The 57671-nt window shown below is 68.2% G+C and carries 50 protein-coding genes and 1 pseudogene (2 of these 51 only partly in view); 30 read left to right on the forward strand and 21 right to left on the reverse strand.

The window, feature by feature from the left end; all coding sequences use genetic code 11:
• The 9 genes from XAN126_RS0118380 to XAN126_RS0118420 all read left to right on the forward strand — a co-directional run.
• On the forward strand, positions 1-869 hold the 3' portion of the coding sequence (locus XAN126_RS0118380) for a Rieske 2Fe-2S domain-containing protein (protein WP_024280047.1). The gene continues 490 nt to the left of window position 1, outside the view; only the last 869 of its 1359 coding nucleotides appear in the window; its start codon lies beyond the left edge, outside the window; it ends in the stop codon at positions 867-869.
• Positions 866-1354 (forward strand): benzoate 1,2-dioxygenase small subunit, encoded by a 489-nt coding sequence (gene benB, locus XAN126_RS0118385; protein ID WP_024280048.1) that lies wholly within the window; start codon positions 866-868, stop codon positions 1352-1354. Before XAN126_RS0118380 ends, benB begins: the two co-directional genes overlap by 4 nt.
• A 32-nt stretch (positions 1355-1386) precedes the next feature.
• Positions 1387-2409: a benzoate 1,2-dioxygenase electron transfer component BenC gene (gene benC / locus XAN126_RS0118390; RefSeq protein WP_024280049.1), complete on the forward strand. Its 1023-nt coding sequence runs from the start codon at positions 1387-1389 to the stop codon at positions 2407-2409.
• Between the two features lie 55 nt (positions 2410-2464).
• The gene (locus XAN126_RS0118395) at positions 2465-3799 is read left to right on the forward strand and encodes an MFS transporter (RefSeq protein ID WP_024280050.1); all 1335 of its coding nucleotides are present in this window, start codon (positions 2465-2467) and stop codon (positions 3797-3799) included.
• A 112-nt stretch (positions 3800-3911) separates the two neighbouring features.
• Positions 3912-4841, forward strand: coding sequence for a catechol 1,2-dioxygenase (gene catA, locus XAN126_RS0118400; protein WP_024280051.1), 930 nt, complete (start codon positions 3912-3914; stop codon positions 4839-4841).
• A gap of 55 nt (positions 4842-4896) precedes the next feature.
• Positions 4897-6174 (forward strand): GTPase, encoded by a 1278-nt coding sequence (locus XAN126_RS0118405; RefSeq protein ID WP_029877379.1) that lies wholly within the window; start codon positions 4897-4899, stop codon positions 6172-6174.
• On the forward strand, positions 6171-7793 hold the full coding sequence (locus XAN126_RS0118410; RefSeq protein ID WP_024280053.1) for a GTPase: 1623 nt from the start codon (positions 6171-6173) through the stop codon (positions 7791-7793). The genes XAN126_RS0118405 and XAN126_RS0118410 overlap by 4 nt, the downstream gene beginning before the upstream one ends.
• 254 nt (positions 7794-8047) lie before the next feature.
• On the forward strand, positions 8048-10003 hold the full coding sequence (gene tkt, locus XAN126_RS0118415; RefSeq protein WP_029877381.1) for a transketolase: 1956 nt from the start codon (positions 8048-8050) through the stop codon (positions 10001-10003).
• A gap of 31 nt (positions 10004-10034) precedes the next feature.
• Positions 10035-10994, forward strand: coding sequence for a D-2-hydroxyacid dehydrogenase (locus XAN126_RS0118420; protein WP_024280055.1), 960 nt, complete (start codon positions 10035-10037; stop codon positions 10992-10994).
• A 204-nt stretch (positions 10995-11198) separates the two neighbouring features.
• Here XAN126_RS0118420 and XAN126_RS0118425 read toward each other — a convergent pair whose 3' ends face one another.
• The 6 genes and pseudogenes from XAN126_RS0118425 to XAN126_RS0118450 all read right to left on the reverse strand — a co-directional run bounded on the left by XAN126_RS0118425 (position 11199) and on the right by XAN126_RS0118450 (position 17994).
• Complete coding sequence (locus tag XAN126_RS0118425) at positions 11199-13145, reverse strand: TRAP transporter large permease subunit (protein WP_245272279.1); 1947 nt, start codon at positions 13143-13145, stop codon at positions 11199-11201.
• 2 nt (positions 13146-13147) lie between these two features.
• Entirely contained in the window at positions 13148-14173 is a 1026-nt protein-coding gene (locus XAN126_RS0118430; RefSeq protein ID WP_024280057.1) for a TRAP transporter substrate-binding protein, read from the reverse strand.
• Between the two features lie 57 nt (positions 14174-14230).
• Positions 14231-15121: pseudogene (locus XAN126_RS0118435) on the reverse strand (NAD(P)-dependent oxidoreductase); the annotation flags it as partial.
• 57 nt (positions 15122-15178) lie between these two features.
• Complete coding sequence (locus XAN126_RS0118440) at positions 15179-16216, reverse strand: transketolase C-terminal domain-containing protein (protein ID WP_024280059.1); 1038 nt, start codon at positions 16214-16216, stop codon at positions 15179-15181.
• Positions 16213-17052: a transketolase gene (locus XAN126_RS0118445; RefSeq protein WP_024280060.1), complete on the reverse strand. Its 840-nt coding sequence runs from the start codon at positions 17050-17052 to the stop codon at positions 16213-16215. The genes XAN126_RS0118440 and XAN126_RS0118445 overlap by 4 nt, the downstream gene beginning before the upstream one ends.
• Positions 17053-17244: 192 nt before the next feature.
• Positions 17245-17994 (reverse strand): SDR family NAD(P)-dependent oxidoreductase, encoded by a 750-nt coding sequence (locus tag XAN126_RS0118450; protein WP_024280061.1) that lies wholly within the window; start codon positions 17992-17994, stop codon positions 17245-17247.
• 155 nt (positions 17995-18149) lie between these two features.
• Here XAN126_RS0118450 and XAN126_RS0118455 point away from each other — a divergent pair, with 155 nt between their 5' ends.
• On the forward strand, positions 18150-19037 hold the full coding sequence (locus XAN126_RS0118455) for a LysR substrate-binding domain-containing protein (RefSeq protein ID WP_024280062.1): 888 nt from the start codon (positions 18150-18152) through the stop codon (positions 19035-19037).
• Between the two features lie 105 nt (positions 19038-19142).
• Here the strand turns inward: XAN126_RS0118455 and XAN126_RS0118460 are convergent, their stop codons facing one another.
• Complete coding sequence (locus tag XAN126_RS0118460) at positions 19143-19934, reverse strand: N-acyl homoserine lactonase family protein (protein ID WP_245272280.1); 792 nt, start codon at positions 19932-19934, stop codon at positions 19143-19145.
• A gap of 122 nt (positions 19935-20056) precedes the next feature.
• Between XAN126_RS0118460 and XAN126_RS0118465 the strand changes: the two genes are divergently transcribed.
• The 6 genes from XAN126_RS0118465 to XAN126_RS0118490 all read left to right on the forward strand — a co-directional run bounded on the left by XAN126_RS0118465 (position 20057) and on the right by XAN126_RS0118490 (position 25870).
• Entirely contained in the window at positions 20057-20446 is a 390-nt protein-coding gene (locus XAN126_RS0118465) for a hypothetical protein (protein WP_024280064.1), read from the forward strand.
• Entirely contained in the window at positions 20443-21327 is an 885-nt protein-coding gene (locus tag XAN126_RS0118470; protein ID WP_029877383.1) for an alpha/beta hydrolase, read from the forward strand. Before XAN126_RS0118465 ends, XAN126_RS0118470 begins: the two co-directional genes overlap by 4 nt.
• 29 nt (positions 21328-21356) lie before the next feature.
• Complete coding sequence (locus XAN126_RS0118475) at positions 21357-22571, forward strand: ABC transporter substrate-binding protein (RefSeq protein ID WP_024280066.1); 1215 nt, start codon at positions 21357-21359, stop codon at positions 22569-22571.
• Between the two features lie 53 nt (positions 22572-22624).
• Positions 22625-24097, forward strand: coding sequence for an aldehyde dehydrogenase (locus XAN126_RS0118480; protein WP_024280067.1), 1473 nt, complete (start codon positions 22625-22627; stop codon positions 24095-24097).
• A complete protein-coding gene (locus XAN126_RS0118485) occupies positions 24094-24975 on the forward strand; it encodes an NAD(P)-dependent oxidoreductase (RefSeq protein WP_024280068.1) in 882 nt (293 codons plus the stop codon). The genes XAN126_RS0118480 and XAN126_RS0118485 overlap by 4 nt, the downstream gene beginning before the upstream one ends.
• A 136-nt stretch (positions 24976-25111) precedes the next feature.
• Complete coding sequence (locus XAN126_RS0118490) at positions 25112-25870, forward strand: helix-turn-helix domain-containing protein (protein WP_245272281.1); 759 nt, start codon at positions 25112-25114, stop codon at positions 25868-25870.
• A 68-nt stretch (positions 25871-25938) separates the two neighbouring features.
• Here XAN126_RS0118490 and XAN126_RS0118495 read toward each other — a convergent pair whose 3' ends face one another.
• Positions 25939-26916 carry a tripartite tricarboxylate transporter substrate binding protein gene (locus XAN126_RS0118495; RefSeq protein ID WP_051460633.1) on the reverse strand — a complete coding sequence of 326 codons (978 nt, stop codon included), beginning with the start codon at positions 26914-26916 and terminating at the stop codon, positions 25939-25941.
• A 253-nt stretch (positions 26917-27169) separates the two neighbouring features.
• Here XAN126_RS0118495 and tcuA point away from each other — a divergent pair, with 253 nt between their 5' ends.
• Positions 27170-28561: an FAD-dependent tricarballylate dehydrogenase TcuA gene (tcuA, locus tag XAN126_RS0118500; RefSeq protein ID WP_024280071.1), complete on the forward strand. Its 1392-nt coding sequence runs from the start codon at positions 27170-27172 to the stop codon at positions 28559-28561.
• A gap of 10 nt (positions 28562-28571) precedes the next feature.
• On the opposite strand, the gene XAN126_RS0118505 is transcribed toward tcuA, so the two are convergent.
• A complete protein-coding gene (locus tag XAN126_RS0118505; RefSeq protein WP_024280072.1) occupies positions 28572-29231 on the reverse strand; it encodes a GntR family transcriptional regulator in 660 nt (219 codons plus the stop codon).
• A gap of 107 nt (positions 29232-29338) precedes the next feature.
• Here XAN126_RS0118505 and tcuB point away from each other — a divergent pair, with 107 nt between their 5' ends.
• Entirely contained in the window at positions 29339-30457 is a 1119-nt protein-coding gene (gene tcuB / locus XAN126_RS0118510) for a tricarballylate utilization 4Fe-4S protein TcuB (RefSeq protein WP_029877386.1), read from the forward strand.
• A gap of 133 nt (positions 30458-30590) precedes the next feature.
• Here tcuB and XAN126_RS0118515 read toward each other — a convergent pair whose 3' ends face one another.
• The 7 genes from XAN126_RS0118515 to XAN126_RS0118545 form a co-directional block, all read right to left on the reverse strand.
• Positions 30591-31364: an enoyl-CoA hydratase gene (locus tag XAN126_RS0118515; protein ID WP_024280074.1), complete on the reverse strand. Its 774-nt coding sequence runs from the start codon at positions 31362-31364 to the stop codon at positions 30591-30593.
• Positions 31365-31376: 12 nt separating this feature from the next.
• Positions 31377-32375, reverse strand: coding sequence for a TRAP transporter substrate-binding protein DctP (dctP, locus tag XAN126_RS0118520; RefSeq protein WP_024280075.1), 999 nt, complete (start codon positions 32373-32375; stop codon positions 31377-31379).
• A gap of 59 nt (positions 32376-32434) precedes the next feature.
• A complete protein-coding gene (locus XAN126_RS0118525) occupies positions 32435-33499 on the reverse strand; it encodes a branched-chain amino acid ABC transporter permease (protein ID WP_024280076.1) in 1065 nt (354 codons plus the stop codon).
• Positions 33500-33502: 3 nt separating this feature from the next.
• Positions 33503-34393, reverse strand: a complete 891-nt coding sequence (locus tag XAN126_RS0118530) for a branched-chain amino acid ABC transporter permease (RefSeq protein ID WP_024280077.1) — start codon at positions 34391-34393, stop codon at positions 33503-33505.
• 11 nt (positions 34394-34404) lie between these two features.
• A complete protein-coding gene (locus XAN126_RS29385) occupies positions 34405-36651 on the reverse strand; it encodes an ATP-binding cassette domain-containing protein (protein ID WP_024280078.1) in 2247 nt (748 codons plus the stop codon).
• Positions 36652-36681: 30 nt separating this feature from the next.
• Positions 36682-37485, reverse strand: coding sequence for an ABC transporter ATP-binding protein (locus tag XAN126_RS0118540; protein WP_024280079.1), 804 nt, complete (start codon positions 37483-37485; stop codon positions 36682-36684).
• A gap of 94 nt (positions 37486-37579) precedes the next feature.
• Positions 37580-38962 (reverse strand): ABC transporter substrate-binding protein, encoded by a 1383-nt coding sequence (locus XAN126_RS0118545; protein ID WP_081762856.1) that lies wholly within the window; start codon positions 38960-38962, stop codon positions 37580-37582.
• A 246-nt stretch (positions 38963-39208) separates the two neighbouring features.
• Here XAN126_RS0118545 and XAN126_RS0118550 point away from each other — a divergent pair, with 246 nt between their 5' ends.
• From XAN126_RS0118550 to XAN126_RS0118585, 8 genes are all read left to right on the forward strand, one after another.
• On the forward strand, positions 39209-40354 hold the full coding sequence (locus tag XAN126_RS0118550; RefSeq protein WP_024280081.1) for a phosphotransferase family protein: 1146 nt from the start codon (positions 39209-39211) through the stop codon (positions 40352-40354).
• A gap of 11 nt (positions 40355-40365) precedes the next feature.
• Positions 40366-41571: an acyl-CoA dehydrogenase family protein gene (locus tag XAN126_RS0118555; RefSeq protein WP_024280082.1), complete on the forward strand. Its 1206-nt coding sequence runs from the start codon at positions 40366-40368 to the stop codon at positions 41569-41571.
• Positions 41571-42362 (forward strand): 3-oxoacyl-ACP reductase family protein, encoded by a 792-nt coding sequence (locus tag XAN126_RS0118560; RefSeq protein ID WP_024280083.1) that lies wholly within the window; start codon positions 41571-41573, stop codon positions 42360-42362. The genes XAN126_RS0118555 and XAN126_RS0118560 overlap by 1 nt, the downstream gene beginning before the upstream one ends.
• Positions 42363-42377: 15 nt before the next feature.
• Positions 42378-43592, forward strand: a complete 1215-nt coding sequence (locus XAN126_RS0118565) for a CaiB/BaiF CoA-transferase family protein (protein WP_029877393.1) — start codon at positions 42378-42380, stop codon at positions 43590-43592.
• Between the two features lie 52 nt (positions 43593-43644).
• The gene (locus tag XAN126_RS0118570; protein ID WP_245272282.1) at positions 43645-45330 is read left to right on the forward strand and encodes an AMP-binding protein; all 1686 of its coding nucleotides are present in this window, start codon (positions 43645-43647) and stop codon (positions 45328-45330) included.
• Positions 45314-46051 (forward strand): FCD domain-containing protein, encoded by a 738-nt coding sequence (locus XAN126_RS0118575; RefSeq protein WP_024280086.1) that lies wholly within the window; start codon positions 45314-45316, stop codon positions 46049-46051. The genes XAN126_RS0118570 and XAN126_RS0118575 overlap by 17 nt, the downstream gene beginning before the upstream one ends.
• Complete coding sequence (locus XAN126_RS0118580) at positions 46048-46767, forward strand: nitroreductase (RefSeq protein ID WP_024280087.1); 720 nt, start codon at positions 46048-46050, stop codon at positions 46765-46767. Before XAN126_RS0118575 ends, XAN126_RS0118580 begins: the two co-directional genes overlap by 4 nt.
• Before the next feature lie 100 nt (positions 46768-46867).
• Positions 46868-47629 carry an SDR family NAD(P)-dependent oxidoreductase gene (locus XAN126_RS0118585; RefSeq protein ID WP_024280088.1) on the forward strand — a complete coding sequence of 254 codons (762 nt, stop codon included), beginning with the start codon at positions 46868-46870 and terminating at the stop codon, positions 47627-47629.
• A gap of 69 nt (positions 47630-47698) precedes the next feature.
• Here the strand turns inward: XAN126_RS0118585 and XAN126_RS0118590 are convergent, their stop codons facing one another.
• Positions 47699-48427: a TetR/AcrR family transcriptional regulator gene (locus XAN126_RS0118590; RefSeq protein ID WP_024280089.1), complete on the reverse strand. Its 729-nt coding sequence runs from the start codon at positions 48425-48427 to the stop codon at positions 47699-47701.
• 128 nt (positions 48428-48555) lie between these two features.
• Between XAN126_RS0118590 and XAN126_RS0118595 the strand changes: the two genes are divergently transcribed.
• The 4 genes from XAN126_RS0118595 to XAN126_RS0118610 are packed head-to-tail and all read left to right on the forward strand — an operon-like array spanning position 48556 to position 52584.
• Complete coding sequence (locus XAN126_RS0118595; RefSeq protein ID WP_024280090.1) at positions 48556-49329, forward strand: cyclase family protein; 774 nt, start codon at positions 48556-48558, stop codon at positions 49327-49329.
• A gap of 23 nt (positions 49330-49352) precedes the next feature.
• Positions 49353-50279: a 3-keto-5-aminohexanoate cleavage protein gene (locus XAN126_RS0118600; protein ID WP_024280091.1), complete on the forward strand. Its 927-nt coding sequence runs from the start codon at positions 49353-49355 to the stop codon at positions 50277-50279.
• A gap of 15 nt (positions 50280-50294) precedes the next feature.
• Positions 50295-51311, forward strand: a complete 1017-nt coding sequence (locus XAN126_RS0118605; protein WP_024280092.1) for an SMP-30/gluconolactonase/LRE family protein — start codon at positions 50295-50297, stop codon at positions 51309-51311.
• A gap of 37 nt (positions 51312-51348) precedes the next feature.
• Positions 51349-52584, forward strand: coding sequence for an ABC transporter substrate-binding protein (locus tag XAN126_RS0118610; protein WP_024280093.1), 1236 nt, complete (start codon positions 51349-51351; stop codon positions 52582-52584).
• Positions 52585-52706: 122 nt separating this feature from the next.
• Here the strand turns inward: XAN126_RS0118610 and XAN126_RS0118615 are convergent, their stop codons facing one another.
• The 4 genes from XAN126_RS0118615 to putA form a co-directional block, all read right to left on the reverse strand.
• Positions 52707-53507, reverse strand: coding sequence for an SDR family oxidoreductase (locus tag XAN126_RS0118615; protein ID WP_024280094.1), 801 nt, complete (start codon positions 53505-53507; stop codon positions 52707-52709).
• A gap of 147 nt (positions 53508-53654) precedes the next feature.
• On the reverse strand, positions 53655-54803 hold the full coding sequence (locus XAN126_RS0118620) for an alkene reductase (protein ID WP_024280095.1): 1149 nt from the start codon (positions 54801-54803) through the stop codon (positions 53655-53657).
• Positions 54804-55349: 546 nt separating this feature from the next.
• Positions 55350-57218 (reverse strand): DEAD/DEAH box helicase, encoded by a 1869-nt coding sequence (locus XAN126_RS0118625; RefSeq protein ID WP_024280096.1) that lies wholly within the window; start codon positions 57216-57218, stop codon positions 55350-55352.
• Between the two features lie 362 nt (positions 57219-57580).
• A protein-coding gene (gene putA / locus XAN126_RS0118635) for a trifunctional transcriptional regulator/proline dehydrogenase/L-glutamate gamma-semialdehyde dehydrogenase (RefSeq protein WP_348550913.1) crosses the window boundary here: on the reverse strand, positions 57581-57671 show its 3' portion. It continues 3593 nt past the right edge of the window; the window shows 91 of its 3684 coding nt (coding positions 3594-3684); its start codon lies off the right edge, out of view; the stop codon is at positions 57581-57583.

The following is a 57671-nucleotide window of genomic DNA, read 5'->3' on the forward strand; positions in this document are numbered from 1 at the left end:
TGTTCGGCAGCCTGAAGGAAGATGTGGCACCCCTCGCCGACTATCTCGGCGAGACCAAGGCCATCATCGACCTGATCGTGGACCAGGCACCGAACGGCCTTGAAGTGCTGCGGGGGAACTCGTCCTACATCTATGACGGCAACTGGAAGCTCCAGATGGAGAACGGCTGCGACGGCTATCACGTCAGCTCCGTTCACTGGAACTATGCCGCGACCATGGGCCGCCGCAAGATGGAAGGCACCAAGGCGGTCGACGCCAACGGCTGGAGCCGTTCCGTCGCCGGCGTCTACGGCTTCGACAATGGCCACATCCTTTTGTGGACCAACACGATGAACCCCGAGGTGCGCCCGGTCTACGGCCACCGCGAGGAGATCGCCGCCCGTGTCGGCCAGGAGCGGGCGGACCTCATCGTCAACCAGACCCGCAACCTGTGCCTCTATCCCAACGTGTTCCTGATGGACCAGTTCAGCACGCAGATCCGCGTTGCGCGGCCCATCAGCGTGGACAAGACGGAGATCAGCATCTTCTGCTTCGCCCCCAAGGGTGAAAGCGCGGAGGACCGCGCGCTGCGCATCCGCCAGTATGAGGACTTCTTCAACGTCTCCGGCATGGGCACGTCGGACGACCTTGAGGAGTTCCGCGCCTGCCAGATCGGCTATGCCGGCATCTCCGCCCTGTGGAACGACCTGTCGCGCGGCGCGCCCCTGTGGATCGAAGGTCCCGACGAGAACGCAATGCGCCTGGGCATTCGTCCTCTGCTCTCCGGCGAGCGCAGCGAGGACGAAGGGCTGTTCGTGCGCCAGCACGAATACTGGGCGAAGGTTATGCGCCAGGCCGTGTCGCCCCGCGAGACGGGAGTTGCGGCATGACCATCTCCCTCGAAGCCGCCCGCGCCTTCCTCTATCGCGAGGCGCGCCTCTTGGACGACCGCGCGTGGGACGAATGGCTCACCTGCTACGCGCCCGATGTCACCTACTGGATGCCCGCCTGGGACGACGACGACCGGCTCACCGAAGATCCGCAGTCGCAGATCTCGCTGATCTACTATGCCGACCGCGACGGGCTGGAAGACCGCGTCTTCCGCATCAAGACCGAACGCTCCGGCGCCTCCACGCCGGAGCCGCGCACGAGCCACAACGTGACCAATGTCGAACTGCTGGCCACGCGGCCGGGCGAGGTCGACCTCCGGTACAATTTCCACACCCTCAGCCACCGCTACAAGGTCACGGACCAGTTCTTCGGAACGATGTTCGTCACCCTGCGTGAGGATCAGGGGCAGATCATCATCTCGGCCAAGAAGATCGTTCTGAAGAACGACTACATCCGCCAGGTCATCGACGTCTATCACGTCTGACAGGCATCGATATCCGGCCCAGGGAGGGTTCCATGTCCAGCCATACCATCGCGCTCAATTTCGAGGATGGCGTCACCCGCATCATCGATTGCAAGGCGGGCGAAAAGCTGCTTGACGCGGCGTTTCGCAACAAGATCAACCTGCCCATGGACTGCTCGGACGGGGTCTGCGGAACTTGCAAGTGCCGCGCCGAAAGCGGCGCGTATGATCTGGGCGAGGACTATATCGAGGACGCACTGACCGCCGACGAGGCCGCGCAGGGGCTGGTGCTAACCTGCCAGATGGTGCCGTCCAGCGACTGCATCATCGCCGTGCCGGTCAGCTCGCTCTCCTGCAAGACGGGGCTTCAGAAATTCGCCGCGACGGTGGCGCAGGTGAGCCTCCACAACGACGCCGCGGTCGTCCTGGAACTGGACGTGGACGGCCCTGCGCCCGCCTTCCTGCCGGGGCAATACGTCAACATCGACGTCCCGGGCACCGGCCTCAGCCGCGCCTATTCCTTCTCCTCGGCGCCGGGCGAGACGCGCATCTCCTTCCTCATCAAGAGGATTCCCAGCGGCCTCATGAGCTCCTGGCTGGCGCGGGCGAAGCCGGGCGACAAGCTCACTCTCAACGGTCCGCTGGGCAGCTTCTACCTGCGCGACACAAGCGCGCCGCTGCTCTTCCTCGCCGGTGGCACGGGCCTCGCGCCCTTTCTCTCCATGCTGGAAGTGCTCGCCCGCGCCGGCTCGCAGCAGCAGATCCATCTTGTCTACGGCGTGACACGCGATCTCGATCTCGTGCAGGTGGAGACGCTCGCAGCCTACACCGCACGCCTGCAGGGGTTCGGCTTCACCACCGTGGTGGCTGACGAAGCTTCGGCCCATCCGCGCAAAGGATGGGTCACACAGCACATGCCCGACGACATGCTCCGCACGGCGCCGGACGTCTATCTGTGCGGTCCCCCGCCCATGGTCGATGCGGTGCGCCATCATTTCGAGGCTACGGGCGTGACGCCCAACTGCTTCCACTACGAGAAATTCACGCCCAACGCGCCGCTGAAGGAAAGCGCCTAGGGCGCGCGCCAGCGAACAAGATCAAACGTGCAAAAGCACTCCGGGGAGGAAACACATGCGAAACATCGATATCACGGATGCCATCGACAAGGCGCCGTTCGGACGCTTCCAATGGACGGTGGCCGCGCTCTGCGGGCTGCTGCTGGTGGTGGATGGCTATGACGTCTTCGTGGCCGGCACGGTGCTGCCCGCGCTGATGAAGGAGTGGGGCCTCAGCAAGCCGCAGGCCGGCACCCTTCAGGCCTGGGCGCTGTTCGGCATGATGTTCGGCGCCCTCGTCTTCGGTCCCCTCGCGGACAGGATCGGCCGCAAGAAGGGCATCGCCATCTGCTTCCTCCTGTTCACCACGTCCACCCTGCTTGCCGGCTTTGCCAATTCGCCGACCCAGTTCGGCATCTTCCGGTTCATCGCCGGTCTCGGCTGCGGCGGCCTGATGCCGAACACGGTCGCGCTGATGAACGAATATGCGCCGAAGCGCCTGCGCAGCACCATGGTGGCCGTGATGTTCTCCGGCTATTCGGTGGGTGGCATGGTGGCCGCCGGCTTCGGCATCGGGCTCATCCCGCAGTTCGGCTGGAAACCCATGTTCTTCATCGCCGCCGTGCCCCTGCTCCTGCTGCCGCTGGTCCTGTGGAAGCTGCCGGAATCCCTCGGCTTCCTGCTCCGTCAGGGCAAGGAGGCCGAAGCCCGCACGATCTGGGCGAAGGTCGCCCCCTCCGCCCGGCTCGATGCCGGAGACAGGCTGGTGTTCACCGAGAGCAAAAGCGCGTCCGCCTCGGTCATCGAGCTGTTCCGCGACCAGCGCGCAGTGAGCACCGTGATGCTGTGGGCCGCCTTCTTCTGCTGCCTGCTGCTGGTCTATCTGCTGTCGTCCTGGCTGCCCAAGGTTCTGCAGGAAGTCGGCTATGCCGAGACTGCCAGCCTCCTGAGCCTCTTCTCGCTCAATTTCGGCGGCATGCTGGGGGCGATCCTCGGCGGACGGCTCGGCGACCGCTTCGGCCTGCCGCGGGTGGTGATCGGATTCTTCACCGCAGCCGCGGTGTCCATCGCGCTCATCGGGTTCGGCCTTCCGGCGCCCCTGCTGTTCGTGATGGTTTTCATCGCCGGTGCCACCACCATCGGCACGCAGATCCTGCTCTATGCCAGCGTGGCGCAGCTCTACACTCTGTCGATCCGGTCCACCGGCCTCGGCTGGGCCTCGGGCGTGGGCCGCATCGGCGCCATCGTCGGGCCGACGCTGGGGGGCGTGCTTCTGGCCCAGGAGCTGCCGCTGCAACAGAACTTCCTGATCTTCGCGGTGCCCGCGGCGCTCTCGGCCCTCGCCATGCTGGTGTTCGCGGTGACCGCCGCGCGCCGCACCGCGACGGTCGCGGCGGTGGCGACGGCCTAGGGACCCGCTCCCGCGGCCCCTCGTCGATCGGGCATGACGACACCTGAACAAGATCAACCGGCGCAAGGGGCGAACGGAAACCCTCGCCACCAGACACGTGGAGGACACAAGGATGAGCGTGAAGATTTTCAACGGCAAGGACGTGCAGGACTTCCTGCGGGTCATCGCCAACCTGGACGGGACCGGCGGCAACGAGCGGGCCAAGCAGGTGCTCCACCGCATCGTCTCCGACCTGTTCAAGACCATCGAGGATTTCGACCTGACCCCGGACGAGGTCTGGCTCGGCATCAACTATCTCAACAAGCTCGGCTCGGAGGGCGAGGCGGCGCTGCTGGCGGCCGGTATCGGCCTTGAGCACTACATCGACATGCGCCTCGACGCCGAGGACGCCGAACTCGGCATCACCGGCGGCACACCGCGCACCATCGAGGGGCCGCTCTATGTGGCCGGCGCCCCCGAGGAGAAGAGCAAGGCGCGCCTCGACAAGAATCCCGACGCCGACGCCGGCCCCCTGCGCATCCACGGCATCGTCACTGGGCCCGACGGCGCACCGGTGGCGGATGCCCTCGTGGAAGTCTGGCATTCGGATTCCAAGGGCTTCTACTCGCATTTCGACCCCACGGGCCGGCAGAGCGAATTCAACCTGCGCGGCGCGATCCGCACCGGCGCGGACGGGCGCTATGAGGTGCTCACCCGGATGCCGGCCTCCTACGGCTGCCCGCCCTCGGGCGCGACGCAGACCCTGCTGAACCAGCTGAACCGCCACGGCAACCGCCCGGCCCACGTGCACTTCTTCGTCACCACGGACAGCTTCCGCAAGCTGACGACGCAGTTCAACATCGAGGGTGATCCGCTGATCTGGGACGACTTCGCCTTCGCCACCCGTGAAGGTCTCATCCCCCACGTGGTGGAGCGCACCGGCGGCGCGGCGGTCGGCTTCGAGGAGGACGGCTATCGGGACATCGAGTTCAACATCGAACTGACCCCGAAGGTCGCCGGCAAGGACAACCAGATCGTCGAGCGCGCCCGCGCCGCGGCCTGAGCGAAAAACCGGCGGCAGCGCGAATGCTGCCGCCGGACACGCACGGGAAGCCACGATGCCCGACGCCTCTCTTCGACAGCCGGCCACACGCGCCCACCCGGCGCGGTGGCGGGACGTGCTCTGCGTTTTGCCACATCGGGACGGCGACCTCACGCGCCTTGATGAACTGGCGGCGGCGGATGCGCCCATCGTCACCGTCATCGGCAAGTACAATCACGGCAAGAGTCGGCTGCTCAACGAGCTGATGCGCCGGGATGCCTTCGCCGTGGCCGACCGGCGCCAGACCGTCCAGCTGGCCGAGTGCCGGCACGCGGGCGTGCGCTGGCTCGATGCGCCCGGGCTGGATGCGGACGTGGCCGGAGAAGACGACCGGCATGCGCTCCGGGCCGTCTGGCTCTCATCCGACATTCGCCTGTTCGTCCATGCCGCGCGCGAAGGCGAGCTGGATGCTGCGGAACGGACGCTGCTCGAAGCGCTGCGCGCCGACAGCCAGCGCACCGGTCGCGAGACGCTGATTGTGGTGACGCAAGCGGACCAGATGGAAGACGACGACGCGCTCGGCCGCGTGGTGTCGGCCATCGCGGATCAGGTGCCGGGCGCAGGCCTTCATGTCGTCTCCTCCACCCGCCATCGCCGGGGGCTGGAGGACGGCAAAACCCTGCTGGTCCTGCGCAGCGGTATTCCCGAGTTGGAGCGCGCTCTGGCGGACGCGCTCGCGCGGGTGCCGGCCGCGCGGGCTCACGAGACGCGCCTGTTGCTGGGCGAGATGCGCGCGGAACTTGGAAGTGTTCGGCGTGCCGAGGCTGAGACGCTCGCGTCCCTTCGGCAGCAGCAGGAAGCCCAGCGGCACGCCTTCGACGACGGGCTCAAGGCCCTGCTTGCGGCAATCGGCCGGGACATGGAGGAGGTCGTGTCACGCGCCGGCCCGGATCTCGCGCTGGTGCCGGACACCGGCCGTGAGCGCTATGCGACGACCGGGGCGAAGCTGGAGCGCGCGCGCATCCAGGTGGCCTATTCAAGGGCGTGCATCCGCCTCGACGGCTTCCTCGCGGGCCATGGCGTCTCCGGCCTCCCGCAGGAGCAGCAGACCGCCGCCGGCAGCCTCAACACGGTCATGGTGGCGGTCATGGGCGTCTCGGTGAAATTCCGGGCGGACCTGCGCCGCATGTTCTGCGAGGCGGCCGGGCGGGCGCGGCTGCACGCGGCGTTCGCGCACTATTTCGAGCTGTCGCGATCGCGGGCGGCGCTGCGGGGCAGGATCAACGAAACCTCCGCCGCGCTGGATGCGACCGACCGTGCCCTCGCCGCCCTGCCGCCGGACGCCGCGCCATGACGGCGGAGACGATGGACCGCAGCGCCCCCTCGCAAGCGCTCCATGCTCCAGCCACACGCGCGGCGCTGTCCGAGGAACAGCTTTTCATGGCCGAGTTTGAGGCGGTCGCGCATGGCTCGGACGACCTTCGACCTGCGCTCGCACGTCTGGACGACTGGCTTTCAAGTCTGGGCACGGGCCTGGTCGGTGCCCGCCTCTCCACCGCTGCATTGCGGGAGGACAGCGAAATCGGCCGAGGCATCGCGGCGGCGAATGCCGGGATCGACGCCTGCATCTCGGACTGGCCCCGGCAACGCGACGCGCTGCGCCCCGCCGAGGCGCTGACGCGGAGCCTGGATCAGGCCGTCGTCCTGCTGGTATTCGGCAAGTTCAATGCGGGCAAGAGTTCGCTCTGCAATCTCATGGCCGACCGCTTCGCGGCCCACGGCGCCGAAGTGGCCTGCTTTCAGCTCGATGCCCACGGACGCCCGGAGCCGTGCGCCCGCTTCACGGAAGGCGCGACCGAGACCACATCGCGCATCCAGGGCATCCGGCTGGGCCAGCGGCTGGTGCTGCTGGATACGCCCGGCCTCCATTCCGCCACCGGCGAGTACGCGGCGCTCACCCGCCGCTTCGTCGACTGCGCCGACGCCGTGCTGTGGCTCACCAGTTCCTCAACGCCGGGACAGGTGCAGGAACTGGACGAGCTTGCCGGCGAATTGCGCTGCGCCAAGCCCCTGCTGCCGGTCATCACCCGCAGCGACCGCTATGAAGAAGACGAGATCGACGGCGCGCTGGTGAAGCTCATGCGCAACAAGACGACGGCCGACCGCAGCGGGCAGGAGGCGGACGTGGCGGAGCGTGCGCGCGACAAGCTCGCGGCGCTGGGGCTGGACGTGGCGCTGCTGCGCCCGCCCCTGTCTGTCTCTGTCCATATGGCCCGGGCGGAGGAAGAGAGCCCCGCGGCTATGGCGACGGCGGGCATGGATCGTCTCTATGCCGCCCTGCGGGTCCTCGTTTCGCCGGCGCTGGCCTATCGGCGCCGCAAGCCGGCCGAGGTGCGGCTGCGCCATCTGGACGAAACCGTCCTGGGCGACCTCCGCGCGCTGCTGCGGCCCGCGCTGGAACAGCTGAATGCCGCGCTGGACGACGCGATAGCCCAGCTCGACCGCCGGGGCACGCAGATGCAGGAGGATGTGTGGCGCGCCATCGTCCGCCTTCTGCCGGACCTGCTCGACGCCCACGCTCCTGAGCGGGATGCGGATGGCGTCCGCCGCAGCGTATCGCAGGCGCTGCAATCGGCATGGGGCGAGGCGCGGGACGCCCACTTCAGCGACTATCGGCTCGGCCGCGATGCGCAACCTGCCCCATTCGAACCCACCCCGGACATCCGCTTCGAGGAGATCGTGATCGAGGTGGAGGGGACCCGCCAGTCCGTCGGCGTGGACGCCACGCGCCTGCACGCGGCCCTGGAGCGGGAGATCGGGGATTGGGTGGCCGCCGCGGGCGACCACGCACGGGAAGAATGCGCCGCGTGCCTCCGCCAGGTGATGGCGGACGTCACGCGCCTCGAAGCCGTCCTGCGCGCCCACGAGGCGAGCCTTCGCGACATCAGGAACGACCTGCGCGCACCGGCTTGAGCTGGCCTTGATTCATCCGCGATGAACGCAAGCCCCAGCAAACGCCAGGCGGGCCGGGCGCATCCATGAACCAGCTTCACCAATCGGTGTGTTTTTCGCGTTACCGGCCTTCGGCGGCTTTCGGCATCATCGCGCCCCTAAAAGACCAAGGCACGATGAGGAGACGACCGTTGAGCGCCCAAACCCATGCCACCACTGGCGATATTGCCATTTCCGCCCACCATGGAGCCGCCCAGTCGGCAGCGCTCCAGCCCATGGCGCATGCCATCCGCTTCCTTGCGGTGGATGCCATTCTCGCGGCAGGTGAAGGCCATCAGGGCGTTCCCCTCGGCATGGCCGAGATCGCGACGGTGCTCTACAGCCGTCACCTCAAGTTCGATCCCGCCGACCCGACCTGGCCGGACCGCGACCGGGTGGTGCTCTCCAACGGGCACGGCTCTACCCTGCTCTATTCGCTGCTGCACCTCACCGGCTATCACCACATCTCGCTCGACGCGGTGAAGAGCTTCCGTGAACTCGGCTCACCTTGCGCCGGCCATCCGGAATACGAGCCGGCCGCCGGCATCGAGACCACCACCGGCCCGCTCGGGCAGGGCATCGCCAATGCGCTAGGCATGGCCATCGCCGAAGCCCATCTCAACGCCCGCTTCGGCGACGATCTCATCGACCATCGCACCTGGGCCTTCGTCGGCGACGGCTGCCTGCAGGAGGGCGTGGGGCAGGAGGTGATCCAGCTTGCCGGCCACCTCAAGCTCGGCAAGCTCACCTTCTTCTGGGACGACAATTCCATCACCGACGATGGCTCCACCGAGCTGTCCATCTCCGAGAACGTGGCCGAGCGCTTCCGCGTCGCCGGCTGGCATGTGGTGGAGATCGACGGCCACGATATCGCAGCGGTGGACGCCGCCATCAGCGCCGCCAAGGCCGATCCCCGCCCCTCCATGATCGCCTGCAAGACGACCATCGCCCGCGGCATCCCGCGCATTGAGGGCCAGCGCGGCGGCCATTCCGGCAAACTGTTCCCCGACGATCGCGCCGCCATGGCCGCGCGCTTCGGCTGGACCGGCGGCAGTTTCGACATTCCGGCGGACATCGGCGCGGCATGGCGCGACACGGGCGCGGCAGGGGCAGAGACGCGGGCCGCATGGCGCAAGCGGTTCGCCGCCGCCGGGAATGCGGTGCAGGACGAGTTCCAGCGCACCATCTCCGGCACCCTCGCGGCCGGGGCGCGCGAGGCCATCCACGCCTACAAGGCGAAGGCGGCGGACGAGGCCAAGGCGGACTTCTCCATCGCCACCTCGGGCGACCTCGCGGCGGCGCTCTACGAGGTGCTGCCCGATATCATGACCGCCTGCGCGGACCTGGAGGCCCCCACCAACCACAAGCGCCAGCTCTCCGCCTTCACCGCGAAGGATCGGGCCGGCCGCTACATCCATTGCGGCGTGCGCGAGCATGCCATGGGCTCGCTAGCCAACGGCATGGCCGCTCATGGCGGCGTCATCCCGCTGGCCGTCACCTATCTGCCCTTCTCGGACTACGAGCGCCCTGCCCTGCGCATGGCAGCGCTCATGGGTCTGCCGGTGAAGTTCGTGTTCAGTCACGATTCCATCGGCATCGGCAAGAACGGCCCCACCCACCAGCCGGTGGAGATCATCGCCTCGCTGCGCGCCATGCCGAACATGATGGTGCTGCGCCCGTGCGATGCCATCGAGGCGGCGGAGGCGTGGGAGATCGCGCTGGAGCATCGCACCGGCCCGGTGGCGATGGTGTTCGCGCGCCAGTCCCTGCCGGCTTTGCGGCGCGACGGCGGCGCGGAGAACCGCTCGGCGCGTGGCGCCTATGTGCTTCAGGAGGCCGAGGGCGGCCCGCGCCGCGTCACCCTCATCTCTACGGGTTCGGAGGTGCAGATCGCCGTGGAAGCCCGCGCACAGCTCCAGGCGGCCGGCATTCCCACCGCCGTCGTCTCCATGCCGTGCTGGAGCCTGTTCGAGGCGCAGGATGCCGCCTATCGCAAGGCGGTGTTGGGCACGGGCACCGTGCGTGTCGCGGTGGAAGCGGCGGTGAAGTTCGGCTGGGAGCGCTGGATCGGCGAGGATGGCGGCTTCGTCGGGATGACGGGCTTTGGAGCCTCCGGCCCGGCGGATGCGTTGTACCGGCACTTCGGCATCACCGCCGAGGCCGTGGCCGAGGCCGCGCGCGTGCGGCTCTGAGCCTGTCGCGACAATCGGAAAGAACAAGACCATGCACAAGATCGTCGTTCTCGACCGCGACACCATCGCGCCCGAAGTGAATGTCCGCCGCCCGTCCTTCCCCCACGAGTGGGTGGAATATGCGCGCACCAGCGCAAGCGAGGTGATCGAACGGGCGAAGGACGCCACCATCATCATCAACAACAAGGTGGATCTACGGGCCGACACGCTGGCCCAGCTGCCCCACCTCAAGCTCATCGCCATCGCCGCCACCGGCACCGATTGCGTGGACAAGACGGCTGCGGCCGCGCGGGGCATCCCCACGGTGAACATCCGCGGCTATGCCAAGGCCACCGTGCCGGAACACACCTTCGCGCTGCTGCTCTCCCTCGCCCGCTCCATCGTGCCCTACCGGGCCGAGGTGCAGGAGGGCGCGTGGCAGGCGGCGCAGCAGTTCTGCTTCTTCACCAACCCCATCGTGGACCTCGCCGGCCGCAGGCTCGGCATCGTCGGCGCTGGCGTGCTGGGCTCGCAGGTGGCGGGCATCGCGCGGGCCTTCGGCATGGACGTGGTGTTCTACGATCCCATGGCGAAGCCGGGCACGGCGGGCGTCGTCAGCCTCGACGAGCTGATCGAGACCTCCCACGCCATCACCCTGCACTGCCCGCTCACCGACGAGACGCGCGGGATGTTCGACATGACCGCCTTCCGGCGCATGAAGAACCGGCCGATCATCATCAACACCGCGCGCGGCGGCCTCATCGTGGAGGAAGACCTGGAGGTCGCCCTCGACGAGGGGCTGGTGAGCGCAGCAGGCCTCGACGTGACCTTGCCGGAGCCCCCCGCCCCCGACAGCGCCTTCATGCGGCTCGCACGGCGGCGCAACGTCATCTGCACCCCGCACATCGCCTGGGCCTCGCTGGAGGCGCAGCAGGCGCTGGCCGACCAGCTCATCGACAACATCGAGAACTTCGTGGCCGGCCGCCCCTCCAACGTGGTGTCGCCGGACTGAGGCGGCTCGCAACGTTTCCGTCTCGCACTGATGCGCCGGCCGGAATCCTTTCCGGCCGGCGTTTTCTTGTGCCTGCGCGGACAGGACAAAAAAAGGCCCACCGGCGAACCGGCGGGCCTTCAGGCTAGGGAGCTTGTAACCCCGAGGCGGGGCCCGGTCTGCGCCGGGCGCCAACCTCAGGGCAAGAAACTCAAGGCAGGAAACTCAGGGCAGGAAGCCGATGGAGATCCACGGCACGGCAGCCACCACCGCCAGTCCGATGAGCAGCACCAGCATGTAGCCGACGATGGGTTTCATGCCCTCGTCCGGGTTCACGTTGCCAATGGCGGTCGCGCAGTAGTAGCCGACGCCGAAGGGCGGCGCGAAGAGGCCGATGCCCATGGCGAGGATGACCACCATGGCATAGTGCACCTCGTGGATGCCCATCTGCCGCGCGATCGGGAACAGCAGCGGCCCGAACAGCACGATGGACGGGATGCCCTCCAGCACCGAGCCGAGGATGATGAAGGCGAGGATGGAGACCACCATGAACGTCGCCGCGCCGCCCGGCAGGCCGGACATCACATGGGCGAGAGCCTGCGAGAAGCCGGACTGTGTGAGCGCCCAGGCCATGCCCGTCGCCGCGCCAATGATGAGCAGGATCGCGCCGGAGAGCGCGGCCGTGCTGACCATCATGGGCACCACGCGGCTCCACTCGAACTGCCGGTAGACAAGCAGGCCCACCACCACCGAATAGATGATGCCGATGGTGGACACCTCGGTCGCCGTGGCGATGCCCTCCATCACCGCGCCGCGAATCACGAACGGCAAAGCGATGGCCGGCAGCGCGATGCCCGCCGACCACAGGATGTCCTTGGCCGAGACGCGCTTGACGTTGGAGAGGTCGTCGTTGCGGTAGCGGTAGCGCACGAGGAGGCACAGCGCGAGGCCCAGCACCAGGGCAGGCAGGAGACCGCCGGTGAACAGCGCCGCGATGGACACGCCCGTGACCGAGCCGATGGTGAGCAGCACGAGGGAGGGCGGGATCGTCTCCGTCTGCGCGCCGGTGGCGGCCAGCAGGGCCACGAGGTCGCCCTTCTTGGCGCCGCGCTTCACCATTTCCGGGAACAGCACCGGCGTCACCGCCGCCATGTCCGCCGCCTTCGAGCCGGAGATGCCCGAGACGAGATACATGGCGCCGATCAGCACGTAGGAGAGGCCGCCGCGCACATGGCCGAGGAGGCTGGCGAGGAAGCCCACCAGCGCCCGTGCCATGCCGGTCATCTCGATGAGCAGGCCGAGGAACACGAACAGCGGCACCGACAGCAGGATGAGGTGGCTCATGCCCTCGTCCATGCGCCCCACCACCACCGCGAGCGGCGTCGTGGTCGTGAAGGTGAGGTAGCCCACCGTCGCGAGGCCGAACGAGAAAGCGATGGGCACGCCGGCGAACACCGACGCCGCCACGAGGCCGACGAGGAAGATGAGCAGATTGTAGTTGCCCAGCGTCTTCAGCCAGGGTGAGGCCACATGGCCGAGACCGACCGCCAGCACGAGGCAGACGCACACCACGGCCACCTGCTTCAGATTGGCCGCGCGCAGCACTTTCAGAAAGCTCACCAGCGCCATGAGGCCGATGCCGATGGGTAGCGCCGCCGCCTTCCACGTGTTGGGGACGTCGAGGGCCGGCAGCGTGACGAACATCTCGTCCTCGGCATACTCGATGGCGGGATGCAGCACCGCCAGAAGGAACACCAGGGGCGCGGCGAGGGCCAGCGTCTCCAGCACCGATTTCACGCGCGGCGAGGCCATGCTCACCAGCGCGGTCATGCGCATGTGGCTGTCGCGCTGGAGGGCCAGCACGGCGCCGAACATGGCGAGCCAGATGAAGAGGACGGACGCAAGCTCGTCCGACCACACGATGGGGCTGTGCAGCGCATAGCGCTTCACCACGCCGACGAAGAGGACGGTGATCTCCGCCAGCACGAGGGCTGCGGCGAGATATTCCACCACCCGGCACAGCGCCGTCTCCACGCCGAAGACGGCGCAGCGCCAGCCGGTGGGAGGCGCCTGGGTCGGCGCCTCCTCGGTGGCGTAGGCTTCGTGCAGCGCGTGGGTTTCATCCAGCGCATGCCCGGGAGGCGGCATGGAGTGGGATACGTGCTGGGACATGCTCACCCCCCGAGCTTGCCGACGGCGGCCTCGAGCAGGCCCCACGCTTCATCGCCATACTTGGCCTTCCACTCGCCGTAGAAGGGCGTGGAGGCTAGCGCCTTGCGGAACTGCTCGCGGTCCACGTCGATGAAGGTGATGCCCTTGGCGGTGAGGTCCGCGCGCAGGCTCTGGTTGAGCGAGGCGATGTCGGCGCGCTGGTCCACGGCGGACTTGTCCAGTTCGCGGGTGACCACGGCGCGGACGTCCTCCGGCAGCGTGCCCCAGGCGCGGCGGTTGCCGAGGATGACGTAGCCGTCCCACACGTGGCCGGTCATGGAGCAGGACTTCTGCACCTCGTAGAGGCGGGTTGAGGCGATGATCGCGAGCGGGTTCTCCTGGCCCTCGACCACCTTGGTCTGGAGCGCAGAATAAAGCTCGTTGAAGTTGATGGGCGTGGCGCCGGCGTTCAGCGACTTGAACACCGAGGTCAGCATAGGCGCGGGCGGGACGCGGATCTTGAAGCCGTTCAGATCCTGCGGAGTGCGGATCTCGCGGGTGGACGAGGTGATCTGGCGGAAGCCGTTGTCCCAGAACTTGGCGGGAGCGACAAGGCCGGTCTTCTCGATCTGCGTGCGGATGTACTTGCCGAGGTCGCCGTCGACGGCCTTCCACACGGTGGCGTAATCGGGGAAGGCGAAGCCGGTGTTGACGATTCCGGACACCGGAACCAGCGTCGCGAGGATCGAGGTGGAGAGGTTGAAGAACTCCACGCCGCCCGAGCGCACCTGGGCGAGGAGGTCGGTGTCGGAGCCGAGCTGGTTGGCCGGGAACAGCTTGATCTCGACGCGGCCGGAGGTCGCCTCGCGGATGCGGTCGAGGGCTTCCTGCGCGCGCTTGTTCACCGGGTGGGTGGGGTCCTGGCCGGTGGCGTACTTGTAGGTGAATTCGGCGGCCTCGCCCCGACGGGTGAGGATGCTGAACAGCGGCAGCGCGGCGCCTGCGGCCAGCACATGACGGCGGGTCAGGCCGGTTTTGGTCGGTGTCATGGTGTTTTCTCCCTAGTGTGCCGCTTTCGGCGGCTTGGTCGTTTGCAAAAAAGGGGACTAGGCCCGGCCCTGGAGGGCGCGGTAGGCGTCGATGACCTTGCTGTCGTCCTTTGTGCCCTTGCCCTGGCCGGAGACGGCGAGGAACATCTGGTGGGCGGTTGCGGCCAGCGGCAGCGCGGTCTTCGCACCGGCACCGGCTTCCAGCACGATGCCGAGATCCTTCACGAAGATGTCCACCGCGCTGGTCACGCGCGGTTCGCTCTCCAGCATGCGCGGGCCGCGATCCCGCAGCATCCAGCTGGAGGCGGCGGAGCCGGAGACGATGTCGAGCATGGCGTTCATGTCGAGGCCGAGGGTCTCGGCCAGCGACAGGGCCTCGCCGGCGACGGCCAGATGCACGCCGCACAGGAGCTGGTTCACCGCCTTGGCGGTGGCGCCCTGCCCGGCCTTGTCGCCCAGCAGGACGACCTTGGAGCCCATGGCGTCCAGCACCGGCTTCACCTGCGTGAACAGGTCGGACGGGGCCGCCACCATGATGGTGAGGCTGCCCGCCTCGGCCCCAACCACACCGCCGGAGACGGGGGCGTCGACGAGGCGGCGGCCTTCGGCCTCCACGCGCCTGGCGAGGGCCGCGACGGCGGCCGGCGGACAGGTGGCCATCAGGATGACCGTGCCGCCTTCAGGCAGATGCGCCAATGCGCCCGCGCCGAACAGGATGTCCTCGGCCTGGGTGGCATTCACCACCATCAGCACCGCGGCATCCTGGCCGGCGAAGGCGTCTGCGAGGCTGGCCGCGGCCGCGCCCCCGGCGTCGGCGAGTTTCGCCCCGGCTTCGGGCCGGATGTCGAAACCCGTCACGGCGAAGCCGGCGCGGGCGAGGTTGACCGCCATCGGCAGGCCCATGGAGCCGAGCCCCACAAAGCCGATCTTCTTCATCTTTTCCTCCCGCTCGGCCCGCCCCTCTTGCCGGGGGCTGGAGCCGTATGGATGACGTGAACCCTTCGACTACTTGAGCCAGCCCTTCACCTGCGCGCAGAGCGCGTCGGTGGAGATGCCGTAGCGGTCGTGCAGGGTCGGCAGCGCGCCGGCCGCCAGGAATTCGTCGGGCAGGCCGATCATGCGGAACGCGGGGTGGACACCCGCGCGCATCAGGAGCCCCGCCACCGCCTCGCCGAGGCCGCCGATGACGGTGTGGTTCTCAACCACCACCACGAGGCGGCCGGGCTTGGCACAGGCCTCGAGGATGGTCGCGGTGTCGAGCGGCTTGATGGTGGGCACGTGCAGCACGCCCACGTCCACGCGGTCCGCCTCGAGCGCCTTGGCAGCTTCCAGCGCGCGCATGGTCATGATGCCGGACGAGACGAACAGCACCTCGTAGCCGTCGCGCAGCATCTTCGCCTTGCCCAGCTCGAAGGTGTAGCCGTACTCGTCGAGCACGAGCGGCACCTGGCCGCGCAGCAGGCGCATGTAGACCGGGCCCTTGTGGGCGACGATGGCCGGCACCGCCTGCTCGATCTCGTGCGCGTCGCACGGGTCGATCACGGTCATGTTCGGGATGGCGCGCATGAGCGCCAGATCCTCGGCCGCCTGATGCGAGGGGCCGTAGCCGGAGGTGAGGCCCGGCAGGGCGCAGACGATCTTCACGTTGCGGTCTTCTTCCGCGATCGTCTGGTGGATGAAGTCATAGGCCCGGCGCGAGGCGAACACCGCATAGGTGGTGGCGAAGGGCGTGAAGCCTTCCGCCGCAAGGCCGGAGGCTGCGCCGAACAGGAGCTGTTCGGCCATGCCCATCTGGTAGTAGCGGTCCGGGAAGGCCTGCTGGAAGATGTGCAGGTCCGTATACTTGCCGAGGTCCGCCGTCATGCCGACGATGGAGGGATCGGACTTGGCGCATTCCACCAGCGAGTGGCCGAAGGGAGCCGGCTTGGTGCGCTGCCCCTCGCCCGCGATGGACGCGATCATGGCGGAGGTGGTCAGGCGCGGTTTGGAGGGAGCGTCAGCGCCCTTGGCGGCGGGAGCGGGATGAGCCGTGGCGGGTTTCATGCGGGCTTCCTCTCGTCGAGGGCGGCCAGGGCCAGCTGCCACTCATGGGCATCCACACGGATGAAATGGTTCTTGTCGCGCGCCTCAAGGAAGGGGATGCCCTTGCCCATGAGCGTGTCGGCGATGATCATGCTGGGCCGGCCGCCATTGGCGGTCTTGGCGGCATCGAAGGCGGCGCGCACGGCGTCGAGGTCGTTGCCGTCCACCCGCTGCACGAACCAGTTGAACGCCGCGAGCTTCTCCGGCAGCGGCTCGAAGCCGAGCATGGAGGTGGAGGGGCCGTCCGCCTGCTGGTTGTTCACGTCGACAATGGCGATGAGGTTGTCGAGCTTGTAGTGCGCGGCCGACATGATGGCCTCCCACACCGAGCCCTCGTCCAGCTCGCCGTCGGAGAACAGGGTATAGACCCGGCTGTCCGAGCCCTTGCGCTTGAGGCCGAGGCACTTGCCCACCGCGATGGACAGGCCGAGACCGAGCGATCCGCCGGACATCTCCATGCCCGGGGTGTAGGCCGCCATGCCCGACATGGGCAGGCGGCTGTCGTCGAATCCGTAGGTCTCCAGCTCGTCCTCGGGGACGATGCCGGCCTCGATCAGCGCGGCATAGAGCGCGATCGCATAATGGCCGTTGGAGAGCAGGAAGCGGTCGCGCCCCTCCCATTCGGGGTTCTGGGGCTCGTAGCGCATGGCGTGGAAATAGGCGGTGGCCAGCACATCGGCGATGTCGAGGGCCTGGGCGATATAGCCCTGTCCCTGCACCTCGCCCATGCGGATGGCATGACGCCGGATGTTCCAGGCGCGCCGCTCCAGCGAGACGTTTGAAGGTGAAATGGTCATGTCCCTGTTCCTGTAGAGGAGCGCCCGCGCCGGGACGGCCCCGATCGCCCTGCGACCAGCCGTCCCCAACGCGCCGTGGCGGACCGGGATTGGAGCATTTTCAAGCGAAGCGGATTCCGGTTCGCGTGAAGAAAATGCGTAGCGCCAAAAGCCTAGGGCATTTCCGGCGGACCGGAGTTCGCCGGGAATGCCTTAGTGGATCAGCATGCCGCCGTTGACGTCGATCACCGCGCCGGTGACGTAGGCGGACAGATCGCTGGCGAGGAAGAGATAGATGCCGGCCACGTCGCTCGCATCGCCGAGGCGGTTGAGCGGAATGCCCTTCAGGATGTCCTTGCGCATCTCGTCGGTCAGCATGCCGCCGGTGATGTCGGTCTGGATCAGGCCGGGGGTGACGCAGTTCACGCGGATGCCGTCCACGCCGAACTCGCGGGCCATCGCCTTGGCAAGGCCAAGCACGCCCGCCTTCGCGGAGGAATAGTGCGGGCCGCCGAAGATGCCGCCGCCGCGCTGCGCGGACACCGACGACATGCAGGCGATGGAGCCGGACTTGCGCTCGCGCATGTGCGGGATGAACACCTGGCTGAGGAACAGGACGCCCTTGCAGTTGATGTCCTGAATGCGGTCCCAGCTCGCCTCGTCGATGTCGAGCGTCTTCACCGGCTGGGTCACGCCGGCATTGTTCACGAGAATGTCGACGTGACCAAACACCTTGAGCACTTCGTCCGCGGCAGCCTGGCACGAGGCCTTGTTGGCGACGTCGCAGCCGACGCCCATGTGCTGCGGGCCGAGTTCTGCGGCAGCGGCCTTGGCGGCGGCCTCGTCGATGTCGAGAATGGCGATGCGCGCGCCATGGGCGGCGAACAGCTTCGCCGTGGCAAGACCAATGCCGCGGGCGCTGGCCGCCCCCGAGATGGCGGCGGTCTTGTTCTGAAGCAACATGGTTTCCTCCACGAGGGGCTCTTTTTGTAAGGGTGATACTGGCTCCTCTTTCCCCGGCTGAAAAACGCAAAAATTGCGCGAATGGATGAACCATGTTCATCTAAAGCCGTGGGCCGTCCGGACTGCCGTAGCGGCCGCAGTCATGAGGGCTCACCATGAAGCGCCTTCCCCTGTCCGCCTTGCAGGCGTTCGAGTCGGCCGCGCGTCGCGGCTCGTTCCGCGTCGCCGGGGAGGAGCTGGGCATCTCGCCCAGCGCCATCAGCCACGCCGTGCGCAAGCTGGAGGACCTGATGGGCGCGGCCCTGTTCGAGCGGGAGGGCCGGGCGGTGCGGCTCAATCCCGCCGGCGAGGCGCTGATGCGCCATGTGGCGGCGGGGTTCGACGAGATGCGGCAGGGCATCGAGATGGTCGGCGCCCGCTCGGTGAACCTGCTGCGCCTGCATTGCGCGCCTTCACTGGCGGCGCAATGGCTGCTCCCCCGGTTGCGCACGCTGCTGGCCAAGCAGCCGGGACTGGAGGTGCGGCTCGCGGCGGGCGTGGACTACCCGCGCTTCGAGCATGACGAGTTCGACGCCGACATCTGCTACGGCCCGCCGCGGCAGGAAGGGCTGATCGTCGTGCCCCTCGGCGAGGAGACGGTGACGCCCCTGTGCGCGCCGGAAATGGCCGCCCGCATCTCGGGGCCGCTGAACCTGCTCGAACACGACCTCATCGAGAGCGACAACAAGCGCGTGCGCTGGAACCACTGGTTCGAATCCAACGGCGTGGCCCCGCCCGGCCCGCGCGGGTCGCGTTTCGACCGCTCCTTCATGGCCATCGCGGCGGCGGTGGACGGGCTCGGGATCGCGCTTGAATCCACCCGCCTTGCCGAGCGCGAGATCGCGCGCGGGCAATTGGTGGCGCCGCTCGCCGGCAAGGCGAACGACGTCACTTATGTCGGGCACTATCTGGTCTTCCCCCGCGCCGCGAAAGCACGGCGGGCGGTGCGCATGTTCGCCACCTGGATCACGCAGGAACTCGATTTGCCCACGCCCCGCATCTGAGAGCGCAGGCGACGGCAACCGGAGCGTCGCGCGCGCGATGGCGACGCCAGATGTCCGGCCATCGCCCGAACATCGTTTCGCAACACAGATTCGAGCTGTCCGACCTCAGGCAATCCTCGGGAGATGCAGCGCGAGGGTTTCTCCCCCACTGCCTTCCACTGCCGGATAGAGCACGCGGACCCGTGGATCGTGGCCGGGCACGATCATTTCCTCCCGGCCCTCAGCCAGCACACGCGCCCGCCCCCAACCGGCGGCCATGTCGCCGAGGTTGAAGACGATCGGGAAGGGCAGGCCTTCCTGCATGTTGGCGTAGAAGTGGCTGGCATCGCTGGCGAGGACGAGGGGACCGCGCGCGGTCTGAACGCGCACCATCTGCAACCCGTCCGTGTGGCCGCCCACATGGTGGACACTGACGCCGGGCGCCACCTCCCCGTCGCCGGCGTGGAAGCGCACCCGGCCCGCATAGAGGGCGCGCACCATCTTCACCACGTCCTCCACATCGAAGGCGTGGCGCATGCAGGCCACGCACATATGCCGCCCCGTGGCGAAGCCCATCTCCCGTTCCTGCAGGTGGAAGGTGGCGTTCGGGAAGAGATCGAGGTTGCCGGCGTGGTCGTAGTGGAGGTGGGTGATGATGACGTCCCCGACGTCCGCCGGATCGCAGCCGAGATCGGCATAGGCCGTCGCGACATCGCGCAGGATGCGCCGCCCCCGCGCCGGCGTGCCGACCTTCGCAAAGCCGGTGTCCACGGCGATCAGGCGGCTGCCGCTGCGCAGAAGCCAGACGTAGAAGTCGAGCTGCATCGGCGTGTCGTGCGGGTCTCCCGCGCCGATGAAGTTCATGCCGCGCGTGCGCTGCTGGTCGCCGTAGCGCAGGGCGTAGACCTCCCACTCCATCATTACCTCCCTGTGACCCGCTCTCGTTCAAGCCACTTGCCAGCGGTCTACCCCTCTGTATATTCGACTTCGAAAAAAGAACAGATGTTCTGTCTAGAAGAACAAAAATCGGGAGGAAGCCGGTGGACTCAGAAGACGACGTGGTGGCGCGGCTCCTCCGCCTGCCCGACCTGCTCGAACGCGCGCCGGCCCTTCAGGAGCGCGGCCGCTTCCTCTCGGTTGACTGGCTCGTGGGCATCCCCAGCCGGCCCTTCCGGGTCCGGATCGAGCAGGGACGCCTCGTCCGCATGGACGAGGCGTCGAAGGTGATGGCGAACTGGCGTTTCGCCTATCGCGCGCGCCCCGAGGCGTGGATGGAGTTCTGGCAGCCCATGCCGAAGGCGGGCTGGCACGACCTTCTGGCCCTCACCAAGCGGGGAGCGGCGACGCTGGAGGGCGACCTCCACCCCTTCATCGCCAACCTTCAGTATTTCAAGGACCTTCTGGCGCTGCCGCGGGAGGTGCGGGCATGAGCACGACCGTTCCCGCGCCCATCGAGCCCCAAATCGAGCCGATGATCGGCCGCTATGTGACCTTCCCCATCGAAGGCCGGCCGCATCGCGTCTATTTCGAGGAGGCTGGCGCCGGCATCCCGCTCGTCTGCCTGCACACCGCAGGCTCGGACGGACGCCAGTGGCGCCACCTTCTGACCGATCCCGAGATCACGCAGCACTTCCGCGTCATCGCCTTCGACCTGCCATTCCACGGCAAGTCCAATCCGCCCGAGGACTGGGACGGCACCGAATATCGCCTCACCACGGCTGCCTACACCTCCACCATCCGCGCCTTCTGTGGCGCGCTCGGACTTGAGAAGCCGGTGGTGATGGGCTGCTCCATCGGCGGGCGCATCGTCCTCAACCTCGCCATCGATCACGCAGCCGAGTTTTCCGCGCTGATCGGCCTCGAGGCGGCGGATTTCCAGCAGCCCTGGTACGACACGGAATGGCTCAACCGGCCCGATGTGCACGGCGGCGAAGCCTGTGCGGCGCTGGTTTCCGGCCTGATGTCGCCCGATGTGCCCCCGGCGCGGCGCATGGAAACGCTGTGGCACTACAAGCAGAGCGGGCCGGGCGTCTTCAAGGGTGACCTCTATTTCTACCGCGTCGACGGTGACCTGCGCGGTCGCACCGCCGCCATCGACACCAATGTCTGCCCGCTCTACCTGCTCACGGGCGAATACGACTATTCCTGCTCCCCTGACGACACGCTCCGCACCGCCCGCTCTATCGCCGGCGCGCAGGTGACGGTGATGGAGCGCCTTGGCCACTTCCCGATGAGCGAGAACCCCGAGCAGTTCCGCCGCTACATCGCTCCCGTCCTCGACGAGGTGCGGGCGCGTGCCGGTCAATCATGACGAACAATAATTCGCGAGGAGACGCCAGAATGAACACAACGAAGAGGCTCGCCGCCGCCGCGCTCGGTATGGCGCTCGCCGCAGCTCCGGTCGCTGCCCGTGCGGCGGACGACGTGATCCGCATCGGCATCCTGAACGACCAGTCCGGCGTGTTCGCGGACAATGGCGGGCGCGGGTCCGTCGTGGCCGCGAGGCTTGCGGCGGAAGACTTTGCCAACGAGGTCATCGGCCAGCGCATCGAGATCATCGACGCCGACCACCAGAACAAGGCGGACATCGCCTCCGCCACCGCCCGCAAGTGGTTCGATACCCAGGGTGTGGACCTGATCGCGGACGGTGCGGCCTCCTCGGCCGGCTTCGCCATCCTGGAGGCGGCGAAGGAGCGCAAGAAGATCTTCATCGTGAACGGCCCGGCCTCGTCGGACTTCACGGGCAAGGCCTGCTCGCCCTACTCCTTCCACTTCACCTACGACACCTACGCGCTGGCCAAGATCACCAGCCAGGCCATCACCAAGGCCGGCGGCAAGAGCTGGTATTTCATCACGGCGGACTACGCCTTCGGCCACGCGCTCCAGCGCGACGCCACCAAGTTCATCGAGGCGGCAGGCGGCAAGGTTGTCGGCCAGGCGGCGCATCCGCTCGGCACCAACGACTTCTCCTCCTTCCTCCTTCAGGCGCAGGCCTCGAAGGCGAACGTGGTGGGCCTCGCCACCTCGGGCCGCGACGTGCAGACCGCCATCAAGCAGGCGGGCGAATTCGGCATCGTCGAGGGCGGGCAGCAGCTCGCCGGCCTCCTCGTCTTCATCACCGACGTGAAGGCGCTGGGCGTGAAGGCCGCGCAGGGCCTGAAGGTGACCACCTCCTTCTACTGGGACCTCACCGACGAGACCCGCGCCTGGACCAAGCGCTTCCAGGCCCAGATGGGCGGGCGTGTCCCCTCCATGATCCATGCCGGCGTCTATAGCGGCGTGAAGCACTATCTGGCGGCGGTGAAGGCGCTCGGCACCAAGGACGGCGAAAAGGTCGCCGCCAAGATGCACGAGATGAAGGTGAACGACATGTACAACAAGGATGTCGTGATCCGCGCCGATGGCCGCGTGCTGCACGACATGTACCTGATGCAGGTGAAGACGCCGGCGGAGTCGAAGTACGAGTTCGACTATTACAAGACGGTCGAGCGCTTCCCCGGCTCCGAATCCTTCCGCCCCCTGAGCGAGAGCGAGTGCCCCCTCGTCAAGCGCTGATCCGCCTTGCCGCGCCCGCGCACGACGCGGGCCGGCTCCCCTGCGAGGATCTCATGAGCCCATTGCCTTTCTTCGTCTCCGGAAAGCCCGTCACGGGCACCGGCCCCACCTTCGTCTCCCGCAACCCGGCGACCGGCGAGGTGAACTACGAACTCTCCGCCGCCTCCGCCGCCGATGTGGACGCCGCCGTCGCCTCGGCGCAGCAGGCCGTGCGGTCCGCCGCGTGGCGCAACATGCGGCCCCACGAACGCGCCCGCATCATCGCCCGCATCGCTGATGGCATGGCCGCCAATGCCGATGAGCTTGCCGCCATCCAGATGCGCGAGAACGGCAAGGTCATCGCCGAGTGCCGCACCCAGGTGGCGAGCGCCATCGCCACCTTCCGCTACTTCGCGGCGGTCTGCGAGACGCTCGGCTCCGAGGTGACGCCGGCGCGCGGCGACTACCTGTCCATGACGGTCTATGAGCCCATGGGCGTCATCGCCGCCATCACCCCCTGGAATTCGCCGCTCACCATGGAGGCCCAGAAGGTGGCCCCGGCGCTCGCCGCCGGCAACGCCATCATCGTGAAGCCGTCCGAGGTGACGCCCACCGCCGCCATTCTCGTCGCCCGCATCGCCGCGGAAGCGGGCCTACCCCCCGGCATCCTCAATGTGGTGACCGGCCTCGGTGGCGATACCGGCGTCGCGCTGGTGCAGCATCCGGGCGTGCGCATGGTGTCGTTCACCGGCGGCACCGGCACCGGGCGCGCCATCGGCCGCATCTGCGCCGACCGGCTCATTCCCGCAGCGCTGGAACTCGGCGGCAAGTCGCCGAACATCGTGTTCGAGGACGCCGATCTCGACGCGGCGTTGGCCGGCGTCATGGGGGGCATCTTCGAGGGCTCCGGCCAGTCCTGCGTCGCCGGCTCGCGCCTGTTCGTGCAGAAGTCCGTCTACAACGCCTTCGTGGATCGCCTGAAGGCGAAGACCGAAGCGCTGGCGGTGGGAATGCCGACAGAGCCGGCCTCGAAGATGGGGCCCCTCGCCTCCTTCCCCCACCGCGACCGGGTGGAAGGCATGGTGGACATCGCCCGCAAGGAGGGCGGCGACATCATCGCCGGCGGCCGCCGTCCCGACGCGGCTGCGCTCGCCAACGGCGCCTTCTATCTGCCCACCCTCATCGTCGGGCTGACCAATGGGGCGCGGGTGGCACAGGAAGAGATCTTCGGCCCCGTGCTGGTGATCCTGCCCTTCTCCGACGAGGCGGACCTCGTCGCCCAGGCCAACGACAGCGTCTACGGCCTCGCCTGCGGCATCTGGACGGCCAACTACCGCCGCGCCTGGCGCATCGCGCGGGCCATCGAGGCCGGTACCGTCTGGATCAACACCTACAAGCAGCTCTCCGTGGCGACGCCGTTCGGCGGCTTCAAGGAAAGTGGCATCGGCCGGGAGAAGGGCATTTCCGGCGTCCGCCTCTACCAGCAGGCGAAGGGCATCTATTGGGACATGGGCAAGCTGGTGCCCGAGGAAGGCATGGGACAATGAGCGGCAGCGTCGGTTTCATCGGGCTCGGCGTCATGGGCGAGCCCATGTGCCGCAACCTCGCACAGAAGAGCGGGCGGCCGGTCATCGGCTTCGACCGGGCGGACGCGCCGCTGGAGCGGCTCGCCGCTTTCGGGGTGACCCGCGCGGCCAGCCTCTCCGCGCTGTCCGAGGCGTGCGACGTGATCTTCATGGCCCTCCCGAGCGGCGCCCATGTGGAGGCTGTGACCCTCGGCGCGGACGGCCTTCTCGCCCATGCCCGTCCGGGGCAGGTGATCGTGGACCTCGGCACCTCGCCAGTGGAGCTGACGCGGGACATCGCGGCGAAGTTCGTCGCGGCCGGCGCGCACTATGCGGATGCGCCCATCGCGCGCACCCGTCAGGCGGCCGAGGAAGGCACGCTCTCCATCATGGTCGGCGCGGACCAGCCGACCTTCGACGTCGTCCGCCCGCTGCTCGCCACCTTCGCCAGCGACATCACCCATTGCGGGCCGATCGGAGCGGGGCAGATCGTCAAGATCCTGAACAACATGGTGCTGGTGGAGACGGTGGTGGCGCTGAGCGAGGCGATGGCCACGGCCACGCGCGCCGGGGTCGACGGCAAGCTGCTGTTCGAAACCCTGATGAAGGGATCGGCCGACAGCTTCGCCCTGCGCAACCATGGCATGAAGGCGGTGGTGGCGGAGACCTTCCCGGAGCGCGCCTTCTCCACCACCTATGCCCGCAAGGACATCGGCTACGCGCTGTCCCTCGCCCAGTCCGTGGGACTGCGGCTGCAAGGCGCTGAACTCGCCGACCAGTTGCTGGAAAAGACGCAGGCCGAAGGATTCGGCGATCTCTATTGGCCGGTGGTCAGCCGCATCGTCGCCAAATCGAACTGAGGCCCGAGCCGGGGCCGAGACCAGACCGCTCCCCTGCGGGCCGTCTCGCACCGCACGAAGCGTTCCAATTGCCGGCCGCTTCTGCGATCATCCATCGCCCGTTCGGCTCAGGCTGGCGGGCGTACTGGAGATGCGTGTGTCCGAGTCCAAGACCCTCAGTGCGCCTGACGGCGGCGGCGTCGCCGCCGTGGAGCGGGCGCTCACCATCGTCGGCGCGCTGGAGCGCGCGAACGGTCCCGTCAGCCTGGCGGATCTCTCCCGCCTGACGGGGTTCTACAAAAGCACCATCCTCCGCCTCATGGCCTCGCTGGAAGGCAACGGCTACGTCACGCGCCTGCGCGATGGCGGGTATGACCTCGGGCCGGCCGCCTTCCGCCTCGGCATCGCTTATGAGCGGCGCAACGGGCTGCGCGGCCATGTGATGCCGGTCTTGCAGGATCTGGTGGAGCGCGGGACCGAAAGCTCGTCCTTCCATGTCCGGCAGGATGCCGGCCACCGCCTGTGCCTGTTCCGGGTGGATTCGCGCCATGCGACCCTCGACAGGGTGGCGGCGGGCGATGTCTATCCCATACGGGTCGGCGCCGGCGGGCATGTCCTGCTGGCCTTCGACGGTGAAGCGGGGCCGCGCTACGACGCGATCCGCACCGAAGGCTTGGCGGTGTCCCTGGGCGAACGCGATCCCGCCTGCGCGGCGGTTGCCGCGCCCGTATTCGGCCCCGCAGGGCTGTTCGGCACGCTCTCCTTGTCAGGCCCACGCGAGCGTTTTTCGCCGGAGCAGGTCGCCATCATGCGCGCCGAGCTTCTGCCGCAGGCGGAGCGGCTGACACGCACGCTCGGCGGCGCCTGGCCCCATTTCCAGCGTCCCACCGGAAAGGTCGAGCGCGGCGCCGCCTGAGGGACGGCGACACCGCGCCCGACACCCGCATCCCGGCCCGCGCCGAACGCGAACCGGGACAGGGAGACCTACTTGAGCGAAGCGCCGGAGGCCTTCACCGCGGCGGCCCACTTGCCGCTCTCCTCCCGCATGAAGGTCGCGAATTCGGCCGGCGTGCTGTTGACCACGTCGCCGCCGAGCTGCTCGATGCGGCGGCGCATGTCCGGCTCCGCGACGATCTTCGACACGTCGGCGTAGATCTTCTCCACCAGCTCCGGCTTAATCTTCGCTGGCGCCAGCAGGCCGAACCAGGTGGCGGCCTCGAAGTCCTTGACGCCGGCCTCGGCGAAGGTCGGCACCTGCGGCAGCGCGCCGAGGCGGCGGTTGTGGGCCACGGCAATCGCCTTCACCTTGCCGCTCTCGATGAGCGGAATGACCGCCGTCGCGGTCGCGAGCATCATCTGCACCTGCCCGCCCATGAGATCGGTGAGGGCCGGTGCGTCGCCCTTGTAGGGCACGTGGGTGATGCCGCTCTTGGTCGCGATCTTGAACAGCTCGCCGGAGAGATGCTGCGCGGTGCCGATGCCCGGGGAGGCGTAGTTCACCTTGTCCCCCTCCTTGGCCAGCCAGGCGAGGAACTCGGCCATGTTGGAAGCCGGCACCTGCGGGCTGACAACCAGAACCAGCGGCACCTTGGTGATGAGGGTGATGGGCGCGAAGTCCTTCAGCGCGTCGAAGGTCAGGCCGGGATAGAGGTGCCCCGAAATCGTGTGGGCGGAGGTCGTCATGTACAGCAGGTAGCCGTCCCCCGGCGCCTGCGCCACCGTCCGGGCGGCGATGGTGGTGCCGGCGCCCGCGCGATTGTCCACCACGACCGCCTGGCCCCAAGCCCCGGTGAGCTTTTCAGCCACGGCACGGGCCACGACGTCAGTGGCGCCGCCGGCGGCATAGGGCACGATCATCGTCACCGGCCGCGCCGGGTAAGTCTCCGCCGATGCGGGACCGGCGAGGGCGATGCAACTCGCGAGGCAGCCGGCTACGGCAGCCATCATGCTTTGGAACGACATGTTTCCTCCTGAGCCGCTCTGCGCGGCCTTTTTGTTCTGTTAGACAGAATAACTATTCTTTTTTATAACCGTCGCGAATTCGGACCGGCACGTCAAGGGGTCGCTTGACGCGGACGGGAAACGCGCGCAGAAATCTGCGCACGACTGTATACAATAGAATGCAGCCATGAGCGGGCGTATGGCGAGACGGGTGGAGGAGCGGATGACGCGAGAGGAAGCCGAGGCGCAGACGGCAGCTGAAGCCTCCGCCGTGCTGGGCCGGCGCTGGGATGTGCTGGTGGTGGGCGGGGGCAACGCGGCCCTCTGCGCCGCCATCGCCGCGCGGCGGGACGGCGCGTCGGTTCTGGTGCTGGAGATGGCCCCGCGCTTCTATCGCGGCGGCAACACGCGCCACACCCGCAACATGCGCTGCGCCCACGACACCGCCACCGACACCCTGACCGGCCCCTACACCGAGGATGAGTTCTGGGACGACCTGAAGCGCGTCACCCAGGGCCATACGGACGAGGAACTGGCCCGCTTCATGATCGCCCAGTCCAAGGACATGCTGGGCTGGATCACCGAGCAGGGTGTGCGGTTCCAGCCCTCCCTCGGCGGTACGCTGAGCCTCGGGCGCACCAATTCCTTCTTCCTCGGCGGCGGCCGCTCCATGCTGAATGCCCTCTACCAGACCGCCGAGCGGCTGGGGGTTGAGGTGCTGTACGACGCCGAGGTGGTGGACCTCGACATCGCCGATGGCTTCTTCCTCGGCGCCCAGGTGAAGCATGGCGGGCAGCGCCACATGGTGCGCGCGGGGGCTCTGGTGGCGGCCGCCGGCGGGTTCGAGGCCAATATCGACTGGCTGAAGGAATATTGGGGGCCGCCGGCGGAGAACTTCCTCATCCGCGGCACGCCCTACAACCGCGGCACCATGCTGCGGATGCTGCTGGACAAGGGCGTGAAGCCGGTGGGCGATCCCACCCAGTGCCACGCGGTGGCCATCGATGCGCGCGCCCCCAAGTTCGACGGCGGCATCATCACCCGGCTCGACTGCGTGGTGTTCGGCATCGTGATGAACAACAAGGCCGAGCGCTTCTACGACGAGGGCGAGGACTTCTGGCCCAAGCGCTACGCCATCTGGGGCCGGCTCGTGGCCCAGCAGCCGGACCAGATCGCCTACATCGTGTTCGACGCCAAGTCGCTCACCTCCTTCATGCCCTCGCTTTACCCGCCCATCAGCGCGGCGACGCCGGTGGAACTGGCGGGCAAGCTCGGGCTCGACCCGCAGGCCTTCGCGGCCACCGTCGCGAACTTCAATGCGTCCATCGTGCCCGGCGGCAGCTTCGACCACACTGTGCTGGACGACTGCCGCACGGAAGGCCTTACCCCGCCCAAGACCCACTGGGCGCGGCCCATCGATACCGCGCCGTTCTATGCCTATCCGGTGCGCCCCGGCATCACCTTCACCTATCTCGGCGTGCGCGTGGACCGCGAGGCGCGGATGCAGATGGCGGACGGCTCAGCGGCGGCCAACATGTTCGCCGCGGGCGAGATCATGGCCGGTAACGTGCTCGGCCGCGGCTATGCGGCGGGCATCGGCATGACCATCGGCAGTGTGTTCGGCCGCTGCGCCGGCACCGGGGCGGCCCGCAGTGTGCGCAACTAGCCGGACCGCCTCAGTCGAGCTGCAACAGCGACAGCCGCGCCTCCTGCGCGCGCTGGATGTGCAGCCGCGCCGCACGCTCGGCCGCGTCCGGATCACGGGCGGCGATGGCGGCGACGATGGCGGCATGTTCGCTCACCGCCAGCGGCCCGCGCTCGGCGAGCTGGAAGGTGGTGCCCGGCAGCAGGGCCAGGGCATCGCTCAGCTCGTCCAGCATCCGCACGAGGTAGCGGTTGTGGGCGGCGTCCACGATCGCCGAATGGAAGCGGCGGTTCAGTTCCGCCAGCCGGCTCGCATCACCGAACGCCGTCTCGAAGGCGGACGAGAGGCGATCGAGCATGGCGATTTCGCTCGGTGCGGCGTGCTGGGCGGCGAAGCGGGCGGCCGAGCCCTCCAGAACCTCGCGCATGGCGTAGAGTTCGAGCGTCTGGGGACGGGAGATGGTGGCCACCACGAGCCCGGCCGGCGTCGCCTCGATCAGCCCGCGCGCGGTGAGCCGCGCCAGCGCCTCGCGTACCGGCGTGCGGCTGACGCCCAGCGCCCGCGCCACCTGCTCCTCGCGCACGCGCTCGCCGCGCCTGAGGGCACCGGCCCGGATATCCTCCTTCAGGCGCTCGTAGACGCGCTGTGCGCGGGAGAGGCCATCGTCTCCTCCAGCCGTCGCGTCCGCCATTGCGCTCCTCCCCGCTTTCCGGCGCGCTCCACGCGCTGGTCCCTCAAGGGAGTACGGCTGTGCGCAGCTGTATGCAAGACAACTCACACAACAAGGAAGAATTCCAGATGAACGCGCACAGCTCGCCGCTGGAAGAAGCGGCCCGGCTCATGACGGTCTGCAATTCGTGCCGCTATTGCGAGGGCCTGTGCGCCGTGTTTCCGGCCATGGAGATGCGTCGCGCGTTCTCGGCCGGGGATCTCAACTACCTGTCCAACCTCTGCCACTCCTGCGGCGCGTGCTATTTTGACTGCCAGTTCTCGCCGCCGCACGAGTTCAATGTGAACGTGCCGCGCACGCTCGCCGAGGTGCGCAACGATTCCTACGCCCACTATGCCTGGCCGCGCCCGCTGGCCGGCCTGTTCCGGCGCAACGGACTCGTCATCGCCCTCATCACGGCTGCATCGGTGGCCGCCTTCCTCGGCGGCTTCATGGCCTTCAATGACCCGACCGTGATGTTCGGCGCCCATGCGGGGCCGGGGGCCTTCTTCCGCCTCATGCCGCACAATGCCATGGTGGCGCTGTTCGGCGGCGTGTTCATCTATGCCCTTCTGGCCCTGTTCATGGGGCTGCGCGCCTTCTGGCGGGACATGGAGAACGGCAAGCCCCTGCCGCCCGATGCGCCGTCCCTCTGGCAGGCCATGAAGGACGCGGGCCAGCTGCGCTATCTCGATGGCGGCGGCGTCGGCTGCATGAATGCGGACGAGAAGCCCACCGACAACCGCCGGCTGTTCCACCATTTCACCTTCTACGGCTTCGCTTTGTGCTTCGCCGCGACCTCGGTGGCGACGCTCTATCACTACCTGCTCGGCCGCATGTCGCCCTACCCGTGGTGGGATCTGCCGGTGGTGCTCGGCACCCTCGGCGGCATCGGCCTCGTGATCGGACCGGCCGGCCTGTTCATGGCGAAGAAGGCGCGCGATCCCATGATGATGGACGACACGCGCCGGGGCATGGACGCGGCCTTCCTCGCCATGCTCTTCGGCACCGCGCTCACCGGCCTTGCGCTTCTTGTCGTGCGTGCGACGCCGGCCATGGGAACCATGCTAGCCATTCACCTCGGCTTCGTGTTCGGCTTCTTCCTGACCATGCCCTACGGTAAGTTCGTCCACGGCCTCTACCGCTTCGCCGCGCTGGTGCGCTACGCCAAGGAGCGGCAGCAGGAAGCCCACGCCACGGGGGAGTGAAGCGGCTCGGCGGCGGGGGCGCACGCCCTCCCCCGCCCCACTGGATGCGAAGCATGTGATCGACGTTGCGGTGGCAGACCTTGGCGCACCTCATCGCCGATCGGGGCAGCCTCGGTGAAGTCGCACGCGCCCACTATCCATCGCGAAACTGTGGCGCGCGCTTCTCCACGAAGGCGGCCATGCCCTCCTTCTGATCCTGCGTCGCGAACAGGGCGTGGAAGGTCCGGCGCTCGAACAGGAGCCCCTCGGCCAGCGAGGTCTCGAAGGCACGGTTGACGGCCTCCTTGATCGCCATGGTGCTGATGCGGGATTTGGTGGCGATCCCCTCCGCCACGGCCTGTGCTTCGGCGAGCAGCACCGATGCCGGAACGACGCGTGAAACAAGGCCAAGACGCTCCGCCTCCGCAGCGTCCATCATCCGTCCGGTGAGACAGAGATCCATGGTCTTGGCCTTGCCGATGGCGCGCGCGAGGCGCTGGGTGCCGCCCGCGCCGGGCATCACGCCGATCTTCACCTCCGGCAGGGCGAACCGCGCCGTTTCGGCCGCGATGACGATGTCGCACATCATCATGATCTCGCAGCCCCCGCCGAGGGCATAGCCGGCCACAGCGGCGACCAGAGGCTTGCGCAGGTGCGCGATCGCATCCCAGGAGGCGAGAAAGTCCTCGAGGAAGGTCTCGGGATAGCTGCGCCCCGCCGCCTCCTTGATATCCGCTCCGGCGGCGAAGGCGCGGTCCGAGCCGGTGAGGACCACGCAGCCGATGTCGGGATCGGCGCCGAACCTGGCGAGGGCCTGCGCAATCTCGCCCACCATCGCCGCGTTCAGGGCATTGAGCGCCTCCGGCCGGTCCAGCGTGATCCAGCCCACCCGGCCGGCGACACGGGTCTGAATGAAGTCGTATCCCATCGGTTTTTTCCATCACTTGCGCTCCGCCCCGATCTGCGCGCGGAAGTCTCGCCAGGTGTCGGGGAAGCGCTCGGAGAAGCTGGCGGCCACCGGCGAGACGGCCTCCCGCCAGGGCTTGAGATCGGCCACAGTGACGACGGCGGCGCCTTTGGCGGCCATGTCCTTGAGGATCGCCGCGTCGTCTGCCTCCATGCGCCCCCAGCCTTCGGTGATGTTGGCGCGGGCGGCCGCGAGCAGCGCGTCGCGATCGGCGGTGGAGAGACGATCGAGCGCGTCCTTCCGCGCCACCAGCACATAGGTGATCATCATCAGCCCTGGCGCGTGGCTGGCCTTGGGGGCGGCCATGCCAAGCTGCGAGGTCCAGGCACCGGGCGAGGTGAAGACCCCGTCGAGGGCGCCGCGCTCGAACGCGGGCTTCATCTCGGGGATGGGCAGCACCACCGGCTCCGCCGAGAGGCGGCGCATGATGTCCTCGTAGGTGCCGGCCCCGGCCACGCGGATCCTCAGTCCCTTGAGGTCCGCCAGGGTCGCGACGCGCTTGTCGCGGAAGACGAAGAGCTGGTCCGCGCCGCGCATCAGGCCGATCACCCGCAGGTCCTGCTTCTGGGCGAGCGTATCGAGGAGGTCCACCACCCCACGGCGCGCCGCCGGCTGGGTCATGGCGGTGTCGTCGAGCGCGAAGGGCAGATTGACGAAGCCGAAGCGCGGATCGAGGCGCTCCAGATTGGCCGCATTGACGAAGGTGAGTTCCGCCTTTCCGGCCTTCAACGCCTCGATGGAGGCGAACCCCGGATAGATGGTGCCGCCGGGATTGGCGGCGATCGTCAGCCGCCCCGAGGTCGTCCGAGCCACCTCCTCCGCCATGGCCGTGAAGTAGGGCACGCGCGGATGATTGGTCGGGATGTCGAACACGAGCCTCAGCTCGTCCGCCGTGGCGACGGCGGGAAGCGCGGCGAGGGGGGCGAGCGTCATCATCGCCGCCCCGAGAAGGCGGCCGACAGTCTTGGTCATGGGCGTGTTCCTCCGGTGTTGCGCGCGTTGGTGCGCGTCGTTCATCCGCTGGGCGGATTTCAGTAGGGCAGCGGCCAGCGACGCAGGCGATCCTTCGCCTTCACGGCGAGGCGGGCGAGGCCGCTCGGCTCGATGATGAGGAAGGCGACGATGAGCGCTCCGAAGATCATCAGCTCCAGATTGGCCAGAACGTCCGGCTTCAGGGCCTCGCCGAACAGGGTCGCTGCATTGGCGATGGCCACCGGCAGGAGCACGATGAAGGCCGCCCCGAGGAAGGAGCCGAGGATGGAGCCGAGGCCGCCGATGATGACCATGAACAGGATCTGGAACGAGCGATGCAGCGAGAAGGCCTCGATCTCCACGTTCCCGAGATAGAGGAACGCCCAGAGCGCGCCGGCCACCCCGCAATAGAAGCCGGAGACCGCGAAGGCGGTGAGCTTGGCCCGGGTGGTGTCGACCCCCGTCAGTTCCGCCGCCGTCTCGTGGTCGCGCACCGCCATCAGGGCGCGGCCGGCGGAGGAGCGGATGAGGTTCTTCGCCACGAAAGCCAGGGCGACGACCGTCCCGAAGGCGACGAGGTAGCGGGACGGCACGGACGAGAAGCCGAAGCCGAATAAAAAGAGCGTCGGGGTGGAGACGACGCCGGAGGGGGTGTTCAGCACCAGCCACGGAATGTGGGTGCAGATCCATTCGATGAAGAACTGGGCGGCGAGCGTCGCCACCGCCACGTAGAAGCCGCGGATGCGCAGGCTCAAGAGGCCGAAGGCGAGCCCCACCGCGCCCGCAACCATACCCGCCAGCACGAAGGAGACCGGGAACGGCAGCCACGGCAGGCGGATGACGAGATTCACCGCCGCATAGGCTCCCACCGCCATGAAGGCGCCCGAGCCCAGCGAGAGCTGGCCCGCATAGCCGGTGAGAATGTTGAGCCCGATCGCCGCGAGCGACAGGATGAGGCATGGCAGGAGGATGGAGCCGAGCCAGTACGGCCCGGCCACGAACGGCACTACGAGCGCGCCCACGGCCACGAGGGCCATCACCGCCCAGCGGTCGAGGGCCACGGGGAAGATGGCCTGCTCCTCGCCATAGGACGTCTTCAGCGCACCGGCGTCACGGTGGAACATGGGTCAGACCCTCGCGATGCGCGTCGCGCCGAACAGGCCGGCGGGCCGGATGAGCAGAACGGCGATGGCGAGTGCGTACGGAAACCAGTTCTCGATGCCGCCGCCGACGAAGGGGCCGAGATAGATCTCGGCGAGCTTCTCGCTGACCCCGATCACGAGCCCCGCCACGATGGCGCCGGCAATGGAGTTGAACCCGCCGAGGATCATCACCGGCAGCGCCTTGAGCGCCACCAGCGTCAGCGCGAACTGCACGCCAAGCCGCGCGCCCCAGACGAGGCCCGCGACGAGCGCGATGAAGCCCGCGGCGCCCCACACCACGGCCCAGATGAAGCCGAGCGGCACGCCCGCAACCTGCGCCGCCTGGGTGTCGTCGGCCACCGCCCGCAGCGCGCGCCCGACCTTGGTGTAGGAGAAGAAGGCGGACAGCACCGCCACCAGCACCGCGGCCATGAGCGCCGCGGAGAGGTCGAACTGCGAGATGAGGATGCCGCCGATCTCGATGGGCTCGTCCGAGATGCCGAGGTCGAGCCCGCGCACCTTGGTGCCCCAGATCAACTGGGCGAAGCCCTCCAGAAAGATGGAGAGGCCGATGGTGGCCATGAACAGGATCATGTGGTCCTGCCCGACGAGGGGGCGCAGCACCGTGCGCTCGATGGCCACCGCCAGCACCAGCATGGCGGCGAGCGCGAGGAGGAAGGCGGCCCACATGGGCAGGCCGAACTCCAGGAAGCCGACGAAGGTGAGCGCGGCGAACAGCACCATGGCGCCCTGGGCGAAGTTGAACACGCCCGAGGCCTTGAAGATGAGCACGAAGCCCAACGCCACCAGCGTGTACATCACGCCGGACAGGAGACCGCCCACCACCACTTCGAGAAAGAAGGAAAAGTCGCCCATGGTGTTCTCCCTCAGACGGCTTCGCCGAGTGCGGCGGAGCCGAGATAGGCAGCGATGACTTGGGGATCGGCACGAACCACGTCGGGCGTGCCATCGGCGATCTTGCGGCCGTAATTGAGGACCGCGACGCGATCGGACAGGCCCATCACCACGCCGATGTCGTGCTCGATGATGAGGATGGTGGTGCCGAAGCTCTCGTTGATCCGGCGGATGAAGCCGCACATGTCGCGCTTCTCCTCGTGGGTCATGCCGGCCATGGGCTCGTCCAGCAGCAGGAGCCTCGGCTCGGTGGCGAGCGCGCGGGCCAGTTCCACCCGCTTCTGGATGCCGTAGGGCAGGCTGGCGACCGGCGCCTTGCGCAGATGCTCCAGCTCCAGGAAGGAGAGGATGCGCTCCGCAGCCTCCCGCTCGCGCCGCTCTTCCGCCGAGGTGGAAGGCAGGCGCAGGAGCTTGCCGAGCAGCAAGCCGTCGAAACGCGCGGCGCGGCCCACCAGAACGTTGTCGATCACGTTCATGCCCTTGAACAGGGAGACGTGCTGGAACGTGCGGCCGATGCCCGAGCGTGCGGCAAAGGCCGGGCGCATGCGGGCGCGTGCCTTGCCGGCGAAGGTGATGGTTCCCGAGCGCGGGTGGTAGACGCCGTTGATGACGTTGAGCAACGAGGTCTTCCCCGCCCCGTTCGGCCCGATGATGGAGAGGATTTCCCCTTCATGGATGGCGAGGGATACGTCGGTGAGCGCCTTCACCCCGCCGAAAGCGACGGCGACGCCGCTGACCTGCATCAACACGGGTCCGCGCGAGCGGGCTGCGCGCTCGGTCGGCCGTGCCTGCGCCTCGCGGCCGGCCGGGGCGAACGGAGCGTCGCGCACCTCGCCCTCCAGCGTCAGCTCCTGCGGACCGAAGCCATCGGCGGCGAGGTCGAAGGTCCGAATGGCAAGGGACGTTCCGGGGAACTCCCCGGCCAGCCGTGCATTCACCCGCTCCACCGCCGCCGATGCATGGCTCTGGGCCGTCGCGGCGTCCTCCGCGTCCGCGGCGGACGGCGCGAGCGCGATCCGGGCACTGAGGCCGTCGGGGACGCGCGTGACGCGGGCACGATCAATGACGGCCTCGCCCCGGAGCACGGCTTCGACAGACCTGAGCGGATGGGTGTCGTCGGCCGGCGCGACGGCGCCGGATCGGAGGCTGCCGTCATCGGCGAGGGCAAGATCCCCGTCGAGCGGCACCCCATAGGCCGCGAGGCGGCGGGCGGTGGTGGGGTCCAGGATGCCGGAGGTGACGAAGGCCAGACGGCAGGCACCGAGGCCGAGGGTGTTGCGCAGCGGCGCTCCGAAGGCGAGACCGGTGCCCGGCAGACCCCTCTCATTCGCCCGCGCGAGGGCGCGCACCAGCGGGCCGCCCGCGGAAAGGCGAACGCCGGCGTCCCTCGCCAGAAGCTCGAACACGCGCGCCGGCGCGGCCAGCACGGTGGGGGCCACCTCCCTCAGATCATTGGGGAAACTCGCCGGCCCCTCCACGCAATGGACAGAGCAGCCCGAGAGAAGCGGTTGCACCAGGCTGCCAGCGGCGTCGGCAATGCCCGAGACGGGCAGAAACGCCATGAGCCGGTCAGCGGGAGACACCAGCAGCCGGGACATAGCCGCCGCGCCGGCGTCGAGGAGACGCCGGTGGGTAAGCGCCACCGGGCGGGGCGGTCCGTCCACACCGGCGGTGTGGAGAATGAGAGCGGTTCGGTTCCCGTCGACCGTGGCGGCCCGCCAGGCGTACCAGGCCACGGCCTCGTCCTGCGCGGCCTCCGGCGATGGCGCGCATTCGTCGAGACGCAGCACGATGGCGGGCGAGCGGCTGGCCGTCCGCCACGCGCGCTCGGCATCCTCATTCTCGCAAAGGACGAGCGCGGGATCGGCCGCCGGCGCGCCGAAGCGGCGCAGGAATTCCGGGTCCACCGGCATCACCGCGGCGCCGAGGCCTTGGGCGGCCAATGCGGCGGCATAAAGCTCCGGCCGGTTCTCGCCCACGATCACCAGCAGGCCTTCGCCGGCGAGGCCGGCGCCATCCAGCAGCCGTGCCATGGCGGCGGTGCGGGCGAGATAATCGGCGAACGTCCAGCTGCGCCAGATGCCGCCGACCTTATGGCGCAAGGCCGGGCGCGCGGCATGGCGCCGGGCGGCGGCGATCAGGGCGCCGGGCAGCGTGTCCGCGGCGCAAGGATCGGCCCGTTCCGCGGCACCGGAGGCATGGTCGAAGGCGCGGTTCATGGCAGGAGGAATCCCTTCGTCCATGGAGGATCAGGAGAGCCAGCGCGGGCGACGGCGGGCGGCAAGGCTCGCCCCGTCCGCTTCGGCGGAGGCATCGAGCCCGAGATAGGAGGCGCGGATTTCGGGATCGGCGGCGAGCGCGAGCGCCGGCCCCTCGCGCACCACCCGGCCGCCCTCCACGAGATAGCCGTAGGTGGCGTAACGCAGCGCCACGGCGGCGTTCTGCTCGGCGAGGAGGAAAGTCACCCCGGCTTCGGCATTCAGCTGCTGCATGATGGAGAAGATCTCCTCCACCAGCAGCGGCGCGAGGCCCATGGAGGGCTCGTCGAGCAGGATCATGCGCGGCCGGGCCATGAGGGCGCGGCCAATCACACACATCTGCTGCTCGCCGCCGGAGAGGAGGCCGGCCGGCTGATGCCGCCGCTCCTTCAGGCGGGGAAAGGTGGTGTAGACGCGTTCGAGACTCTCGGCGACCGCGCCGTCGCTGCGGGAGTAGGCGCCGACCTTCAGATTGTCCTCGACCGACAGGTTGGAGAAGGCATGGCGGCCCTCCATCACCAGGGAAAGGCCTCGGCGGGCGAGGTCGGACGGGTCGAGCCCGTCGATACGCGCGCCATCATAGTGGATGGCGCCCTTCGTCACCTCGCCGCGCTCGGAACGCAGGAGGTTGGCGATAGCCTTCATGGTGGTGGTCTTGCCCGCCCCGTTGGCGCCCAGCAGGGCGACGATGCCGCCCCGGGGAACGCTGAGCGTGAGGCCACGCAGCACGAGGGCCAGACGGGAATACATCACTTCGATGCCGGCGACGGACAGCAAGGGGCCTTGCGCGCTCATGACGTGCTTCTCCCAAGGGGTGGCTCCGGCGCCGGGGGCAGAACGCCCCGGCGCGCAGCAGGTCACGGATCAGGGCTGAAAGGGGCCTCCGAGGTCAGTTCGTCTCGCCGGCGCAGTCGCGGGGCGTGATGCCCTTTTCCTTGGCGAACTGGGCGGCGGACGCCTCGATGAGCGGCCGGACCATGGACTGATCGGACTTGATCCAGTCGGAGATCATCACCCACTTGGCGCCATCCCATTGCTGGAAGCGGATGGCACCGTCGCCCTCGTGGTCGGCGCAGGTGACCTTGATTTCCGGCATCAGGCCCTCGAGGCCGAGCTGCTTGATGCGCTCGCTGGTCATCACCAGATGCTCGAGCCCCCAGCGCACCTCGTCACCGGTGAGGGGACGGTTGCCGAACTTCTTCATGGCGGTGCGCATGGCTTCCGTCACCGCCACGCCGTGAAGCACGCCACGGACATAATAGACGGAGCCGATGCGGTTCTCCTCCACATTGCCCTGCCCCTTGCCGTAAACGTACTTCTTGATGTCCTCGAACACCGGATAGTTAGGTCCGGTGGCGTGGAACTGGGCGGTGATGAAGCCCTTGGCCGCCTCGCCGGCGGGCGTCACGTCCTCCTCCGAGCCCGACCACCACCAGCCGATGATGCGGTCGCGGGCAATCCCGGCACGGGCGGCTTCCTTGATGCCGGTGGGCGTCGCCGCGCCCCAGCCGCGGAACAGCACCCAGTCCGGCCGATACTGGCGCACCTGAAGCCACACGGCGCGCTGGTCCAGCCCCGGCGGGGTGATGGGGAAGGTGGTCACCTCGAAGCCGTAGCGCTTGGCCTGGGCATCGAGGATGACCTGGGTTTCGCGGCCGGCGGCGAAGTCCATCACCACATTGGCGATCTTCTTGCCCTTCAGCTTTTCAAGTCCACCTTCGCGCTCTGCAATATAGCGGATGGTGGCGGTGTTCTCGCTCCAGTAATTGGAGATGAGCGGGAAGAAATAGGGGAAGACCCGGCCATCGGAAGAATCGGTCCGCCCGTAGCCGATGGTGACGGAGGGGATCTTGTCCGCCGTCATGCGGTCGATGAGGGCATAGACGCCACCCGTGCCGGAGGGCGTGAAGGCTGCGGCGCCGGTCGGGCCCTTCGCCTTCTGGCGCTCGTAGCACTCGATCATGCGGTCGGGCTGGTAGCCGGTCTCGCACTCCTCATAGACGAGCTTCACGCCGTTCACGCCACCATCGCGGGCGTTCACCAGCGCCAGATAGTCCGCATAGGCACCGTAGATGCCCGAGCCGCCCGGCGCGTAGGGGCCGGTGCGATAGATGGCGATGGGCACGAACTGCTCCATCACTGCCCCGCCCGTAGTGGCGGGTGCCGCCGTCTGGGCGGCCGCCGGCACGGCGAACCCAAGCGTCGCGACGAAGGCAAGGAGACAGGCCGGCGCGACGGATTTCCGGCGCCGCGAGCTGAAGCATTGAGGCATGGCGTCATCCTCCAGGCCGGAATTCTGGTCCGGCATCTTTATCGGATGATCGGACCATAAATCCAAAATCATTGCGCCGTCAATCTTTGGGTGGAGACGCCGGAATTTCCAATCAAATAACTGATTATCATATGAAATATCACAATTTCCGTGACCTGAGGCGCGTGGCTAGCGGAAAATTTCCGCTTGACCACATGATTTTAGTCGGACAATTTTAGTCCGACAAAAAAGAGGCGATGCGTCCACATGGTCGAGGCTGTTCACGTACTGGAAGGCGGGGGCATCGCAGAGGGGGACGTCGGCGCGTCCGTGCTGGACCAGGCTGCGCCGGCCGGTGTCGCCCTGCGCAGCGCGGCCGAGAGCCGGGGGCTCGACTGGGCGGCGATCGGGCGTCATCTGGAGGCCCAGGGCATCAGCCTCGATCCCGCATTCGTGCCCCGTCAGTTCACAGGCGGTCTCGCCAACCTGAACTTTCTCGTTCGCGTGTCGGACGGCTGGGCCGTGCTGCGGCGGCCGCCCGATGGCCCCCTACCCCCGGGCGCGCACGACATGGCGCGCGAGCACCGCATCCTTTCACATCTCTGGCGGGAGCTGCCGCTCGCCCCGCGCAGCCTGCATCTGTGTGCCGACGCAAACATTGCAGGCGCACCATTCCAGGTGATGGAATTTCGCCCCGGCATCGCCCTGCGCGGTGACAGCCTGTCGCCCTTCCCGGCAACCGCCGCCACCGGCGCGGACCTCTCGCACAAGCTGGTCGAGACGTTGGCCACCATCCACGCGGTGGATCCGGCCCGGATCGGCCTGTCCGATCTCGGCCGCCCCGCCGGCTTCTTCGCCCGCACAGCCGCAGGCTGGATCGGCCGCGCCGAGCGGGTGGCGCAGGGCGCGCTCTCCCCGGCCGCCCGCGCCGTCGCCGGCTGGCTCGCCGCCGCAGAGGTGCGGGACGCGTCGGCGCCCACCCTTCTCCATAACGATTTCAAGCTCGACAACGTGCTGCTGGCCCCCGCCACCCGCGTGCCCGTCGCAGTGGTGGACTGGGACATGGGCACCCGGGGCGACCCGTTGTTCGATCTCGCGACGCTGCTCAGCTACTGGACGGAGGCCGGCGACCCACCGTGCATGCACGAGCTGGCGCAGATGCCCACGGCCCACCCCGGTTTTCTGACACGGGCCGAAGCGGCGGACGCCTACGCCCGCGCCACCGGCCGCGACCTGTCCCAGCTCAAGGCCTACCGCGTGCTTACCATGCTGAAGCTCGGCGTGGTGTTCCACCAGCTCCACGCGCGGCACCTGGCCGGCGAGACGGCGGACCCGCGCTATGCCGGCTTCGGCACACTCGCCGAGGCGCTGTTCGATTTCACCCTCGACATCATCAACGACAAGACCTTCTGAAGGCGAGGCCCATGGATTTCGCGCTCCCCCCCGATCTCGCCGCGCTGGAGGCCCGCACCGCGGCTTTCGTGCGCGACGAGGTACTGCCCTTCGAGACCGACCCGCGCCGCACCGCCCACGGCCCCACCGACGATTTGCGCCGTGATCTGGTGGCGAAGGCGCGCGCGGCCGGGCTTCTGAGCCCACACGTGCCAAAGGAATGGGGCGGGCTCGGCCTCTCCCACCTCGGCAAGGCCGTGGTATTCGAGGCGGCGGGCTATTCCATGCTCGGCCCCATCGCGCTCGCCATCGCCGCGCCGGACGAGGGCAACATGCACCTCCTCGCCGAAGTGGCGAGCGAAGCGCAGAAGGCCCGCTACCTCGCCCCCATGGCGGCGGGCGAGACGCGCTCCTGCTTCCTGATGACCGAGCCGCATCCCGGCGCCGGAGCGGACCCGTCTTTGCTCAAGACAACCGCAGTGAAGGACGGCGACCACTTCGTCATCAACGGCCTCAAATGGCTCATCACCGGGGCAGAAGGCGCGGCCTTCGCCATCATCATGGCGCGGACCCTCGTGGACGGACGGGACGTGGGCGCCACCATGTTCCTCGCTGATCTGCCGGTGGAGGGCGTGCGCATCGTGCGGGCGCTCGACACGCTGGATAGCTCCTTCACCGGCGGCCATGCGGAAGTGGCGCTGGAAAATCTGCGCGTCCCCGCGTCCGACGTGCTCGGTGCCGTGGGCGAGGGCTTCCGCCATGCGCAGGCGCGGCTCGTGCCGGCGCGGCTCACCCACTGCATGCGCTGGCTCGGCGCCGCGCGCCGCGCCCACGACATCGCCACCGAATATGCGGGCCGGCGCGAGGCGTTCGGCGGCACGCTCCTGTCCCATGAGGGCGTCGGCTTCATGCTGGCCGACAACGAGATCAATCTCCACACCACCCGCCTCGCCATCCGCCACGCCGCCTGGCTGCTGGACCAGGGGCAGAAGGCGAACGTGGAAAGCTCCATGGTGAAGGTGTTCGCGTCCGAAGCCATCTTCCGCATCGTGGACCGGTCGCTCCAGGTGCTGGGCGGCCTCGGCATGACGCGCGACACGGAGGTGGAGCGCATCTTCCGCGACGTGCGGGGTTTCCGCATCTATGACGGCCCGTCCGAGGTGCACCGCTGGAACATCGCGCGCCGGCTGGCCCGCAGCGCGGGCGTGAAGGCCGTGCCGGAAGGGAGGGCAGCGTGATGGGCCTCGCCCTTCCCCTGCCCCATCCCGCGCCCATGCCCGGCCTTGCCGGCAAGATCGTCATCGTCACCGGCGGCGGGCGGGGCCTCGGCCGCGCCGTAGCGGAGGGCTTTGCCACCGCCGGTGCCCATGTGGTGCTCACCGGCCGCAGCCCCGAGACGCTGGCCGAGGCCGCCGCCTCGATCGCCACCCATGGCGGATCGGCCGAAGGCATCGCCGCCGACGTGGCCAGCGAGGCGGATGTGGAGACGCTGGCCCACACCGTAGTGGAGCGCCACGGCCGCATCGACGTGCTCGTCAACAATGCCGGCATCAACCCCTGGTACAAGACCGCCGAGGACACCAGCCTCGCCGAATGGCGGCAGGTGGTGGAGACCAACCTCACCGGCGTGTTCCTCGCCGCCCGCGCCGCCGGCCGGGTGATGCTGACCCAGGGCGAAGGCGCCATCGTCAACATCACCTCGGTGGCCGGAAAGGTGGGGCTGGCGCGCACGACGGCCTATTGCGCCGCCAAGGGCGGGGTGGAGCTGATGACCCGCCAGCTCGCCCTCGAATGGGCGAAGAGGGGCGTGCGGGTGAACGCCGTCGGCCCCGGCTATTTCGCGACCGAGCTGACCGAGGGCATGCGCCAGAACCCCAAGCTCGCCGAGCGCGTCACCGGCCGCACGCCCATGGGCCGCTTCGGCCATCCGCAGGAGCTGGTCGGCGCCTGCCTGTTCCTCGCCTCGCCCGCGGCCTCCTACATCACCGGCGCCTCGCTGGCGGTGGACGGCGGCTGGACCGCCGCCTGATCCGAAAGACCAGAGATGAACGCCCTGACGCCCACATCCACCCCGCGCTCCACCCCTTTGGCCCTCGCCGGCCTGAAGGTGCTGGACCTCACCCGCCTGCTGCCGGGCGCCTTCTGCTCGCTGATGTTGGCCGACCTCGGCGCCGACGTGCTCAAGATCGAGCAGCCTGAGGGCGGCGACTACAACCGCACCTTCCCGCCCTTGAACCGGGCGGAATCCGGCTCCTTCCTGCTGCTCAACCGCAACAAGAAGAGCCTGACGCTGAACCTCAAGTCGGAAGAGGGCCGCGCCATCCTCCTCAAGCTGGTGAAAGATGCGGACGTGCTGCTGGAGGGCTTCCGCCCCGGCGTCATGGACCGCCTCGGCCTCGGCTATGACACCCTCGCCGAGATCAACCCGCGCCTCGTCTATTGCGCCATCTCCGGCTACGGGCAGGACGGGCCGAGCCGGCTCAAGCCGGGGCACGACCTCAATTACCTCGCCGAAGCCGGCGCCCTGCAACTGTTCGGCAAGGCGGGGGAAGGCCCCATCGTGCCGGGCCTCTCCATCGCCGACGTGGGCGGCGGCTCGCTCATGGCCTCCACGGGAATCCTCGCCGCGCTGCTGGCGCGGGCGACCACCGGGCGCGGGCAGTTCGTGGATGTGTCCATGCATGACGGCGCCATGTCCTGGCTGTCCCTGCACGGCGCCGATCATCTCTTCGCCGGCATCGAGCCAAAGGGCGGCGAGCGGCCATTCATCGGTCAGGCGCCCTGCTACAACGTCTATGCCTGCGCCGACGGGAAGCATGTGGCGCTGGGCCTCATCGAGACGCATTTCTGGCACCGCTTCTGCGACGCCGTGGGCCTTCCCGCGCTGAAGGACGAGCAGTGGCCGGAGGGTGAGCGGGAAGTGGCGCAGAAGGCCACCCTCGCCGACTTGTTCGCCCGCAAGACGCGCGACGCATGGTTGGCCGAGCTAGAAGCCGCCGACATTCCCTTCGGCCCCGTCTTCTCCATGGAGGAGGCGTTCGCCGATCCCCACGCCCGCCACCGGCAGATGCTGATGTCCATGGAGCATCCGGTGGAGGGCACCATTCCCCAGCTCGGCTTTCCGGTGAAGTATTCCGGCACCCCCTGCGCCCTGCGTTCGCCGCCGCCCCTGCTCGGCGAGCACAATGGCGAGGTACTGGCGGGCCTCGGCTATGCGCCCGAGGAGATCGCCGCGCTCAAGGCCAGCCGGGCCATCTGAGGCAATACGCGCAAGAGAACACCAAGAGAGCACAATGCTCCGGGAGGAAACCATGGCCCTCAGCCAGATGGCGCCGACCAAAATGGCGCCCAACATGACCGACTATGCCGAAACGGTCCGCACCTTCCGATGGCAGGTGCCGGAGACGTTCAATTTCGGCGCCGACGTGGTGGATCAATTCGCCCGCACCGCGGACGGGCCCGCCCTCATCTGGGCCAACGCGGCGGGCGAGGAGCGGCGCTTCTCCTTCTCGGACATGGCGCGCCTGACCAACCGCTTCGCCTCGGCGCTGGCGGCGCGCGGCATCCTGAAGGGCGACCGGGTGCTGGTCATGCTGCCGCGCATTCCCGAATGGCAGGTGGCCATGGTGGGCTGCCTGAAGCTCGGCGCCGTGCCAATCCCGTCCATCGAGATGCTCGCCCCCAAGGACATCGAATATCGCGTGCGCCATGCCGGCGTGCGGGCCGTGGTGGCCCGGGCCGAGCACGCACCGAAATTCGCGAACGTGATGGGGGAGGTCCCGGTGCGCCTCGCGCTGAAAGGCCCCCTTGGCGGCGCGCCCGGCTTCGAGCCGCTGGAGGAGGCACTGGCCTCCGGCGACGAGGCCTTCGCGCCCGTGACCGTCAGGGCCGATGACCCTGCCGTCCTCTATTACACCTCCGGCTCCACCGGCCAGCCGAAGGGCGTGCTCCACGCCTCCCGCGGGCTCTATGCGTGGCGCGGCTCGGCCGTCTGCTGGCTGGATCTTCGCCCCGGCGACACCATCTGGTGCACGGCCGACACCGGCTGGAGCAAGGCCGGCACCTCCATCCTGTTCGGCCCGTGGAGCTGCGGGGCGGCCAGCTTCTTCTACGACGGTCCGTTCGACCCCAAGGAGCGCCTGCGGCTGCTGGAGCGCTACGGCATCACCGTCTATTGCGCGCCGGGCACCGAGCTGTTCCGGGTGGTGGATGCCGGCGTCGCCGAGCACGACCTCTCGCGCCTGCGCCACACCGTCTCCTCCGGCGAGACGCTCAACCCCGCGGTCGCGGCGCGCTGGCAGACGGCGACAGGCGTCCCCATCCTCGAAGCCTACGGCCAGACCGAGACGCTGATGACGCTGCTCAATTATCCCTGCGTCGCCCCGCGCGAGGGATCCATGGGCAAGCCGCTGCCGGGCCTCGATCTCGCCGTCATCGACGGCGCGGGCAACCGCCTGCCGCCCGGCGTGGAGGGCGACATCGCCCTTCTCACCCCCAACCCGCAGATGATGCTCGGTTATCTCGACGAGCCCGAGCGCACCGCCAGCGCCCATGTGGAGGGGCCGGAGGGGCGCTGGTTCATCACCGGCGACCTCGGGATGGTGGATGCGGACGGCTATTTCTACCACCGTGGCCGCAATGACGACGTCATCAACTCAGCCGGCTACCGCATCGGCCCCTCCGAGGTGGAGAACGCCTTGCTCGACCATCCGGCGGTGCAGGAATGTGCGGCGGTGGCGGCGCCCCATCCGGAGCGCGGCGAGATCGTGAAGGCCTTTGTCGTGCTCCGCCCCGGCTTCACCGGCGACGATGCGCTGGCGGCCGCCTTGCAGGATCACGTGAAGCGTGTCACCGCTCCCTATAAATATCCCCGCGCCATCGCGTTTCTCGGCGAACTGCCGAAGACCATGACCGGGAAAGTGCAACGCAAGGTGCTGCGGGACCTGGAGAAGGCCCGCGCCGCCGAGAGGATGGTTCCTGATGTCGCTCGCGCTTGATCCGGTGCAGGTGGAGCCGGCCTTCCGTCTCGTCGCCCGCACCATCGAGGACAAGATCCTGGCCGGCGAAATCGCGCCGGGGGATCTGCTGCCCTCAGAGGCCGGGCTCGCCGAGAAGCTGGGCGTGAACCGCTCCACCATCCGCGAAGCCATCCGCGTGCTGGAGCAGAACGGCTTCGTCAGGCGCGAGGCGGGGCGGAAGAAGCTCTATGCCTCCATCCCCCAGTCCGGCGACATTTCCCGCCGGCTCACGGCGGCGATGGTGCTGCACCAGGTGACGTTCGAGGAATTGTGGGAGGCCATGTACGCGCTCGAGCCTGCCGCTGCCGCCTCCGCCGCCCAGCGCAGCGACGCGGCCGACCTTGAAGACCTAGAGCGCAATCTCGAGGAGACGCGCAAGGCGCTGAAGGATTCCACCAGCCTCACCGCCCTCGACATCGAGTTCCACGATTTGGTCGCCCGCGCTACCCGCAACCGGGCCATCCAGATGGCAAGGCTGCCGATCTCCGAGCTGTTCTATCCGCCCTTCCTGAAGGTGATGTCGCGCCTCAATGCCGGCGAGCGCCTGCTGGTGGCCCATGAGGCGATCTTCGCGGCGGTGCGCGATCACGATGAGAAGCGCGCGCGGGACTGGATGGAGAAGCACATCCTGGACTTCAAGCGCGGCTACGAACTCGCCAATCTCGACATGGCCACCCCCGTGGATATGCCCGAGAAATGAGTGCGCCCGCCCCCTCCCCCACCGCTGTCACCTCCGGCGCCCTCTCGGCCGAGGACGCCATCCGCTCGCGCCGCTCCATCCGCGCCTTCCTGCCGACGCCGGTCGGCGACGAGACCGTTGGGGCCATACTGGAGCTGGCGGCCCGCGCGCCCTCCGGCACCAACATCCAGCCGTGGCAAGTGCTGGTGCTGCGGGGCGAACCGCTCGCGGCGCTGACGCGCGAACTCCATGCCCTCTCCCTCGCCGGCGATCCCGGAACGGAGGAATTTGCCTATTACCCGCGGCAATGGCGCGAGCCCTATCTCTCCCGTCGCCGCAAGGTGGGGTGGGATCTCTATGGCACGCTTGGCATCGCCAAGGGTGACAACGAGCGGATGCGGCAGCAGTTGGCGCGCAACTTCCTGTTCTTCGACGCCCCAGTGGGCCTGATCTTCACCATGGAGCGGGACATGGAGCGGGGCTCCTGGCTCGACTACGGCATGTTCCTGCAGAACATCATGATCGCCGCGCGAGCGTTCGGCCTTCACACCTGCCCGCAGGCGGCCTTCAACGCCTATGGCGCGGTCATCGCGCGTCGCCTTGCCATTCCCCAAACGCAGATGATCGTCTGCAGCATGGCGCTTGGGTTCGCCGATCCCGAGGCTCCGGAGAACACCTTCACCACGGTGCGAGAGCCTCTGGAGCACTTCGTGCATTTCGTCGACCAGATCGCCTGAGCCGCACGCGAAATTCATCCCCGATCGTTTCGCCCGTCCTGCTGCCGCGGGGCGATCGCCTGCGCATGTCACCTGCGCCTGTCACATGAATGGGGTCATCATGGATCTGAAGGACAAGGTTGCCATCGTCACCGGCGCCGCCTCCGGCCTTGGCAATGCCACCGCACGCCGCCTCGCCGGCCTCGGCGCCCGCCTTGCCTTGGTGGACCAGAAGGAGGCGGGCATGTCGGCCCTCGCGCAAGAGACCGGGGCGCTGGCCCTCGCCTGCGACGTGGCCGACGGCGCAACGTCCGAGGCCGCCTTTGCCCGGATCCTGTCGGAACGCGGCCGTCCCCACCTGCTGGTGAACTGCGCCGGTATCGCGCCCGGGGCCCGGATCATCGAGAAGGATGGGCCGGGCTCCCTCGGCGAATTCGAGCGCATCGTCCGCGTCAATCTCACGGGCACCTATAACTGGCTCCGCCTCGCCGCCGCTGCCATGGTGGAGAATGCGCCGGATGACGAGGGCCAGCGCGGCGTCATCATCAACACCGCGTCGGTCGCGGCCTATGAGGGCCAGATCGGCCAGTCGGCCTATGCGGCGGCGAAGGGCGGCGTGGCGTCCCTGACCCTGCCCGCTGCCCGCGAACTGGCGCGCCACGGCATCCGCGTCGCCGCCATCGCGCCCGGACTGTTCGGCACGCCCATGGTGGAAGCGATGACGCAGGAGGTGCAGGACCGCGTCTTCGAGGTCATCCCGTTCCCGAAGCGTCCCGGCCGGCCGGACGAATTCGCCCGCTTGGTCCTCAGCATCGTCGCCAACCCCATGATCAACGGCTCCGTGCTCCGGCTGGACGCCGGGCTGAGGATGCAGGCGCGGTGAGGTTGAAGCGTTCGGCGAGGCGCGAAGGGGTAGGCCTCTTTCTGCCGCTCCCGCCACCCGGCCGCCCCTCTATCGCGGCGGCGCGCAGCCACACATGGCATTGAGGCCGGCGGTGACGAACCGCACGAAATCCTCGAACAGCGCCGGATCGCCCGCCGTCGCTCGCCCCCCGGACAGGCGTTCGATGCGCTTGTCGGCGACGTACATCAGCAGGGCACCGACGGCATATTCATAGGCCCAGAGCAGCCGGTCGTCCGGGCAACCGGGAAGCGCGACGGCCATGGCCTCCAGGAAGGCGCGGACCAGCGGATCATAGAAGCGCTCGATGGTCTCGGTGGCTTCCGGGCCCGGGTCCCAGGCGGTGCGGGCGACAAGCAGGGAGAAGCTGTCGCCACTCGCCGAGCCGTACAGCCGCACCACAGGCTCCGCCCAGGCGGTGACGATCTCCGCGACCCGCCCCTCCCCGGGGCCGCGCGCGCCGATCTCGCGGATGCGGGAGATGCGCTCGTCGAGATTGGCCTGGCGGTGGGCGAAGACCGTGGCGAGCAATTCCGGCTTGCGGCCGAAATAATAGCCCACCAGCGCCACCGGCACGCCGGCGCGGGCGGCGATGTCGCGCACCGAGACCGCGGCATAGCCCCGTTCGGCAAAGAGAAATTCCGCGCTGGCGAGAATGTCCTGCCGGCGGTCGGGCCGCTGCGGATCGCCGGGCGCGATTGCCGAGCGGCGCGCGCCCTTTCCCCGTCCGGACGGCGAGGCGGAGCGCCTGGCGGAAGATGGCTTCTTTGTCGTCTCCATGGACCTTTTCTAGCGTTACCGGTGCATCCGCACCAGCCATGGCGTCGCGTCGACTTGTACAATCGTACAATAACATATACGACTGTACAAAACGAAGCCTGCGCGATGGGCCGGGAGGACGAGACGCCGTGCCAAGATTCGTCGATATCTCCATTCCGCTGGAAAACGACGTGCCCGCCGACCCGCCCTTCCAGCGGGTCCGCATCGACTATTCCGTCCACACGGAAACCGCCGCCACCCTGTGCGCCGCCTTTCCGGGCCTCAGGCCAGAGCAGCTCCCCGAGGGCATGGGCTGGGCGGTGGAGACGGCCCACATCTCCACCCACAACGGCACCCATGTGGACGCCCCCTGGCACTATCACCCCACCATGGACGGGGGTGCCCGCGCCATCACCATCGACGAGATCCCGCTCGACTGGTGCTTCCGCCCCGGCGTGAAGCTGGACTTCCGCCACCTGCCCGACGGCCATGTGGTGACACCCGCCGAGATCGACGCGGAACTCGCCCGCATCGGCCACACGCTGAGCCCCCTCGACATCGTGGTGGCCAACACCGCCGCCGGCACCGCCTATGGCCGCGCGGACTATATCGACAAAGGCTGCGGCTTCGGCCGTGACGCCACGCTCCACCTCGTGAACCAGGGCGTGCGCGTGGTGGGAACGGACGGCTGGAGCTGGGATGCGCCCTTCTCCTTCACCGCCCGCCGCTTCGCCGAAACGGGCGATGCCTCCCTCATCTGGGAGGGCCACAAGGCCGGGCGTGAGAAGGGCTACTGCCAGATCGAGAAGCTCCACAATCTCGAGGCGCTGCCCGCCACCGGCTTCACCATCAGCTGTTTCCCGGTGAAGGTGCGCGCCGCCTCCGCCGGCTGGACGCGGGCCGTCGCCATCCTTCCCGATTGAACGCATTTTCGCGGAGACATGTCTTGAGCAAGGTCATCATCACCTGCGCGGTGACGGGCGGCATTCACACGCCCACAATGTCCGACGCACTGCCCATCACGCCCAACGAGATCGCCGAGCAGGCGATCGCCGCGGCGGAAGCCGGCGCGGCCATCCTGCATCTGCACGCCCGCGATCCCAAGGACGGGCGGCCCACGCCCGATCCCGCTGTGTTCATGGAATTCCTGCCGCGCATCAAGCAGGCGACCGATGCGGTGATCAACATCACCACCGGCGGCGGCCTGAACATGACGGTGGAGGATCGCCTCGCCGCGCCGCTGAAGGCCGCGCCGGAGATGTGCTCACTGAACATGGGCTCCATGAACTTCGCGCTGCATCCCCTCGCGAAGCGCTATTCCAGCTGGAAATACGAGTGGGAGGAGCCCTACCTCACCGGAACGAAGGACTTCATCTTCCGCAACACGTTCGGCGACATCGAGCGCATCTACAAGATGCTCGGCGAGGAGCACGGCACCAAGTTCGAGCATGAATGCTACGACGTGGGCCACCTCTACAATCTCGCCCATTGCCTCGATCAGGGCTGGTTCCGTCCGCCGGTGTTCCTGCAGCTGATCTTCGGCATTCTCGGCGGCATCGGGCCGGACATGGACAATCTGATGTTCATGAAGCGCACGGCGGACAAGCTGTTCGGCAAGGACTATCACTGGTCCGTGCTCGCCGCCGGCCGCCACCAGATGCCGTTCGCGACGCAGGCGGCCATGATGGGCGGCAACGTGCGGGTGGGACTGGAGGACAGCCTGTTCATCGGCCGCGGCAAGCTCGCGTCTTCCAACGCCGAGCAGGTGGCGAAGATCCGCCGCATCCTGGAAGAACTCGGCCACGAGATCGCCACCCCGGACGAGGCCCGCGCCACCCTCGGCCTCAAGGGCGCCGACAAGGTGAGCTTCTGAGACCTGAGGAACGCCATGGCACCGCCCAATCCCATCGACGGCTTTACGGTAGCCCCCGCCGCCATCGCCTATGTGGGCGAGGGCCTGCAGCGTCCCGAATGCATCCTCGCCGAGCGCGACGGCTCCCTGTGGAGCGCGGACGCGCGCGGCGGGGTGGTGCACATCCGCCCAGATGGCACCCAGACGCTGATCGCGCAAAGCGAGGCGACGCATTTTGCCTCCGCCACCGACGAGGAGACGCGCTTCGTCTCCGGCACATTGCCCAACGGCCTCGCCTTCGCCCGCAACGGCGACATCCTGATCTCCAATTTCGGCACCGACCGGCTGGAGATCATGACCCGCGACGGGCAATCCCGCGTGCTTGCCGACACCATCGACGGCCTCCCCATCGGCAAGGTCAATTTCGTGCTGCGCGATAGCCGTGACCGCATCTGGCTCACCATCTCCACCCGCATCAAGAACTGGATGCAGGCCATGAGCCCGAACGTCGCGGACGGCTACGTGGCGCTCTACGAGAATGGCCACCTGCGCATCGTCGCGGACGGCTTCTGCTTCACCAACGAGATCCGCTTCGACGCCAACGAGGAATGGCTCTATGTGGTGGAGACCGGCGGCAAGCGGGTGACGCGCCTGCGGGCCCTGCCCAATGGCGATCTCGTGGACCGCGAGACCTTCGGCCCCTCCGACCATGGCGCCTTCATCGACGGCATCGCTTTCGACGCCCATGGCAACCTCTGGGGCACCCATGTGATGACGGACCGCATCTTCGCCATCACGCCCGACGGCGACATGCGCATCATCCTCGACGACGACCACGGCAGCCCGGCCGGCAAGGCGCTGATGGCCGCCCTGGAGAAAGACGCCGTGACGCCGGAGCTGATGCTCGCCTGCGGCGGCACCATCGCGCCGTGGTTCGCCAGCGTAACCTTCGGCGGGCCGGACCTCAGGACCGTCTATGTGGGCAGCCTGCGCGGCACCCGCATTCCCTTCTTCCGTTCACCGGTGGCGGGCCTGCCCATGGTCCACTGGTGACGGCCGACCAATAAAAAGCACGAACGGGAGGACATCCATGACAGCGAAATTCGGCCCCCTCGCCTTGGCCCTGGCGGCGGGACTTGCCGCGGCTCCGGCGGCGGCGGAAATCTCCGGCGGCACGGTGAAGGTGGGTGTGCTCACCGACATGTCCGGCGTCTATTCCGACATCACCGGCAAGGGCTCACTCATCGCCGCCCAGATGGCCATCGACGACTGCCTGAAGGCCGAATGCGCCGGCATGAAGATCGAGATGGTCTCCGCCGACCACCAAAACAAGGCGGACATCGCCTCGGCTACCGCGCGCAAGTGGATTGACCAGGACGGCGTGGATGTCCTCGCCGACATGTCCAACGCCTCCATCCAGCTCGCCATCGCGCCGCTGGTGAAGGAGAAGAACCGCGTCGCGCTCTTCCCCGGCGGCACGGCGCGCCTTACCGGCGATGCGTGCCAGCCCGGCCATGTGGTGCAGTGGATGTGGGACACCTATGTGCAGGTCGCCGGCATCGCCAACCGCCTCACCCAGCCCGGCACCTCCTGGTATCTCGTGACGGCGGACTATGCCCTCGGCCAGCAGCTGGAGGCGGACGCCAAGACCGTGGTGGGCAAGAAGGGCGGCAAGGTGCTCGGCTCCGTGCGCCACCCCTTCCCGGCGGTGGATCTCTCCTCGCCCCTGCTCACCGCGCAGGGCTCGGGCGCCGACATCATCGCCCTCGCCAACGCCGGCAACGACACGGTGACGGGCATCAAGACCGCCCGCGAATTCGGCATCACCACCTCGAAGCAGAAGCTCGTCGCCTTCTTCCTCACCGCGCTGGACGTGAAGAGCGTGGGCCTGCCGGTGGCGCAGGGCACGCTGCTCTCGGAAGGCTTCTACTGGGATCTCGACGATGGCACCCGCGCCTTCTCGGAGCGGTTCAAGGCGCGGAATGGCAAGATCCCGTCCGCCATCCACGCCGGCGTCTATTCCTCCGTCCTGCACTATCTGAAGTCGGTGGCGGCCACGAAGAGCGATGATGCCGAGACCGTGGTGAAGAAGATGGGCGAACTGCCCATCAAGGACGACGTCGTGCGCAACGCCAAGCTGAGGCCTGACGGACGCATGGTCCACGATTTTTACGTGTTCGAGGTGAAGGCGCCGGACGCCTCCAAGGGCGAATGGGACCTCTATAAGCTGGTCGCCACCCTGCCCGGCGACGAGGCCTTCCGCCCGCTCTCCGAAAGCGCCTGCCCGGCCATCATCGCCGCGCGCGGAGAGAAGAAGGCGAACTGAGCGACAACGGGGCCGCGCGTCCGGCACGGCCCCGTAGCGGCTTCGCCCCCTTGCCGCTTTCAAGCGCGCCGCAACGCGCAGTGGGATCGATGCGTCAGGAGTCCGCGGCCCGGAACAAGAGGTTAGCCGCGGCGGGCGGCTCCACGCAGGGTCGGCAATCCGATGCCCGCAGCGTCGAAGCCGCCGTCCACGGCGAGTTCCTGCCCGGTGATGTAGCTCGCCTTGTCACTGCACAGGAAGAGAACCGCCTCCGCGAGTTCCTCCTCCAGCCCATAGCGGGCGAGCGGGATGGCGTCGTGATAGTCGGCGCGGATCGCGGGCGAATGCACCTCTTTCGCCATGGCGGTGTCCACCGGCCCCGGCGCCACCGCGTTGACGCGGATGCCGAAGCCCGCGAGTTCCACCGCGAGCTGCTTGGTGAGATGCGCGAGCGCAGCCTTGCTGGTGCCGTAGGCGGCCCGCAGGGTCGAGGCCCGCAGCCCGGAGATCGACGTGATGTTGACGATGGCCCCAACGCCCTGACGCGCGATCAGCGGCACGGCGGCTTTGGTGCAGTTGAACGGGCCGGACAGGTTGACATCGAGCACTCGGCTCCACTCTGCGTCCGTCGTCTCGAGAATGGGCTTGAACACGGCGATACCGGCATTGTTGACCAGCGCATCGAGCCGACCGAACCGGGCGTCGATCGCCTGAACCGCGGCCGCGACCGCCGCCGGATCAGCCACATCGCAGACCAATGCGAGCGTGCGCTCGGGCTCAGCCAGGACGGCGAAGGCCTCCTGGAGCAGCAGGGGCTCGATATCGAGCAGCGCCACCCGCCAGCCGTCGGCAATGAACTTGCGCGCCACGGCAAGTCCGATGCCGCGCGCCGCGCCCGTGACTAGAGCAACCTTGGGATCTGGGAAGATGGAGGTTTCGGGCATGACCGTTTCGTCGTGGAATGATCTTGCTGAGGCTCATACCCCGACGATCGGCGAAACGGAATGCCCGCTGCAACAGACACCGCGGCGGGCGTCTTCCGCTTGGGAGGAAAGGCTCGGCGGAGAACGCCGAGCCCTCGCTTGCCGCAACTAGCGGAAGTCACCGGTGGCGATGGGGTCGGAACCCGGGAAGGTCTCCTCAAGCGCCTCGTCGAGCAGCCCCGCGTCGGCGGTGGGATAATCGGTGTAGCCCTCCGGCCCCTGCGTGTACCAGGTCTCCATGTGGTCCGGCGCGAGCGGAATCGCGTGGCGGATGCGGGCGGGCAGATCGGGATTGGCGAGGAAGCCGCGGCCGAAGGCAATGGCGTCCGCCTCGTCCTTCTCCAGGGCGGCCATGGCACGGGCGCCGTCGAAATCGGAATTCAGCACCAGCGGCCCGTCGAACACAGCCCGGATCTCCGGGTGGACCGGCGGATGGTCCGGCGTGCCGCGGGTGCCCTCCGGCGGTGGCTCGCGCAGTTCGAGGAAGGCGATGCCGATGTCCGACAGGATCTTAGCGGCGTGGCGGAACAGGGGCACCGGATCGGGATCGTTGACGCCCTGGCTCTCCCCGTTGGGCGACAGGCGCACGCCCGTGCGGTCGGCGCCGATCTCGCCGGCCACGGCCTCCGTCACCTCGCGCAGCAGGCGGGCGCGGTTCTCGATCGAGCCGCCGTAGGCATCCGTGCGGTGATTGGCCGAGGCGCGCAGGAACTGGTCGATCAGATAGCCGTTCGCGGCGTGGATCTCCACGCCGTCGAAGCCGGCGAGCAGGGCGTTGCGGGCCGCCCGGCAATAGTCGTTGAGCAGGCCGGGGATCTCGGCGGCATCGAGGGCACGGGCCTCGGCATGGGGTTGCTTGCCGTCATAGGTATGGGCGTAGGCCGGCGCGGTCGTCGCCGATGCGGAAACGGCCTTGGCGCCGTCAAGGAAGCTCGGATGCACGATCCGCCCCATGTGCCAGAGCTGGCACACCATGCGCCCGCCGGCGCTCTTCACCGCGTCCGTCACCGGCCGCCAGGCGGCGACCTGCTCGTCGCTCCAGATACCGGGCGCGAAGGGCCAGCCGAGGCCCTGTCGGCTGATGCCGGTGGCTTCGGAAATGATGAGGCCGGCGCTGGCGCGCTGGGCATAATATTCCGCCATGAGCGCGGTGGGCACATGCTCGCGCGTGCCGCGACCACGGGTCAGGGGCGCCATGAACATGCGGTTCGGCGCCGCGATGGCACCCATCTGGATGGGATCGAACAAGGTGGGCATGGGTCTTCTTCGGGAGCTCTACGAAGAACCGCCCTCGGCCGGCGTCTGGCTGCGAAAGACAGGGCGGACAATTGGCTGCAGGCGAGAGGTCAAGGCGGGACGAACACACCGGCCTCCCGGAAGAGCAAAGCGGGGAGCGTTTGCCGAGGCGGCCGCCTGTTGGATCGTGACGGCATGGAGGGTCGTGTCGGGACAGCAGGACACGGCGAGCGTGCCGAAGGCGGCGACGAAGATCAAGGCCGCGGGCGCAACCGCAGTTGCTCGCGCCCCCAAGCGACCATCGGCGGCCGGAAGTTCACCGGCCGCGCCATTGTCCTGAGCACTGCCGCTGACGGCCTCAGCGGTGTCGCGAGCGGCAGCCGTCTCTTCGCCGCGAACGTCGCATCACCGCGTCGCGCCCTCGACGCCTCTCCACATATCGGCATTCGGGGCGCGAGGCCTTGCTCCCGGACACGGCCCGCCCCGGCGTCCTGATCGGGCCCCCTTTTCGGCGCCCCCTCCCCACGCATTGACCGTCAACGCCGGAGAATGGCGCCGGGGACACCATCACGAGCGTCGTGTCGGCTTTCCTTTTGGCTTTCCCTCGAATGCGTTCGGACGCCCGCTTCTACGCTGGCCCTCGCCTTTGCCTTGACCAGACGGCTTGGCTTCGCGCGGCTTCTCGAACCCGGCCTTGCCGTGCTCCGCCCTGCCATCGGCAGATTTCCCCTGCGCGGGCCTGTTGCGAAACGTCTTGCCGCGGGGGGGCTCCCCGGATGGCAGAAAGCCGCGCGCCGGCTTCCCGCGGGCGGGCCGCTTCGAAGGCTCAGCAGGCTGGCCGGGCAACAGTTCGATGACGACATCGTCGCCATCCGCCCTGCGGGCCGCCTTGCCGAAACGATCGGCGGCGGCGAGGCTGACCTCGAAAGCCGTCTCCTCATCGGATATGCGGATGACGCCGATATCCTTGCGCGTCACGTTCCCGCGCCGGCAGATCAGGGGCAGCAGCCATTTGGGATCAGCATTGTTGCGGCGCCCGACATTCAGGCGGAACCAGACACTGCCGGCGCCCGAGCCGCCGTCGAAATCCCGGCCCGCCGCCCGGTCGCGCGCGGCACGGGGCTCACCCGGATCGGCGACCTCCTCCGGAGCCGGCAAGCCGGCCCTGTAGAGGCGCACCAGCGCAGCGGCCAGATGCTCGGGCGAATGCGCGGCGAGCAACGCGAGGCCGGCGCTGGCATCCTCTTCATTCGGCTCATCGGTGATGACCGCATCGCTCAGCATCCGTTCGTGGTCGAGCTTGCGGATGTCCTCGGAGGTGGGCGGGCCGGACCATGAGGGCCGGATGCCGATCGCCCGCATGAGATCCTCGGCCCGGCGCCGGCGAAACGGCGGCACCAGCAGCACACTCACGCCCTTGCGCCCCGCCCGGCCGGTGCGGCCGCTGCGGTGCTGAAGGCTTTCGGCATCGTTGGGCAGGTCGGCGTGGATGACGAGGCCGAGGTTCGGCAGGTCGATCCCCCGCGCGGCGACGTCGGTGGCGACACACACCCGCGCGCGCCCGTCCCGCAGCGCCTGCAAGGCATGGTTGCGCTCGTTCTGGCTCAGTTCTCCGGACAGCGCGACGGCCGAGAACTGACGCTCCTGAAGCATGGCGTGCAGACGCCGCACGGCCTCCCGCGTGTTGCAGAACACGATGGCGCTAGGGGTATCATAATAACGCAAAACGTTGACGATCGCGTGCTCGACCTCGGTCGGCGCGACGCGCATGGTGCGGTACTCGATGTCGGCGTGCCCGCCTTCCGCCCCCGCCACCTCGATGCGCAAGGCATCGCGCTGGTAACGCTTGGCGAGCGCGATGATCCCCCGCGGCATAGTTGCGGAAAACAGCAGGCTGCGCCGCTCCGGCGGGGTGGCGTCGAGAATGAACTCGAGATCCTCGCGAAAGCCGAGATCGAGCATCTCGTCGGCCTCGTCGAGCACGGCCACGCGCAGCGCCGAAAGATCGAGGCGGCCGCGTTCCAGATGATCGCGCAGGCGGCCGGGCGTGCCGACGACGATGTGGGCGCCCCGCGCCAGCAGGCGCTGCTCCTGGCGCGGGTCCATGCCGCCGACGCAGGAGACAATGCGGGCTCCGGTCGCTGCGTAAAGCCAGGCGAACTCGCGCTGGACCTGCAACGCCAGTTCCCGTGTGGGGGCCACCACCAGCGCCTGCGGCACGCTCGCGAACTCGAAACGCTCCGCGGTGCCCAGCAGCGTCTCGGCCATGGCGAGGCCATAGGCGACCGTCTTGCCGGAACCGGTCTGGGCCGACACGAGAAGATCGCGACCTGACGCCTCGGGCGCCAGCACGGCGAGCTGCACCGGCGTCGGATTGTCGTAGTCTTTTTCCGCCAGGGAGCGGGCGAGCGCCGGATTTGTCGTCAGGAAGGGCACGGCTGGGTCCGCCTATCTCGCAGTATCGTCAGGCGTCGAAGGGTAGCCGTCGGAAAGCATGTGGAACGCCTTCCTAATACCCCGGGAGCCAAGACGCCACAGCCGCCAGGGTGCGCTTCTAAGGCACATGGCATCGTTTTCGTAAAGCTGCGCCCCGCCCCGGGACCAACAGCCCCCGGTTTCCTGCACGCCTCCTTCCCTGAATTTTGAGGTATGGAGGCCCCGATGGGCAAAGCGAACTTCACCGAGAACGCCGAGCGCGACGCCCTCCTTCAAGCCCGTGGTGACGATGACCAAGGTCTGATCGTAGAGCCGGCCTGATATGCATCTTTAAAATACAACAACCGCGTCCGAAGCGGACCTTATGATAATCCGATACTCATCAGGCTGGCGTTTCCTCCCGCGGCGGCGGTATTGATGGATGTCGAGACCTCCTCCATCAGCCAGTTGAGG

This window comes from Xanthobacter sp. 126 (assembly GCF_000526175.1).
In the GTDB taxonomy this organism is placed as follows: Bacteria; Pseudomonadota; Alphaproteobacteria; order Rhizobiales; family Xanthobacteraceae; genus Xanthobacter; species Xanthobacter aminoxidans.

Bases quoted from the DNA above. Each gene is read 5' to 3' on its own strand.
- benB (WP_024280048.1), top strand. From the start codon at position 866: ATGACCATCTCCCTCGAAGCCGCCCGCGCCTTCCTCTATCGCGAGGCG.
- benC (WP_024280049.1), top strand. From the start codon at position 1,387: ATGTCCAGCCATACCATCGCGCTCAATTTCGAGGATGGCGTCACCCGC.
- XAN126_RS0118395 (WP_024280050.1), top strand. From the start codon at position 2,465: ATGCGAAACATCGATATCACGGATGCCATCGACAAGGCGCCGTTCGGA.
- catA (WP_024280051.1), top strand. From the start codon at position 3,912: ATGAGCGTGAAGATTTTCAACGGCAAGGACGTGCAGGACTTCCTGCGG.
- XAN126_RS0118405 (WP_029877379.1), top strand. From the start codon at position 4,897: ATGCCCGACGCCTCTCTTCGACAGCCGGCCACACGCGCCCACCCGGCG.
- XAN126_RS0118410 (WP_024280053.1), top strand. From the start codon at position 6,171: ATGACGGCGGAGACGATGGACCGCAGCGCCCCCTCGCAAGCGCTCCAT.
- tkt (WP_029877381.1), top strand. From the start codon at position 8,048: ATGGCGCATGCCATCCGCTTCCTTGCGGTGGATGCCATTCTCGCGGCA.
- XAN126_RS0118420 (WP_024280055.1), top strand. From the start codon at position 10,035: ATGCACAAGATCGTCGTTCTCGACCGCGACACCATCGCGCCCGAAGTG.
- XAN126_RS0118425 (WP_245272279.1), bottom strand. From the start codon at position 13,145: ATGTCCCAGCACGTATCCCACTCCATGCCGCCTCCCGGGCATGCGCTG.
- XAN126_RS0118430 (WP_024280057.1), bottom strand. From the start codon at position 14,173: ATGACACCGACCAAAACCGGCCTGACCCGCCGTCATGTGCTGGCCGCA.
- XAN126_RS0118440 (WP_024280059.1), bottom strand. From the start codon at position 16,216: ATGAAACCCGCCACGGCTCATCCCGCTCCCGCCGCCAAGGGCGCTGAC.
- XAN126_RS0118445 (WP_024280060.1), bottom strand. From the start codon at position 17,052: ATGACCATTTCACCTTCAAACGTCTCGCTGGAGCGGCGCGCCTGGAAC.
- XAN126_RS0118450 (WP_024280061.1), bottom strand. From the start codon at position 17,994: ATGTTGCTTCAGAACAAGACCGCCGCCATCTCGGGGGCGGCCAGCGCC.
- XAN126_RS0118455 (WP_024280062.1), top strand. From the start codon at position 18,150: ATGAAGCGCCTTCCCCTGTCCGCCTTGCAGGCGTTCGAGTCGGCCGCG.
- XAN126_RS0118460 (WP_245272280.1), bottom strand. From the start codon at position 19,934: ATGGAGTGGGAGGTCTACGCCCTGCGCTACGGCGACCAGCAGCGCACG.
- XAN126_RS0118470 (WP_029877383.1), top strand. From the start codon at position 20,443: ATGAGCACGACCGTTCCCGCGCCCATCGAGCCCCAAATCGAGCCGATG.
- XAN126_RS0118475 (WP_024280066.1), top strand. From the start codon at position 21,357: ATGAACACAACGAAGAGGCTCGCCGCCGCCGCGCTCGGTATGGCGCTC.
- XAN126_RS0118480 (WP_024280067.1), top strand. From the start codon at position 22,625: ATGAGCCCATTGCCTTTCTTCGTCTCCGGAAAGCCCGTCACGGGCACC.
- XAN126_RS0118485 (WP_024280068.1), top strand. From the start codon at position 24,094: ATGAGCGGCAGCGTCGGTTTCATCGGGCTCGGCGTCATGGGCGAGCCC.
- XAN126_RS0118495 (WP_051460633.1), bottom strand. From the start codon at position 26,916: ATGTCGTTCCAAAGCATGATGGCTGCCGTAGCCGGCTGCCTCGCGAGT.
- XAN126_RS0118505 (WP_024280072.1), bottom strand. From the start codon at position 29,231: ATGGCGGACGCGACGGCTGGAGGAGACGATGGCCTCTCCCGCGCACAG.
- tcuB (WP_029877386.1), top strand. From the start codon at position 29,339: ATGAACGCGCACAGCTCGCCGCTGGAAGAAGCGGCCCGGCTCATGACG.
- XAN126_RS0118515 (WP_024280074.1), bottom strand. From the start codon at position 31,364: ATGGGATACGACTTCATTCAGACCCGTGTCGCCGGCCGGGTGGGCTGG.
- dctP (WP_024280075.1), bottom strand. From the start codon at position 32,375: ATGACCAAGACTGTCGGCCGCCTTCTCGGGGCGGCGATGATGACGCTC.
- XAN126_RS0118525 (WP_024280076.1), bottom strand. From the start codon at position 33,499: ATGTTCCACCGTGACGCCGGTGCGCTGAAGACGTCCTATGGCGAGGAG.
- XAN126_RS0118530 (WP_024280077.1), bottom strand. From the start codon at position 34,393: ATGGGCGACTTTTCCTTCTTTCTCGAAGTGGTGGTGGGCGGTCTCCTG.
- XAN126_RS29385 (WP_024280078.1), bottom strand. From the start codon at position 36,651: ATGAACCGCGCCTTCGACCATGCCTCCGGTGCCGCGGAACGGGCCGAT.
- XAN126_RS0118540 (WP_024280079.1), bottom strand. From the start codon at position 37,485: ATGAGCGCGCAAGGCCCCTTGCTGTCCGTCGCCGGCATCGAAGTGATG.
- XAN126_RS0118545 (WP_081762856.1), bottom strand. From the start codon at position 38,962: ATGCCTCAATGCTTCAGCTCGCGGCGCCGGAAATCCGTCGCGCCGGCC.
- XAN126_RS0118550 (WP_024280081.1), top strand. From the start codon at position 39,209: ATGGTCGAGGCTGTTCACGTACTGGAAGGCGGGGGCATCGCAGAGGGG.
- XAN126_RS0118555 (WP_024280082.1), top strand. From the start codon at position 40,366: ATGGATTTCGCGCTCCCCCCCGATCTCGCCGCGCTGGAGGCCCGCACC.
- XAN126_RS0118560 (WP_024280083.1), top strand. From the start codon at position 41,571: ATGGGCCTCGCCCTTCCCCTGCCCCATCCCGCGCCCATGCCCGGCCTT.
- XAN126_RS0118565 (WP_029877393.1), top strand. From the start codon at position 42,378: ATGAACGCCCTGACGCCCACATCCACCCCGCGCTCCACCCCTTTGGCC.
- XAN126_RS0118570 (WP_245272282.1), top strand. From the start codon at position 43,645: ATGGCCCTCAGCCAGATGGCGCCGACCAAAATGGCGCCCAACATGACC.
- XAN126_RS0118575 (WP_024280086.1), top strand. From the start codon at position 45,314: ATGTCGCTCGCGCTTGATCCGGTGCAGGTGGAGCCGGCCTTCCGTCTC.
- XAN126_RS0118580 (WP_024280087.1), top strand. From the start codon at position 46,048: ATGAGTGCGCCCGCCCCCTCCCCCACCGCTGTCACCTCCGGCGCCCTC.
- XAN126_RS0118585 (WP_024280088.1), top strand. From the start codon at position 46,868: ATGGATCTGAAGGACAAGGTTGCCATCGTCACCGGCGCCGCCTCCGGC.
- XAN126_RS0118590 (WP_024280089.1), bottom strand. From the start codon at position 48,427: ATGGAGACGACAAAGAAGCCATCTTCCGCCAGGCGCTCCGCCTCGCCG.
- XAN126_RS0118605 (WP_024280092.1), top strand. From the start codon at position 50,295: ATGGCACCGCCCAATCCCATCGACGGCTTTACGGTAGCCCCCGCCGCC.
- XAN126_RS0118610 (WP_024280093.1), top strand. From the start codon at position 51,349: ATGACAGCGAAATTCGGCCCCCTCGCCTTGGCCCTGGCGGCGGGACTT.
- XAN126_RS0118615 (WP_024280094.1), bottom strand. From the start codon at position 53,507: ATGCCCGAAACCTCCATCTTCCCAGATCCCAAGGTTGCTCTAGTCACG.
- XAN126_RS0118620 (WP_024280095.1), bottom strand. From the start codon at position 54,803: ATGCCCACCTTGTTCGATCCCATCCAGATGGGTGCCATCGCGGCGCCG.